A 55611-nucleotide genomic window follows, 5' to 3' on the forward strand; every position below is an offset into this window, starting at 1 on the left:
AAGGGGCTGTCGTCACTTTTCTGATCGCGGCGTCCGGGGTCAGCGTCCTCGGAATCGGTTCGGCGTTCTGGGCGCTGATCGCCGGATTGATCGTGCGGACGGCCCTGCACTTCCGGAGATAATGGGGCGATGACGACCATCGAGGTAGTGCAGGGCGACATCACGACGGTGGCGGTAGACGCGATCGTCAATGCGGCCAACTCCGCCCTTCTCGGCGGCGGCGGCGTGGACGGAGCGATCCACCGTGTGGGCGGACCGGACATCCTGGCCGAGTGCAGGAAGTTACGGGCGACGACACTGCCCGACGGACTGCCTGCAGGGGAGGCCGTGGCCACGACGGCGGGGAGATTGCCGGCCCGGTGGGTCATCCACACCGTCGGACCGGTGTACTCGTCTTCCGAGGATCGATCACACCTGCTGCGGGGTGCGTATCTGAGCAGCTTGCGCGTGGCGGCCGACCTCGGCGCGGAATCGGTTGCGTTCCCGCTGATCTCGGCCGGTATCTACGGGTGGCCGGCCGACGACGCCGTCCGTCAGGCCGTCAGTGCAGTGCGCCGATCGGACAGCGGTGTGCCGCGCGTCGTGTTCGTGGCGTTCGACGCGCAGATGGGGGAAAGGCTTCGCGCGGTGGTCGGGTGATCCGCGACCCGCGCCTGTTTCACGACCGCGAATACTCCGACGCCCGCCGGACCTCTTCCGGAGAGGGGCGGACGCCGGTGTAGAGGACGAACTGCTCGGCCGCCTGCAAGGCGATCACCTCGGCGCCGGTGATCACGGTCTTGTGGCGTTCGGCCGCCGCTCTGATCAACGGCGTGGTCGGGGGCATCGCCACCACGTCGAACACCGCATCCGCCGCCTCGATCGCGTCCAGTTCGAACGCCAAAGCGTCCTCCTCGGCACCACCGGCCATCCCGATCGGCGTCGCGTTGATCAGCAGGCCCGGACGAGCGTGACCCAATTCGGATTGCCACGAAAAGCCGTACTGCTTCGCGAGCGCGCCGCCCGTCTCCGCGTTTCGGGCCACCACGGTGACATCGGTGAACCCGAAGTCGCGTACTGCTGCCACCACCGCCTTGGCCATCCCACCGCTGCCTGCGACGGCCACGGACAGCGAGTGTGGAAGTGCGTTCTCCCGCAGCAAGTTTGCCACTGCCTGATAGTCGGTGTTGTAGGCGTGCAGCACGCCGTCCTCGTTGACGATGGTGTTCACCGAATCGATGACCGACGCCGACGAGTGCATGACGTCTACGTGGTCGATCACCTGCTCCTTGAACGGCATCGAGATACCGGCACCGCGGATACCGAGTGCGCGAATCCCGCCGACCGCGGCCGGCAGGTCGGTGGTGGTGAACGCCTTGTAGACGTAATTCAGACCAAGCTCACCGTAGAGATAGTTGTGAAATCTGGTGCCGATGTTGCTCGGTCGACCGGAAAGCGAGATGCAGAGAACGGTGTCTTTGTCGAGCGTGTTCATCAGCGCAATACTAGTGGTGGGCTCCCATCCGCGCGTGTTGCCGGCTCCGAATACCCCGTGACCACAACTAAGGAGCACGGCTGCATGACTACCACGATCGGTGACCGGCCCCACGCCGCACGAGCGCCCGAGCGGCGACGGCATCTGTTCTCCCGTGCACTCGCGGGAGTGATCGCCGCCGGTGTCGTTCTCGCGGTCGGTGAACTCGTGTCGGTGTTGATCGACCAGAACAGCTCGCCCTTCTATGCGGTGGGTTCCACCACGGTCGACCGCAGTCCGGCCTGGGCGCGCGAGTTCGCCATTTCGACGTTCGGAACGAACGACAAGCCGGCGCTCTTCGTGGGGATGACACTGCTGATCGTGTTGCTTGCCGCAGTGGCAGGCATCGTCGAGCGACCGCGCGCCCCCTTCGGTAGTGCCATCCTCGGAATTCTGGGCGCTGTCGGCGTATTTGCCGCCACACAACGCCCGAGCGCCTCGTGGGTCTACGCGGTGCCGACGCTCGCAGGGGTCGCGGCCGGAATCGTCGTACTCCGCATCTTGACGGCGGCGGCGCAGATGCCGGAAGGGGCCGATGGTGCGGATTCGCGGTTGCCCCGCCGAAAGTTTCTGGTGCTCGCGGCCACTGCTGCTGCGGCGGCAGCGGCGGCGGGAGCTGTCGGACGGTATCTGGGTCAGCAGATCGCCGGGGCCATCGACAACCGTCGGAATTTCGCGATTCCCTCGGTCGCGGACAAGGCGTCTCCGATCGCTCTGGGAACCGACATCGGTGTACCGGGCGCCACCCCGTTCGTCACCGCGAACGACGAGTTCTACCGCATCGACACCGCGCTGCGGGTCCCGCGGATGACGACGGACAACTGGGAGCTGCACATCCACGGAATGGTGGACCGGGAACTCACCCTCACGTGGGACGACCTCGTTGCACGGACCCCGGTCGAACGGATTATCACGTTGACGTGCGTGTCCAACGACGTCGGGGGAGTCCTCGCCGGCAACGCCGCCTGGATCGGGTACCCGATCAGGGATCTCCTCGACGAGGTGGGCGTCGGTGCCGAGGCCGACATGCTGCTCTCGACGAGTATCGACGGCTTCACCGCAGGTACCCCGATCGAAGCATTGCGCGACGGGCGCGACGCAATTCTCGCGGTGGCGATGAACGGTGAGCCCTTGCCGTTCGAGCACGGCTACCCCGTGCGCCAGGTGGTGCCCGGTCTCTACGGTTACGTCTCCGCCACCAAATGGGTGGTGGATTGGGAGTTCACCCGCTTCGACGCGGCCGAGGCGTACTGGACGCAGCGGGGGTGGGCCGAGAAGGCGCCGATCAAGACCGCCTCCCGCATCGACGTGCCGGCTCCCTTCGCGCCCTTGGTGCCGGGTCCGGTACTCGTCGCCGGAACCGCCTGGGCGCAGCGCCGAGGAATCGAGGCGGTGCAAGTGCGGGTAGACAACGGCCCATGGGAAAAGGCCACGCTCGCACAGCAATACACCATCGACACCTGGCGTCAATGGACCTGGGAATGGCAGGCGACACCGGGCCTGCACACACTGCAAGTGCGGGCGACAGACCTCAGCGGCAACGTACAGGTCGAGGAACGGACGCCGCCGATTCCAGGCGGCGCCACCGGGTGGCACACACGCTCGTTCACGGTGTCCTGAGGAGCTCACGGGCACCTTTCCGCCACATCGGCGAGTGCCTTCCGGTCGGCGACGGTGACAGGAAGGCCGTACTCGACGGCGACGCTGAGATACTTGCCCGCATAGAAACAGTGATACGCGGGATTCGGCGGAAGCCAGTCGCCCGGAGTTTGGTCTCCCTTGTTCTGGTTGTCGTCGCCGTTGACGGCCAGCAATTCGAACATCACGTCGTTGGCGAACCGGATTCGGCGCTCCAGTGGCCACGTGGACGCACCCATGTCCCAGGCCGCGGCCAACGGGTAGACGTGGTCGATCTGCACGGCCTTGGCGTCGCTGCGGTCGAAGGTGACGAGCTCGCCGGAGTACGGGTCGGCGAGGATTCCGCTCAGCACGACACACTCCTGGGTGCCGTCCCGGAAGGACACCGATCGCAGGTCGGTGGCCAGCACGTTGTTGCGGGTGTCGCATCCGTCGTGCCCCGCTGGAGCGCTCTGGGCGTCTGTCCACGCCGGACCGAAGACGCACTGTTCCTTGCCTGAGCACCCGCGTTGGTACCCACCCGGGTGCGGGCGGGACTCGACCGTCTCGACCTGTGCCAGCAACTGTTCGATGTGCTCGCGCGGCGGACTGCCGGGCGCCGGGCCCGGCCCGCTCAGATCAAGGATCGATACCCCGCAGCCACTGACCGCAAGAGCCCACAGCACGACATACAGAACCCTCATTGCGTCCCCCCGGCGCTCGACGAGTGTCCGAACCGTCGACCCGCAGTATTGCGCGGGTCACCGACACGTCAGGCGAAGGGTAACTGCACGGCGGCGATCGAGGACAGGTGGGCACCGTCGTGCCCGATCACCCACGACCCACCACTCTCTCGGCACTCCGCCAGGACGTCGAGGGTGCGGAGGAGGAAGAAGATGGCTTCGCTGGGGACCGGCGTGATGGCAAGTTGATGCGCCTCACCGTGTTTCATCCCGTCGAGCCAGACGCCGGACTGCCCGTCGAGGCGGATCGTCACGATGTGCGTTGCGTCGACGAAAGCATACTTCCGCTGCTCCCACGGGGTGGTGAGTGCGTATCCCTGCTCGAGAACCTGAATGAGGATGCTCATGGGCCGACTCCGAGTCTCCGGCGTGGCGGGCGGACAAGTTCCAGCATCTCACCTGCGTCCTGCACGACGCCATGGCCGGGCGGCGGAAATGTCGACGCGGCGCTCGACCTCCGGCCGCTCTACCCGGCGCTGCTCGGATCGGCGGTGAACCGGTCGAGGACGGCGCGCGCACATCGCACGACCGTCGAGCGGTCGTAGGAGACGACGTAGTCGAATTCGCGTTCCGCATCTGCCTCTCCGCGGTGAAGATCCACGGCGGAGAGAACGCAACCGAAGTGGGGGCCCAGAACCACGACGTTCCACTCCTCCACCAGCTCGTCGTCCGCCGCGAGGGGAGCCTGATGAATGCCCTCGTCCACCGTGTGACCCATGCCGACGCCGTACACGCCCGCGTAGGCGATCCGGCTCGCCATGTTCTGCCAACGGGTGCGGGTCCGGTCGGTGAAATGCTCGGCGCGCTGGAAGGTTCCCAGCACCAGGGTTTCGGGCCCCGCGGCGGCGGCATGCGTCTCGAGGGTGGTGCTCATGGTCACCAGGAGTCGCTTGAGACTGCGGACAGCGGTGCGCCCGGAGGAGGCGATGGCGTGTGGTGAGCGCGAGTCGTGGTCGGGAGTGTTCCAGGTCGGCGCGGGCGGGAAAGGCTCGACAGTCGCGGAAGCCGGCCACGACGCCGGGGCCGACTCGATGTCCTCGAGATGCTCGCCGACCCCGTACGTCGCTCCCAGGCTGAGCGCACGCCGGCGCTGAACCTCGGTGCCCACTCCGGTGGCGACCACCACGGCGCCGGAACTCTCCACGCGTGCAGCCACCGCATGAGCGGTGCGGGCGATGTCCGAGTCCGGGCGACGCGTGATCATGACGGGCGCGAGGAGGATGATGTCCGGCTCGATCAGCGACAGCAGTGCGATGGCTGCAGGGTGGGTGCCTACCTCGTCCACGGCGATGAGCCTTCCGCGGCCGCGTGCATCTGCGACGGCCCGCAGTGCGCGGGACGGATCGGCAGTGAATATCGCAGCGGTGACCACGACGATCTCTCGGCGCAGGCACTCGGGATCAGCCGCGCGATTCTCCAGGCCGGGGAGGGAGTCGAGGTCGATCGGCACCAGTACGGGAACACCGTCCGCTGCGACCGTACCGGCGACGTCCCAGGTGAGATGGTCGAGCTCGCGCTTCTCGTTCATGGCCCGAGCCACGGTCCGCAGTGCTTCGGGGGTCGCGAGTGGGCCGTCCGCGGGCCCGCGCAGCTGCACCTCGAGAGCGGCCAGCGCCCCATTGTCCAGGCGTCGCACGGCCGCCGTGTGCGGCGAGACCGCCAGTCCGCCCACCTCAGCATGGTCGACGGACCGGTCAGGATTGTCGACGGACTGGTCAGGGGCGAGAACGAACATGCCGCGATTCTCGCATCGGTGCTCGCGCGCCGCAGCAGGGCGCAGAGATCGCCGTTACCGTTGCGTGACTATTCGTTATTGTTTCGTGACTTTGTGGTCGCCGCCGCGACATGAGCGGCGGCAACGATCAGGACAGCGTCGTACGGTTCGATCTCAGTAGAAAAGGTGGCGAACATGAGTGGCTCACCGAAAATCGGGCGTTACCACGATGCTCTCCTCGCTCTCACCCTGGCGACAGATCGACCCGCACGCCTCGTCGAGACGGCGGCAGGTGTAGGTGTGCGCGTCGATCTCACGCTCGGCTGTCACCTCCTGGCGATCGCCACGGCCGACGGCGCCCTGCGGGATGCCGACGCCGATGGTGGCTGGACGGTGCACTTCGTCGGCCGCGGATCGGTCGACGCCGAGGAACCACTCGTCACCGTGCACGGCGACTGGCTCGTCGATGCGGTCGACCAGGTCTTGGCCCGAGTCGGCGCGCTCGACGGCCGTCAGCTGTGCCGCCCGACCCCCAGCCGGTCCGCACGCTGGCCCTCCGCCGCTCGCGAAGCTGTCTGACCGGACGAGCCGAGCGGCGGGCGATTAACCCACCTCGATCACGACCTTGCCCGCGGCGTGGCCGGACTCGACCAGCGCGAGTGCCTCACCCGCCTGCGCGAGAGGGAAGCGGTGGGTGACCCGCGGGTCGAGGACACCGGAGGCCACCAGGGCAGCCAGTTCGGCGAAGACTGCGGTGGTGCGTCGGCGTTCCACGCCCGAACCGCCGAGATCACGGGCAGCGAGCGGGTCGCCGACGCTGACGATCGCGGCCGGAGCTCGGGCGACCCGGGCCGCGTCGGCCAGCGCGTCACCCCCGACCAGGTCGAATACGGCATCGACCGGCTCCGATATCCGCGTCGCCAACCCGGCGCCGGACTCGACCCACTGCGCGCCGAGCGACTCGACCACGTCACGCTTACTCCGGCTCGCGACTCCGAGAACAGTGACGCCCCGGGCAGCCGCCAATTGCAGCGCAGCGACCCCGACGCCGCCGCCGGCACCGATCACGAGTAAACGGCTTCCTGCGGGCAGGTTCAGCGTGGACATCGCGTCGTAGGCGGTGCCTGCTGCCACGGGAAGGGTGGCGGCGTCGGCGAAGGAGACGGACCCGGGCTTGTGTGCCGTCGACGATGCATTCAGCATCGTGTGATCGGCGTACCCGCCGTAACCGGTGGCCGTCGCGCCGAACACGGCATCGCCCACCGCAAAGTCGGCGACCCGAGGACCGACCGCGGTGACCACTCCGGCCACCTCGCGGCCCAGCACCGCCGGAAGCGTGACGGGCACGGTGTCCTTGCGGGTACCTGCCCGCACCTTCCAGTCGGCGGGATTCACCCCGGCCGCGTGCACAGCCACCTGCAGCTGTCCGGGGCCCGGGAACGGGACGGCAACGTCGAAGAACTGCTGGGTTTCGGGGCCACCGTACTCTCGGAAGCCGTATGCGGTGCTCACGCCTCAACTCTTATCACGGACGGCGCGTTCGAGGATCGGGCACGACGAGGCCCGCCGGGCATCCCGGCGGGCTCATTGTCGACAGGTCAGGAGCTGCCGAACAGGCCGCCCAACGATCCTGTGCCGCCCCCGCCGCCACCCTCGCCGCCCATCAAGGGTCCGAGCGCCTCGAGCAGGGCGAGCAAGCCTTCGAGAATCTGTGCAAAGTCCATGTCTTCCTCCGATCACTGCAGTGGTTCCGGCAGCGATCCCTGGTGCGCTTCGGCGCGGACAGCCGCCACCTCGTTCATCGGTCCGGCACCGGCCACGGTTACACGGGAAATGCAGGGACTTCGAATGCTGTCGGCTCCACCTGATTGGATGGGTCCATGCTGCACGGTCTCTGGACACCGGGTTCGGGACTCATGCTGTGGGTCGAGGACCGGGATCTCGTGGCGGAGGAGTCCGCCGCCGATGCTGTCGGCCGCGTATTGCAGCGCAAGTTCCGGCACCATGTCAAGGTGCCGATGCCGGCGGCCTCGGGTCCGGAGCTGGTCGAGTGGCCGGCGGTGGCTTTGGCCCCGCCCGATGCCGCGGAGTTCCTGCTGGCGGTGTCGCCGTGGGATTCGCGGATCTCCGGCGATTTGCGGTACCTCGCCCATACGGTGCGCGGAATCGAGCGATGGGCGCGTGCCGGTCGGGTGGTCCCCGAGACGCATCGTGCGGAGGGCACATGGTGGCCGCGTTGGCGACTGCTCGGCGGTGAACGACAGCGTGCCTGGCTGACCGAACTCACTGTCGCGATGCCGCCGGTGCAGCGCCACGGGAGCGGCGCCCGCTCCGTGCTGGACGACCTCGTCACCGAACTGACCGACCCGATCACCCGTCATGTTCTCGGCAACCGCTTGCTCGACGGTCGGCGCAGCCATCCGCCGCATCCGTTCCTCACCGCGCTCGTGCACGGCGATTCCTACGACGAGGGAACGCCGCAACTGGCCGGTTCGCTCGAGCGCTGGCGCGACAGTCTCACAGTGGACGAGCCCGAACTGGTGTTGCGCCTGCTCGAACCGGACGACGCCGACGTCGAGGGGGACTGGGATCCGGACACCGCCCTGTGGCGGCTGGAGGTGTGCCTGCGTCCGGAAGGCGAAGCCCCGGTTCCGATTCCCCTGCATCATACGGACGCGAGCCGCCTCCAGATCGGTGTCCGCAAATTGACGGAGGCCGTGGCGGCGTATCCGCGACTGCAGGACGTGCCGAGCGACCCCGACAGCCTCGATCTGTTCCTCCCTACCGCGGTCGTGATCGACCTGGTCGGGCACGGGGCGGTCGCGTTGAAGGAGAAGGGCATCAGCCTGTTGCTGCCGCGGGCCTGGAGTGTGGCGTCGCCGTCCATGCGGTTGCGGGTCAGTTCGCCGGGGACCCCGGCGAGCGCGGAGAACCGGTCGGTCGGCAAGGACCAGTTGGTGCAGTACGACTGGGAGCTGGCGCTCGGGGACACCGTCCTGTCGGCCGCCGAAATGACTCGATTGGTCAATTCCAAGAGCGATCTGGTGCGGCTGCGCGGTGAATGGGTGCGGGCCGATTCCGAAGTGCTCGCTCGTGCGGCACGCTACGTGACGGAACGGCAGGGCAGTGGCGACCGTGCCATCGTCGACTTGATCAAAGACCTCATCGCCGATGATCTCTCGCGCCTTCCGGTGGACGAGGTGACGGCGAGCGGGTGGGCAGCCGCGTTACTCGAAGGCGACGCGCAGCCGGAGCAGGTTCCGGTCCCCGACCGGCTGGACGCCACGTTGCGGCCGTATCAGCAGCGGGGGCTCGACTGGCTGGCGTTCATGAGCAGGCTCGGACTGGGGGCCGTCCTCGCCGATGACATGGGCCTGGGTAAGACCCTGCAACTGCTGGCGTTGCTGGCGCACGAGAACGCGTCTTCGCCGACACTTCTGGTGTGCCCGATGTCCGTGGTCGGCAACTGGCAACGAGAGGCGGCCCGCTTCGTTCCGACCTTGCGTGTGCATGTCCACCACGGCCCGCAACGGCTGACCGGTGAGGAGCTGACGGCTGCGGTCGGTGCGAGTGACCTGGTGATCACCACGTACGCGTTGCTGGCACGCGACCTCGCGCAGTTGAAGGAACAGCAGTGGCGCCGGGTGGTGCTCGACGAGGCGCAGCACATCAAGAACTCAAAAACGTCCCAGGCCAGGGCTGCCCGTAGTATCCCCGCTGCGCACCGGGTGGCGTTGACCGGCACACCCGTCGAGAACCGGCTCGACGAATTGCGTTCCATTCTCGATTTCGCGAATTCCGGCATCCTCGGCTCCGAGGCGATGTTCCGCAAACGCTTCGTCGTTCCGATCGAGCGGGAGCAGGACGAGACCGCCGTGGCCCGGCTGCGGGCCGTCACGTCACCGTTCGTGCTCCGGCGGGTCAAAACCGATCCGGCGGTCATCGCCGACCTCCCCGACAAGTTCGAGATGACGGTGCGCGCCAATCTCACCGCGGAACAGGCGGCGCTGTATCGGGCGGTGGTCGACGACATGATGGCTCAGATCAAGGACAAGAAGGGGATGAAGCGCAAGGGTGCCGTGCTCGCCGCGCTGACCAAGCTCAAGCAGGTATGCAACCATCCGGCGCACTTTCTGCGGGACGGGTCCGCGGTGACGCGCCGCGGTCAGCACCGGTCGGGAAAGCTCGGTCTTGTCGAGGACATCCTGGACTCCGTACTGGCCGACGGCGAGAAAGCGTTGCTGTTCACCCAGTTCCGCGAGTTCGGCGATCTCGTGGCACCGTACCTGTCGGAACGTTTCGGTACCGCCGTGCCGTTTCTGCACGGAGGCGTCACCAAACCGAAGCGCGACGACATGGTGGCGGCATTCCAGGGTGACGGCGGACCGCCGATCATGCTGCTCTCACTCAAGGCGGGGGGTACCGGGCTCAACCTCACGGCGGCCAATCATGTCGTGCACCTCGACCGATGGTGGAATCCGGCGGTCGAGAACCAGGCCACCGACCGGGCGTTCCGCATCGGGCAGCGCCGAGACGTGCAGGTGCGGAAACTGGTGTGCGTGGGCACGCTCGAGGAACGGATCGACGCAATGATCGCGACCAAACAGGAGTTGGCTGATCTCGCGGTCGGAACCGGTGAGAATTGGGTGACGGAGATGAGCACCGAACAGCTCGGCGAGCTGCTGCGACTCGGCGACGAGGCGGTCGGCGAATGACGGATCGGCGACCGGCACCGCATTTCGCTCGGTACGGCTCACGACGACCGGTGCAGGGCGGCCTGGCAGCACGCTCGCGGCGGGGAGCATTCGGTCACACCTGGTGGGGGCGGGAACTGGTCGACATCATCGAGTTCGTCGGCGACAAGGGGCGAATGAGCCGTGGCCGCAGCTACGCGCGCAGCGGACAGGTCGTCTCTCTCGAAATCAGCAGTGGGATGGTGACCGGCGAAGTCCAAGGCAGCCAGCTTCAGCCGTTCGTCGCAACCGTCTCGATCGACCGGCTCGACGAGGACGAGATCGCCGAATTGGTCACGCTGGTGCGGAAACAGCCCGGCAGCCTTGCGATGCTCGCGGGTGGGGCGGTGCCGGAAATTCTCGGTCCGCTCCTGCTACCGTCCGGCTCTTCGGCGCTCCACTACGACTGCACCTGTCCGGACGACGGCTGGCCGTGTAAGCACGCCGCTGCGGTCGCATATCTGACCACGGAGCGGATCGACGAGAACCCCCTCGAGATACTGACCCTGCGCGGGGTCGACCTCGACATGCTGATCGAGGGAGTCGGCGGTGGCAACGCCGAGGAAGATGTCGCCGATTGGTTCGGTGACAGCGCCCAACTACCCGCCCTGCCCGACACCGACTTCCGGGCGGCGGTCGACGACCTCGACCCCCTGCTGCTGCGCAAGGCGATCCGATCCGTGTGCGCCGACGAGCGCGAGGTGGACGCCGCCATCGCGGACCTGAACACGCTCTATCAGCATCTCCGTTGATCCTGGCGTTGGATGATGTGGTGCTCCCCGCCGTGTGCGGGAGAATCGGTAGGTGACCCTGCACGAGCTGACGCACCGATCGACTCGACTTCATTCCCGTCATCGGATATGCCGATGACGCGCTGGTGGTGGCTCTCGTTCTACGCTCGGTGACCCGTCGAGCGGGCGCACACGCGCTTGCCCGGCATTGGCCCGGCACTCCTGAAGGTCTTGCGGCCGTTCAACATATCGCGCAACCGCGAGCGCACCGTCGTGCCTGACGGTGCGTTCGGATGGGAGGCGCTCCGGAAAGCTTGCTCCGGCTCAGTGTTTGAACACGTCCTTGACTCGCTCGGCGGCCTTCTTCACACTGGCCTTCCTTTGGTCCGCTTTGCCGATGTTCTTCAGCTCGTTGTCTCCGGTGGCCCGGCCGATCGATTCCCGGGACCTTCCCGCAGCGTGCTGGACGGCGTTCTTGGCCTTGTCGACGATGCTCATGGCGTGCTCCTCCGAGTGGATGACGTCCACTGCAATCCTAATCCGATTGCGGTTCGGCCACTCGACAACTTCTCCGGTGCACATCCTTTCGATACGTCCCCGGCCGCACCCGGACTAGGCTGGCGTTCGTGCGGTCGGCATCGGACCCGACCGGGGATCGGGAGGAGCCTGCCGTCAGCCGCAAACGCTGTGACACGCGCGAGTTCACCTATACCGAGGTGGGCGCCAGTCGCGACCTTCCGTTTCCGCGGGGATACCACCATCTCGACGAGCAGAAGGTGATCGGTCGTGGTTCCGCAGTGTTCGACTCCGCCGTCGCACAGCTGTTCACCTGGAGGATGCACCGCGGCGCCGGCGTGAAGGTCGGCCTCAATACTCCTTCGGCGACTCCCGACGCCGCCGTCGAGCTTCGGTGGGGGATCGGTCCGGTCGGACTCACCTTCTGTTGCCGGGTGATCTACGTCGTCGACGAGCCGCGTGTCAAGGGTTTCGCCTACGGATCGCTCGAGGGACACCCGGAAACGGGGGAAGAGCGATTCGTCATCGAACACCGACCGGACGACACCGTGGTTGCAAGCATCTCCGCTTTCTCGCGGCCCGGCCGGTGGTTCACCCGACTCGGTGGGCCCGCGAATCGGGTAGTGCAGAAGGTGATGACGCGGCGCTATCTCGACGCGTTGGTGTCATAGAAGCGATAACTTCACGTCCTGCTGTCGGAGAACTGCATGCACGGCCGCGCCGTATGCCAGATGCGGGACGATGTCGCTGAGCCAATCCTGGACCGACCAATTCCGCGGATCACTGATGCCGCGGACGGCGATCGGGATGTCCGTGGCAGCCATCGCACCCGCACCGATGGCTACGGCACCTGCTGTCGGCGACAAGCGAACTCCAATGCGGCGGACCAGGCCGGCGCCCACTGCAATGCCCAGGCCCACAGCAATTCCGCCGAGTGCGCCCAGCCCCGTCCGGCGGGACTGCATGGCACTTCCGCGCCCCGGTATTCGAACTCCGAGACTCGCGGCGACCGAATCGATCGTCTCTTCGGGGACCGTACTTGCGGGACGGCCGCGGACCACCATGTCGAGGTACGTCACCGTGTTGAGTGCGGTCACCCCGGCCGCTCCGGCGACGAGCCCGGACGTGACTGTGTTCATGACGACCCTCCCCGAAAATTCGGCCGGATGCAGCGCGGATGCGCTCACAGAGCGAGCATCCCCACTCGGTGGAGTCGGCAAACCTCACGGGTAGCAGTCGGTGGCTGCCGCTGCGGTCAAGCCAAGGACAGCCGCTCGACGTGCCGCACAGCGGCCTCGAGGTGCCGGTCCGCGGTGGTCAAATCCAGACGGGCGTCACTGAGGTTGTCTATCACCTCGAGCACCATGGATTCGTCGCTGCTGGTGAGCATGCTCCGGTCGAGCAGGTCGAATGCTTCGGTCAGGTCCTTGATCCGCTGTTCGAACGCGTTCAGATCGGACCGCAGTCGAGCGGTGGACTGGGCAAGGTCGTCAACCGTCGCGGTCATGCCGGCACCCCTCGTTCGCACCTCGTCGGGTCGCGTCCGCCGAAAACCGGGCGGCCTGACTCCACCAAAGAGTTACCACCGTTCCTTGATTGGTAAACCAGGCGCGCCGGTTTCGTCGACGGGCATACGGGCGAACGATGCGGGTTATGGTCGTGCGGTGACCGATCCGTGGCAGCCCGGCGCGGCCGGCGTGCTGGAACTTCCGTCGGGTCGACGCGTGCGCGGACGGGGGCTGAGGCGCCCGCTTCCGCCCGCTCCCCATCCCACCTTTGCGCTGTATCTGCTGGGCCGCCGCCCGCCGTCCGTCGAGTGGGACCATCGCTGGCTTCGCTGGCCCGATTTCTGGTTGCCGTCCGATCGCAGCGAGGCGACGGCTGCGCTACGCGAAGTGTGGGCGCGCGCAGAGTCGGATCGCGTCGAGATCGCCTGTGGGGGAGGCGTCGGGCGCACCGGCACAGCGCTTGCCTGCCTCGCCGTACTCGACGGAGTGCCCAACTCGGCGGCGGTCGACTACGTCCGCCAGCACTATTCTCCCCGTGCCGTGGAGACACCGTGGCAACGCCGGTTCGTTGTTCGCTTCCCGTCTGCCGACGAGCCGTGAGTCGTCGGCGTGACCGACGGTTGGCTCACGACGTCCGGCGCCTCTAGACATGCAAGGACATCCAACTATAGGATGGGCTACATATTCGGAACTCCCTGATTCATCGAGCAAGAAACGGGTTCGCACAATGGTTCAAGAGCTATCCCACTTCGTCGGCGGCAAGCGTGTACCGGGTGCCTCCAACAGGTTTGGCGACGTCTACGATCCCAACACCGGTGCGGTGCAGTCGCGGGTGCCGCTGGCGGACAAGGCCGAGACCGAGGCGATCATCGCCAACGCGGTGGAAGCGCAGCGCGAATGGGCCGCTTTCAATCCGCAGAAGCGCGCACGCATCCTCATGAAGTTCCTGCAGTTGGTGCAGGGCGAGATGGACTCGCTGGCACGCCTGCTCTCGTCCGAGCACGGCAAGACCGTTCCCGACGCGAAGGGTGATATCCAACGCGGACTCGAGGTCATCGAGTTCGCTGTCGGCGCCCCACATCTGCTCAAGGGTGAGTACACCGAGTCCGCGGGCACCGGCATCGATGTGTACTCCATGCGCCAGCCACTCGGTGTCGTCGCCGGGATCACCCCGTTCAACTTCCCGGCCATGATTCCGCTGTGGAAGGCCGGACCGGCCCTCGCGTGCGGTAATGCCTTCATCCTCAAGCCCTCCGAGCGCGACCCCTCGGTGCCGCTGCGCCTCGCCGAACTGTTCCTCGAGGCCGGTCTGCCGGCCGGTGTCTTCAACGTGGTCAACGGTGACAAGGAAGTGGTCGACGTCCTCCTCACCGACGACCGCATCAAGGCAGTCGGTTTCGTCGGGTCCACCCCGATCGCGCAGTACATCTACGAGACCGCTGCTGCCCACGGCAAGCGCGCGCAATGCTTCGGCGGCGCCAAGAACCATGCCATCGTCATGCCCGACGCCGACCTCGACGAGGTGGCCGACGCGCTCATCGGCGCAGGTTACGGATCGGCCGGCGAGCGCTGCATGGCCATCTCGGTTGCCGTTCCGGTCGGCGAGGAGACGGCCGACGCTCTCGTCGCGAAGCTGAAGGAGCGTGTCGTCGGCCTGAAGATCGGTCGCAGCGACGACGAGAACGCCGACTTCGGACCTCTCGTCAGCAAGGACGCCCTCGAACGCGTCGACAGCTATATCCAGATCGGCATCGACGAAGGTGCGGAGGCCGTGGTCGACGGCCGCGGGTTCACTCTCGAGGGCCACGAGAACGGCTTCTTCGCCGGGGCCACCTTGTTCGACAAGGTGACCACGGACATGCGGGTATACAAGGAAGAAATTTTCGGACCCGTCCTGCTGGTGGCCCGTGCCGCCGACTACGAAGAGGCGCTGCGTCTGCCCACCGAGCACGAGTACGGCAACGGCGTCGCGATCTTCACCCGCGACGGCGACACCGCCCGCGACTTCACGAACCGCGTGAACGTCGGCATGGTCGGCGTCAACGTCCCGATCCCCGTGCCGATCGCCTACCACACGTTCGGCGGCTGGAAGCGCTCCGGCTTCGGCGACCTCAACCAGCACGGTCCCGACTCGTTCCGCTTCTACACCAAGACCAAGACCGTGACGCAGCGTTGGCCCTCGGGCAAGAAGGAAGCAGGGTCCGCTCCTGACAACCACTTCGTCATCCCCACCATGAACTGAATCGGAACCCCATGTTCACCTTGACCGATGACGAGCGGGCGATCAGTGAGACGGCCCGTGACTTCGCGGCCGAGCATCTGGCGCCGTATGCCGTGGAGTGGGATCAGTCCAAGCATTTCCCGGTCGATGTGCTGCGTAAGGCGGCGTCGTTGGGGATGGGCGGGATCTACATTCGCGAGGATGTGGGTGGCTCGGAGCTGACCCGGGTGGACGCGGCCCGGATCTTCGAGCAGCTCGCGAGGGGGTGCCCGTCGATCGCCGCCTATATCTCGATCCACAACATGGTGACGTGGATGATCGACAGGTTCGGCACCGAGGAGCAGCGGCGTGCGTTCGTGCCGGGGTTGTGTGCGATGGATCAGTTGGGTAGTTACTGCCTGACCGAGCCGGGTGCCGGGTCGGATGCGGCGGCGTTGAGCACCCGGGCGGTCCGCGACGGCGACTTCTTTGTGCTCAATGGGGTCAAGCAGTTCATCTCCGGTGCCGGGACGTCGGATGTGTATGTGGTGATGGCCCGCACCGGGGAGGGTGGGCCGAAGGGGATTTCCGCGTTCATCGTGCCGAAGGAGTCGGCGGGGCTCTCGTTCGGGCCGAACGAGGTGAAGATGGGCTGGAACGCCCAACCGACCCGGCAGGTGATCTTCGAGGATGTGCGGGTGCCGGCGGCGAACCTCCTCGGCACGGAGGGGGGTGGGTTCCGGATCGCGATGGCCGGTTTGAACGGGGGCCGGCTCAATATCGCGGCGTGCTCGGTCGGTGGTGGGCAGGCCGCGCTGGAGAAGGCGGTCGCGTATCTCGCGGACCGGAAGGCGTTCGGTGCACCGCTGCTCGAGTCGCAGGCGTTGCAGTTCCAGCTCGCCGACATGCGCACCGAACTCGAAGCGGCCCGCACCCTGTTGTGGCGGGCCGCGGCCGCCCTCGACGCGGGGGCTCCGGAGGTGGTGGAGCTGTGCGCGATGGCGAAGCGGTTCGCCACCGACACCGGTTTCGAGGTCGCCAACAAGGCGCTGCAACTGCACGGCGGGTACGGCTATCTGGCCGAGTACGGCATCGAGAAGATCGTCCGGGATCTGCGGGTGCACCAGATCCTCGAGGGCAGCAACGAGATCATGCGGGTCGTCATCGCCCGCAGCATTGTCGGACATAAAGGAGCGGCAGGGTGAGCGACCTGAATTCGGAATCTGAGGTCATTGTCGACACGAGCGGCGGTGTGGGCCGGCTGGTGCTGAATCGGCCGAAGGCGATCAACGCCCTCAACCACGGCATGGTGGGGCAGATCGCGGCGGCGTTGGCCGCGTGGTCCGACGACGACGAGGTGCGGGCGGTGGTACTTACCGGGGCCGGTGAGCGGGGTTTGTGCGCGGGCGGGGACATCGTGTCGATTTACCACGACGCCCGAGAGGGGGGTACCGGGTCGCGGGAGTTCTGGCGGGACGAGTACATCCTGAACGCGGCCATCGCGAACTTTCCCAAGCCGTATGTGGCGATCATGGACGGGATCGTGATGGGCGGCGGCGTCGGGGTCTCCGCGCACGGCAGCGTCCGGGTCGTCACCGAACGGTCGATGATCGGGATGCCCGAGACCGGGATCGGGTTCGTCCCCGACGTCGGCGGCACCTACCTGTTGGCCCGCACCCCCGGGGAGTTGGGCACCCACATCGCGTTGACCACCGCCCGCCTGAGCGCCGGGGACGCGATCGCGTGCGGATTCGCCGACCACTACATCCCCTCGGCGCAGATCGACAGCTTTATCGAGGCACTCACACAGACCTCGGTCGACGACGCCCTGGCCCGGTTCACCGAACCCGCCCCGCCCTCGGAACTGGTGGCGCAGCGGGGCTGGATCGACGCCGCCTACTCCGCGGACAGTGTTCCCGACATCATCGCCCGCCTGCGCGGCAGCGGGGTGCCGGAGGCGGAAAAGGCGGCCGAGCAGATCCTGTCGAAGTCGCCGACCGCGTGCGCGGTCACCCTGAAATCGTTGCGCCGGGCCCGGGCGGCGGGCAGCCTCGAGGAAGTCCTCAACGAGGAGTTCCGGGTGTCGGTGGCCTGCCTGTCCTCCCCTGATCTGGTCGAGGGCATCCGCGCGCAGGTGGTGGAGAAGGACCGCAACCCGCAGTGGTCCCCCGCCACCCTCGACGAGGTGACCGACGAGCAGGTCGAGGCGTTCTTCGCCCCGCTCGGGAACCTCGAACTCGGCCTCACCCCACCCACCCCCGCCCCGACAGCCGCAGCCGTCCCGGCAGCGGTTTCGATTAGCGATACGCGTCCAGGAGGGACTGCATCATGAGCACTATCGGATTTCTCGGACTCGGCCACATGGGTGGTCCGATGGCGGCCAACCTCGTCAAGGCCGGGCACACGGTGGTCGGTTTCGACCTCGCGCCCGCCGCCCTCGAACAGGCCACCAAAGACGGGGTCACCGTCGCCGAGTCGGCCGTCGACGCCGTCCGCGAGGCCGAGGTCGTGATCACGATGCTGCCGAACGGCAAGCTCGTCCTCGGCCTGTATGAGGAGATTTTGCCGGCCGCGAAGCCGGGCACCCTGTTCATCGATTCCTCCACCATCGACGTCGCGGACGCCCGCGCCGCGCACGACGAGGCCGTCACCGCCGGGCACCGCTCGGTCGACGCCCCCGTCTCCGGTGGGGTCGTGGGCGCGGCCGCGGGCACCCTCGCGTTCATGGTCGGCGGCAGTGATGAGGACTTCGAGGCCGCGAGGCCGCTGCTCGAGGTGATGGGCAAGAAGGTGGTGCACTGCGGCAACCCCGGCAACGGGCAGGCCGCGAAGATCTGCAACAACATGATCCTGGGGGTGTCGATGATCGCGGTCAGCGAGGCCTTCGTCCTCGGCGAAAAGCTCGGTTTGAGCCACCAGGCCCTGTTCGACGTCGCCTCCAACGCGTCCGGGCAGTGCTGGGCGTTGACCACCAACTGCCCGGTACCCGGACCGGTACCGACCAGCCCCGCCAACAACGACTACCAGCCCGGGTTCGCGGCCGCGTTGATGGACAAGGACCTCGGTCTCGCCGCGACCGCGCTGACCACCAACCATGTTCAGGCCGACCTCGGGCTGCGGGCCGCCGAACTGTATCGCCGGTTCCACGCCAGCGGGCACGGCGGCGAGGACTTCTCGGCCATCGTCAACGACATCCGCGACCGCTCCACCGCACAGACCGCGCAGGCCGGGGGGAACCAGTGACCGACTTCGAGACCATCCTGCTCGACCGTAAGGGCCGGGTCGGGATCATCACCCTGCACCGCCCGAAGGCCCTCAACGCCCTGAACTCACAACTGATGGGTGAGGTCGTCGCCGCGGTCGACGAGTTGGACAAGGATGCCGAGATCGGGGCCATCCTGATCACCGGATCGGATCGGGCGTTCGCCGCCGGCGCCGACATCAAGGAGATGCAACCCAAGTCGTACATGGACGTCTACCTCGACGACTTCTTCTCCGCCTGGGACAAGGTGGCCGCGGCCCGCACCCCCACCATCGCTGCGGTCGCCGGATACGCGCTCGGCGGTGGATGCGAGTTGGCGATGCTCTGCGACATCCTGATCGCCGCGGACACCGCGAAGTTCGGGCAACCCGAGATCAAACTCGGGGTCATCCCCGGGATCGGTGGCTCGCAGCGGCTGACCCGGGCGGTCGGTAAGGCCAAGGCGATGGAACTGTGCCTGACCGGCCGGAACATGGACGCCGAGGAAGCCGAACGCGCCGGACTCGTCTCGAGGATCGTCCCCGCCGCGGACCTGCTCGACGAGGCCCTGCAGACCGCGACCACCATCGCCGACATGTCGCTACCGGTGGCGATGATGGCGAAAGAAGCCGTCAACCGGTCCTTCGAAACCACCCTCACCGAAGGAATCCGCTTCGAACGACGAGTCTTCCACTCCACCTTCGCCACCGAAGACCAAAAAGAAGGCATGACCGCGTTCGTCGAAAAACGCCCACCGGTCTTCAAACACCGCTAGTAGCCGTCACAAGAACTGTTGCCCCGCACCGAAAAACGGTGCGGGGCAACAGTCGTCTCACCACTTGGTGGGGGCGTCTCCGGTGTCGAAATCGCCTGCCTCGCGGCGCAGTTCGGCGAGGATCGTGACCAATTGTTCCAGCTTGTCGCCGGACACGCCGGGACTCGAGAACACCTGGGCGTTGAGTCGCTCGGTGGACTCGACGGCCAGTTTCCTTCCCGCGTCGGTAATTTCGATCAGGGTCGCACGGCGATCGCTGGGGTGGGGCACGCGTCGCACGAGATTCGCCGTCTCGAGCCGGTCGACGGCGTTCGTCACGCTGGTCGGGTGAACCTGAAGGCGCGCGCTGGCCTTCGCCATCGGGAGCGCGCCGGTGCGCGTGAACGTCAGCAGTGTCAGCAATTCGTACCGGGCGAACGTGAGCCCCGACGGCTTGAGCACCTCTTCCACCCGGGCCATCATGATCTGCTGTGCCCGCATCACCGAGGTCACCGCAGCCATCCCGTCGGCAACATCACCCCAGCCGTGCTTCGTCCACTGCCGGTGGGCCTCTTCGATGGGGTCGAGATGAAGTGGTGACGGTGGTGGCATGCGTCGATCATCCCATGTCGGGTGACGGGCTGCGAAAGCGCGCGGACTGTGTCGTCAGCGCGCGTCCGCCCGCGCGGTGGCAAGCAGTGCCACGAGTCCGAGGGCGACGCACATCGTCATCGTCGCACCGAGGGCGACTCCCGTATTGCCGAGGACTCCGACGAGCGGAGCGATGAGCGCGCCGACGCCGAACTGCAGGGCGCCGAGCATGGCAGCGGCGGTGCCGGCTGCCTCGCCATGCCTGCCGAGTGCCAGTGCCGGGGCGTTGGGCAGGACGAACCCGACACCGGCGAGCAGGAACCACAGTGGAATGACGAAGCCGACCAGACCGCCGAGTTCGAGGTAGGCGGTCACCAGCAAGGCGGCGCCCGCTACGGTCGCGAAGGCCAGTGAGGCGATCGTGATCTGCTGGGGCGACCACCGGGCGAGGGCGCGGACGTTGAGCTGGGAGGCGCCGATCAGAGCGATCGCGCCTGAGCTGAACAGCAGCGCGAACTGCTGCTCGTCGAGGCCGTACTGATTCTGGAATACGAAGGACGCGCCGGAGACGTAGGCGAACAACGAGGCCATCCCGACGCTGGAGACCAGTGTGAGCACCATGAACTTGCGGTCACCGAGAAGGCTTTTGTACGTCGACAGCACCGAGGAGAGGTTGCTGGTGCGTCGTCGCTCCGGTGGGAGCGTCTCCTTCAGGGCGAGTGCGCCGATCAGTGCCGTGAGCGTTCCGATGAGCGCGAGGACGACGAAAATCCCGCGCCAGTCCAAAGCGATGAGGAGCGCGCCGCCGATGCTGGGGGCGAGCACGGGTGCGACACCCAGGACGAGCATCAGCCGTGACATGACGACCGCGACCATGTTTCCGCTGTACAGGTCACGTACCACGGCAACGGCGACGACGGCGGCTGCGGCGGCGCCGATGCCCTGGAACACCCGGAGCGCACCGAGCACGGCGACGGTCGGCGCGAAGACAGCGAGCACTGAGGCGAGGACATGCAGGCCGATTCCGGCGATCAACGGTCGCCGGCGCCCGAGGCTGTCCGCGAGCGGACCGACGATCAACTGGCCGAGCGCGAGGCCCAGCAGCGTCCCGGTGATGGTCAACTGCACGGCCGACGACGACGCTCCGAGGTCGGTGCCGATGTCGGGGAGGGCGGGCAGGTACATGTCGATAGTGAACGGTCCGAGCGCGATGAGTGCGCCGAGCACCAGCACGATCCGCAGGCTCGGCCGATCGGCTGCGGCGGTGCCGGTGTCGGGGGTTGCTTGTGCCCGAAGTCGGGTAGGTGAGGCGGAGGTCTCATCGATAGCCGTCATAAGGGGGGACAGCAACGAGGACACCTGGTTTGTTCCCGCATCGGCGTGTCGGCCCGGAACCGGGATCAAAATCACAGTGAATCGAAACCTTTCGGCGTCGATGCCCTCCGGGCAGTATCAGCTCTACCCCGCGGGTGTGGCTGAGATGGTGAGGCACCGGCCTGCAAAGCCGTTCACACGGGTTCGAGTCCCGTCACTCGCTCGCGGAAGACCGGCAGGCGCACGATGCGCCTGCCGGTCTCGATACGTAGGCACGGGTAGTACCGCGTGCCGATCACCCGTCTTCGAGGCGAATGCCGTGGTCGACGCCTGCGGCCGGAAGCAGACAGTAGAGGCCGCGCTCGCAGAGGTCGATCATTTCTGAGCGCGACATCGTCGGGTGATCGACCCACGACAGGACGATCTCTTCCATAAATGCCTGCCATCCCTGGATCGCCGCCTCGAGTGCCGGGGTCGTCGATACTCCGACTTGCGCGAGCGCACGTCCGATCTCCTGGGTGAACGTGCGCCGCATTCCCCGGTAGATCTTTCGCATGCCGTCGTCCCCGCTGCCCGCCATGCGCATGACGGCCAGATAAATCGCGGGGTGCGCGATCACCGCCTCGGCGAACGTCTCGACACCCGCACGCAGTTGCGCCGAAAGGGGGAGCGACGTGTCGGGCGTCATCCTCCGCTGCAACTCGGTGGCCGAGGCTTCGAGCACTGCGTTGCGAAACCCGTGCTTGTTCTTGAAGTAGTGGAACAACAGTGGCGACGAGACGCCTGCCTCGGCCGCCACCTGATCCATCGACAGCTGCTCGAACGGCACCGAGTCGAGGAGTCGCATGGCGACGTCGAGGATCTGCGCGCGCCGATCTGCGGGGGAGCGGGGAGCGGCGGGCATCTCTGCACTCTAAGGGACGGGACGGCACACCCCATTGACTTTCACTCAACGGTGTACGTAACGTCGTGTAACACCAACTGAGTGTGAGGAGCGCAACATGTCGGACTTCGACATAGTGGTCGATGGAGGGCTGTGGTTCGACGGAACCGGGTCTGCGCCTCGCCGCCGGAACCTGGGCATTCGCGACGGAGTCGTCGTCAGGGCCTCCGCGGAGCCCCTCTCCGTCGGGCACGACACCGAAGTGATCGACGCGGCGGGCAAGTGGGTGGTGCCCGGCTTCGTCGACGTGCACACGCACTACGACGCCGAGGTCCTGGTCAGCCCCGGCCTGCCCGAATCCGTCCGGCACGGCGTCACCACCGTTGTCCTCGGGAACTGCTCGTTGTCGACGGTGTATTCGACACCCCGTGAATGCGCCGACCTGTTCAGCCGGGTCGAGGCCGTGCCCTACGACTCGGTGCTGCGCATCCTCGACGACAACAAGAGTTGGCAGAATCCGGCCGAATACGTCGACGCGCTCGAATCGCTTCCGCTCGGTCCCAATGTTGCCGGTTTCATCGGGCACTCCGACATTCGCACCCGCGTGCTGGGGCTCGGCCGCGGCACCGACAGGCGGGTGAAGCCCAGCGCCGGAGAACTCGAGCGGATGGGTGCGATGGTCACCGAGGCCCTCGATGCGGGTTTCCTCGGTCTGTCATCGATGACGAATGCGCTCGACAAGATCGATGGCGACGAATATCGTTCGCGTTCTTTGCCTTCCACTTATGCGCGGTGGCGCGAATTCCGCTTCCTCAACCGGATCCTTCGCGAGCGCGGCAAGATCCTGCAGAGCGCACCCACGATCAACCTGCATCCCAACATTCTCGGATTCTTCGCCGAGAGTTCGGGTCTCGGCCGCCGCAGGCCTCTCAAGACGTCGCTACTCTCCGCGGCGGATTCCAAGGCGTACCCGCCGATCGTGTACTTCATGCTCGGTGCTGCGCCGCTGCTCAACAGATTCGCCAAGACCGACTTCAAGTGGCAGCACCTGCCCGTGCCGTTCACCGTGTACGCGGACGGCATCGATCTGGTGGTGTTCGAGGAGTTCGGCGCGGGCGCGGCCGCGCTCCACCTCAAAGACCAGGTGGAGCGCAACGCGCTGTTGCAGGACGAGTCGTACCGGCGCCAGTTCCGGAAGGAGTACGACGACAAGTTCAGCCCGCGCATCTGGCACCGCAACTTTTACGACGCCGTCATCGTCGGATGTCCCGACGAGACGTTGATCGGCAGCACCTTCGGCGCGGTCGGTGAGCTGCGCGGTGTCCATCCGGTCGACGCCTACCTCGACCTCGTCGTGAAGTACGGCACGGACCTCCGGTGGCGCACCACCATCGCCAATCACCGGCCGAAGTTCGCGAAGAAGCTGGCCGCCAGTTCCGGTGTGCAGATGGGCTTCGGGGACGCCGGCGCGCACCTGCGCAACATGGCTTTCTACAACTACCCCATCCGGTTGCTGAAGCGTGTCAAGGACGCGCAGACCGACCGCACGCCGTTCCTGACGGTCGAGCGGGCCGTCCACCGCCTCACCGGCGAGCTGGCCGACTGGTACGGCATCGATGCCGGTCACCTGCGGGAGGGCGACCGCGCCGATCTGGTCGTGATCGACCCCGCCGGACTCGACGACACGGTCGACGGACTGTTCGAGGCCGAGGTTCCCGAGTACGGCGGCCTGCGAAGAATGGTCAACCGTAGCGACGGCGCCGCTGTCGCTACCGTGATCAACGGCAAGCTCGTCTACCGGGACGGACAGTTCACCGGTGGCTTCGGCGTACACAAGACGGGGAAGTTCCTGCGCGCCGGGTTGTCCGGTGCGCACGCCCGTGACCGTGTGGAGAGTGATCGATGACAGGCAACGGACGCGTCACCACGTTCATCAGGAACGGGCTGACGTTCGACGTTCGCGACGAGGGTCCGATCGACGGAGCCCCCGTGGTGCTGCTCCACGGTTTCCCACAGGATTCGAGATCATGGGACAAGGTGGCGCCACTGCTGCACAGGCGCGGTTTCCGCACCCTTGCGCCGGACCAGCGCGGCTATTCGGCCGCGGCCAGGCCTCGCGCCCGTTGGGCGTACCGCACCTCGGAGCTGGTAGCGGACGTCGTCGCGCTCATCGACCAGGCAGGCCTCGGCCCGGTGCATGTCGTCGGGCACGACTGGGGCGCTGCGGTGGCGTGGGGTATCGCGGCGGAACGGCCCGACCGGATCCGCACGCTCACGGCGTTGTCGGTGCCGCACCCGGCGGCGTTCCTGCGGGCGATGCTCACCAGTCGTCAGATCCTGCTGTCCTGGTACATGTTCGCGTTCCAGCTGCCGTGGATCCCGGAGCGGATGATCGCCTCGGACGGTTACGGCTACCGTGCCCTGCTCTCCAGCGGGCAGGCCCCGGACCGGGCGAAGCGCGACCTCGAATCGATGCGCGACCGGAGTCGAGCTCGGGGGGCCCTGAACTGGTATCGCGCAATGTTCTTGGCCTCGCCGGGTTCGGTGACCGGCAAGGTCCGCGTACCCACTCTCTTCGTCTGGAGCGACGGCGACACGGCAATCGGCCCGGTAGGACCCGAACTGACCGCGAGGTTCGTCGACGGCCCGTACACGTACGAGGTGCTGCACGGCGTAAGCCACTGGATCCCCGACGAGGCCGCCGAGCGCCTCGACGAACTACTCGGCAACCACTTGCGCGATCACTAGCGACCCGTCGCGATACCTGGCACTCGCCTGATGTCGTCACACCGACCGGCTGTCCGCTGTCGGTGAACGCCGCCTCGTCCGGGAACACCGTCTGGAAGACTCCGGAGGTATGGAACCGCAGCGCAGACTCACGTTGGTGACGGGTGCTCCCGAGCACCCGCGGGAGGAGCCGTTGGTGCGCGAGCTCTACGGGCGGGTGCTTCGGGACGCGCGCCGGGACCAGGACCGCAGTCTCGAGGATGTCGCCGCAGAGGTCGGCATGTCCAAGCAGTACCTCTCCGAAATCGAACGCGGCAAGAAGGAACCGTCCTCGGAAATGCTGCGCGCAGTGTGTGGTGCGCTCGGTCTGCCGGTGGAACACCTGCTGTTCCGGTCGGGGCGCCGGATCGGTGCCACGAATAGAAACGCCGGACGAGGCACTCCCACGATGCTCGCGGCCTAGTTCTCCTGTCCCGTGGTGATCAGTGTGTCGGCCAACCCGTAGTCGATGGCCTCCCGGGCGCTGAAGATTCGATCCCGGTCGGTGTCCTGACGAAGACGGTCGATGCTCTGCCCGCTGTGCTTGCTGAGAATTTCTTCGGTCTGCGAACGGACCCGCAGTATTTCGGCGGCTTGCAAGGCGAGATCGGAGATCGTGCCACTGCCCTGCGTGGACGGTTGATGCAACAGAACTCGGGAATGTGCGAGAACGTGACGGTGTCCCTTCGTTCCCGCGGCCAGTAGCACGGCGGCGGCCGAAGCGGCCTGGCCCATGCAGTACGTCGCGATCGTCGGCCGCAGGAACTGCATCGTGTCGTAGATCGCGAGCATCGCCGTGGTGGACCCGCCGGGTGAGTTGATGTAGAGCCCGATCTCCCGGTCGGAGCTGTCTGCCTGAAGGTGAAGTAGTTGAGCCATCACCACATTGGCGACACCGTCGTCGATCTCCGTGCCGACAAAGACGATCCGTTCGTTCAACAGCCGGCTGAAGATGTCGAACGACCTCTCACCCGCCGGCGTCCGCTCGATGACATTCGGAATGGTGTACTGGGACATGGCGTCAGAGTCCTATCCTGGGAGCGGTGGTGTGGGGCGCGATTTCGGCGAAGGTCGATACCACCCGGTCGACGATCCCGTACTCACGGGCCTCGTCTGCGGTGAACCAGCGATCGCGGTCGCTGTCGGCTGCGATTTCCTCGACAGGCCTACCGGTTTCGTCGGCGAGAATCTGCTGCGATTGACGTTTCATCCGTTCGAGACTTTCGGCCTGAATGGCGATGTCGACGGCTGTTCCACCGATGCCTGCCGAGGGCTGGTGCATCATGATCCGGCTGTGCGCGAGAGCGATTCGCTTGCCTCGGGTTCCGGAGCAGAGAAGCACTTGCCCCATGCTGGCCGCAAAACCCATGGCCACCGTGACCACGTCGTTGGGGATCAGTTTCATGGTGTCGTAGATGGCCAGTCCCGCGAAGACGGAACCGCCCGGCGAATTGATATAGATGACGATGTCGCGCTCGGGGTCGGCGGCCGCGAGCAGAACCAGCTCCGAGCAGGCACGCTCCGCCATTGCGTCGTCCACTTCGCCCGTGAGGCGGATGGTTCGCTGACGGAAAAGCCGGTCTGCCAGTAGATCGCGGTAGTTGAGGTCAGCAAGTGTGGCTGTGGTCATGACCTCAGTACTACCGGCGTATGAGTACTCGATCGGCGATTGTCTGCTGTGGGCAGACACGGCATCTACTGACGTCGGAACATCGGTGGGCACGATGTGACGCAGATCGCGCGCGTCGCTTCGGGCCCCTCGGGCCAAGGTCGAGCTGGGCATTTACCCAGAAAGGTGTCGGGGCGGCGACGAGTAGATGAAGTACTCACGACCGGAACGTGAACGACGTAAACAGACCGCTCGGCCAGTGGACATCGGTCTGTCTCCGAGTGGATTTGATGGTTAGGGTGCCCTCATGCACGTTCTGTTCGTTTGTAGCGGCAACGTCTGCCGTTCGCCGATCGCAGAGCGGTTGACGCGCGCCTATGCCGTGGACCGCGGTATTTCGCATCTCACTGCGGAAAGCGCCGGTGTGCGGGCGCTGGTCGGATTCCCCATCGAACCGATCGCGGCGAGAGTAGTGGAAGGTCTGGGCGCCAGCGCCGACGGTTTCACCGCACGACGACTACGCCCCGAGATGATCAAGAGAGCCGACCTCGTGCTGGCCATGACCGAGCAGCTCCGGGATCGCTCGATGGAGCTGGTCCTCGGGACGAGTCACTGCACGTTCACGCTGCGCGAAGCGCACCGGATCGCGAGGGACACCGGTGCCCGGACCGTCGCCGAACTTGCCGTAGCGCGACGGGACTACGGGCCCATCGAGAACCCGAACATCAGCGACCCGGTCGGGCTGAGCGAGGCCGCGTTCACGCAGGTGGGTGATCAGATCGCCGCGTCGTTGATGTCACTGCTCGATGTACTCGACCTCGAGTCGGCCACGAATCCCGAGGTCGACGAGGCCATGTGTCCGGATCCCGCGCCGGAGCCGGAGCCGGAGCCCGAGCCCGTGCCGACGCCGGACCGGGCCCCCACGCCGACGGCGGCGCCGACGTTCATGCTGCCCTTGTCGCCGCGACCCCTCGTCGCGGCGCGGGCGGCGTCGTCGATCCTCGACTACCCCGTCACCTGGTAGCACTGAACCGGTAGTCGGCGAACCTTTCATCCACCTGTTCAGGCGAGAGTCCGAAGTCCTCGAGGGTGTACTTGTGGGACGGCCGTCGGTCGCCGGCGCGGCTCTCGGCATGCATGGCCTCCATGGCCGACTGCGCCGACGGGGTCAGCTCGAGGCCGAAATGGGTGTAGACACCCTCTACGGTCCCCAGTGGGTCCGCCACGAAGTCGTGATAGTCGACGTCGAGGAACTGGGCGCTGTCGTGCCGAGCGCGGACTTCGGTGAACTGCTCGAGCCCGCGCGCCCACAAGTCGAGCTGGCTCTCACCGATCACGTTGCCGCGGAACTTCTCGGACCATCCGTCGGTTGCCTGCTCCGCCAGGCTGCACACCGAGGGGACGATGGTGCGTGGGGGCCGGTGCGTCTGGATTACCACAGCATCCGGATACACCGCGAGTAACTCGTCGAGGGCGAACAAATGGCTGGGATTTTTGAGCACCCAGCGGCGGTCGCGGTCGGGGAGACCGATCAATTGCAGGTTCTTCTTGTGCCGCTGATAGGCGTTGGTCCACGTCTGACCGGCAAGCCACTGCGAGTACGTCGGCAGATTCGCAAGGCACTCGTAGGAAATCGATTTGAAGGTCTGCCGGAGCAGCTGCCAGCATTCCTCGACCTCGCTCGCGGACATGTAGTGCACACCCATGAACTCGGGCCGTTCGATGTGGTGACGACTGAAGCCCTCCTCGATCTTCTGGAACACCGGATTCGACGCCCACGTTTCCCGCGGCGGCCGTGGTTGTGGCATCTCCGTCAACCACATCTCGAGTCCCTGGTGCGACGGATCGGCAGTCAAGAGCCGGTGCAGAGCCGTGGTCCCGGTTCGTGGAAGCCCGGTGACGAAGATGGGGCGGTCGATCGAAACGTCGGCGTACTCGGGGTTCTGCTTCCACGCGGCCTCGCTGAGCAACCGGGCCACCAGCGCGCCGCGCAGGAAGACCCGCGCGACCTTGCTGCCCAGCGGTGTCAGTTGCTCGTCGGTGGCGTAGGAGTCCAGCAGTACGCCGAGTGCTTCGGTGTAGTCGTCGGAGCCGAAGTCGGTCAACCCGGTCATGCGGGTCGCCGACTCGTGCAGGTCCTCGACCGTGCCGACGGTGGTGCGCTCACTCATGATGGTCCGGTTCTCTCTCGCTAGTGATGGAATTCGCCGCAGTTGACGTCGAGGCACTGACCGGTGATGGCCCGTGCCATCGGCGATGCGAGAAAGATGACGGCGTCGGCCACTTCGTCGGTCTCGGGCAACCTCTTCAGATCGGTGCCCGCGGCGGTGTGCTCGTAGATCTGCTCCATCGTCGTCCCGTACTTCTCGGCCTGGTGTGCGAAGTACTGTTGCAACGTGGCTCCCCAGATATAGCCCGGTGCAACGGAGTTCACCCGGATTCCCTGCGGCCCGAGCTCCGTCGCGAGAGATTGCGACATGGCCAGAAGGGCGGATTTCGCCATCTTGTAACTGCCGTAACGCTCCTGCGAGTGGCGGAGAACCATCGAGTTGATGTTCACCACCGCGCCCGAAGATTCGGCCAGAGCCGGGGTGAAGAGTTGAGTCAGGCGGAGCGCGCCGAGGACGGTCAGTTCGAAACTACTGCGAATCGAATCGAAGTCGGTGCGGGCCAGAGGTTTCATCGACGGGACCGAGAACGCGTTGTTCACGAGTACGTCGACCTTGCCGTACGCATCGACTGCCGCGGCGACGAGATTCTCCGCCGAGGCGGGGTCGGTGATGTCCGTCGGAACCGTCACCGCGCGGCGGCCGAGCGTGATGATCTCCTTGGCCACCTCCTCGAGCCGGGAGGCGGTGCGAGCGGCGAGCACCATGTCGGCGCCTGCTTCCGCACACCGCACCGCGAGCGTGCGACCCAAAGCGGGTCCGACACCGGAAATGACGACTACTTTGTCGCGCAGCAGGTTGCTGTCGCTCACGGCGGCGCTCATCCCAGCATCCGATCCGCGACAGCCGCTTGCCGCGCAGCGATCCGCGCGGCATAGCCCTCGCGTGTGATGGTGTTGGACCGGTAATACGGGAGCTTTCCGGGGATCTCCTCGATCCCGACGATCTCGATACGGGGCCCGTCGGCCTCGGTCAGTTCCCGGGACACTCGCTGCCAACGGAATTGGAGGTAGCCGCGAAGATGACCTGTCGTCTCGATCCAGTTGGTGACCCCCGGATCGGCTTCGCTGACGACGAGACGAATCATCCCATCGGGGTCCACCTGCGACTGCGAGACGTTCAGCGACGTTTGGTGGTTGATGTAGTCGAGGGAGATGTACCACAGACTGCCGAGCTGAAATCCCTGGTACGGAGCGTCGGACCGCGGAACGGTGATGATGATGGCCTGGTCCTCGGAGATGTCGTAGTGACCGACGGAGGAGTACTGGGTGGCCAATCCGCCCGGTGTGAGCCGGGGTTCGGTCATCGTGTTGACCGGAAGGTTGAGATAGAACCACTCGGGGAACTGCAGCCACGTCTTGACCCGTGACACGAGTGCCTTGCCTGCTTGCGCATAGCGCTTCTCCACCGACTCCCGGGTGAGGGGATCCGGCGCGGTACCGCTCGTGTCGGCGCGCGCGATGCGGATCGTTCCACGTCGCTGGCTCCAATCGCTGTAGACCTCGCGGACCACCAGTTGGGAGGACCCGGGCGCGAGCGGAAAATAGTTGCGCCTGCTCGCATCCGGCCCTGCCCCCGGGCCGAACCGGAGCTCGAAGCTGCCGTCGGCGGCGATATCGATCTCACGATCGTCGAAAGCGGTCACACTGCCGGGCACATCTGCGGCGGTGTAGTTTCCGCTGAGAATCTGGAAACTCAGGTCTGCTGTGGTGCCTCGCGTGCCAGTGACGACGTATTCGACGTCGTCACTGATCCGTGCGCCGAAGTACAGGGTGTCGGGGTTGTCGAGGCCCATCTTCATGTATGGCCCCGTGCCGGAGATGAACGTCGGGTGGGATCGTTCGGTGGCCCAGGCGGCATGGGTTGTCGCGAGGATTCCGCCGGCGAGGTACCGGTAGCCCTCGAGCAGATCCTGCTCGGTCCGGATGTGGGGGGCGGTCTCGATCAGTTTCTCGGCCTCGGCCAGGGCGTCGGCGAATGGGTCGGTCAGCACACCGTGCTCCTCACGATGGGGTGGTACATATATGTACCTGCGTGGTAGAACGTGATGGACCGACAATAGAACGTGTTCTAAGGAGTGGTCAATGACTGCCATGGACGACGGCGTCGACAGAGCCCAGGGGCGACGGTCCCCGCCGACTGAACGGGTGGTGCAGGTGCTCGACTTCCTGGTGTCCCGCAAGGAGCACCGGTTCGGCCTCTCCGAGCTCTCGCGGACCCTCGACATCAGTAAGCCGACGTGTCTCGGCATTCTCACCGAGCTGGTCCGCGGCGGCTATCTGGTCCGCGACCCGGTTACGAAGTCCTACGGCCTCGGCCCCGCACTGATCGCGGCTGGGCGTGCGGCGCAGCAGGGATTCGCCGCCGGTCCGGTCGCGCGCAGGCATCTCGCGGCTCTCAGTGCCGAGTATCAGACGACGTGTACGGCGTCGGCGGTGGTGGGCGACCGGATCACCGTTCTGGAACTGACGAGCCCTCCCGGCGTGCGAGCGGCTGCCAAGGTGGGGGAGATGTACCCATTCGCACCACCCGTCGGCCTGATGTATGTGCTCTGGGACGGTGAAGATGCGCTGCAGTCGTGGCTGCGGCGAGAACCGACCCTGCCGGTTCGCCTCGATCGGGGGCGGCTGCGCAAGGTGGTCGAGGAATGCTCACGGACGGGGTATCTCGTCGAAACGCTCACTCCGGTGGGTCAGCGTTTGCACACCTTGATGGCCGGCGTGGCCGCCCACGATCTGCCTGCGGAACTACGCGACGTTCTCGGCGAGATGGTGTCCAGTCTGGGTGAGCGCGTGCACCTCGATGCCGAACATGCCGATCCCGGCGCGATGCATCCGGTCAGCCTGATTGCCGCGCCGACATACGACGCGGAGGGGCATCAAGCCATGGTGCTCACGTTGTATGTGGGCGCGGAACTCGCATCGGACGACATCGCTCGTCGAGGCAAGGCCCTCGCGGCGGCCGCGGACGCGATCACCCAGGAGGTGGGGGGACGCCGGCCTCGCAGAGGCGGGCATTGACCTACTTCTGAAACACGTTCTATTGTCGAGGGGACCTTTTCGACCGGACCGGTCCAAATATGAACCGCGCTCGGTTCGGCACTCGCGACGAGGAGTCGCCCCATGACCTCATCCATGGCACCGCCCGTCTACGAGCTGTCGCACCTCGGCGCGCTCGAGGCCGAGGCAGTGCACATCTTTCGTGAAGTGGCCGCGACGTTCGAGCGTCCGGTTCTGCTCTTCTCCGGTGGCAAGGATTCTGTGGTGATGCTCCACGTCGCCGCGAAGGCATTCTGGCCCGCACCTGTTCCTTTCGCCGTCATGCACGTGGACACCGGGCACAATTTCGACGATGTGATCGAGTTCCGTGATCGCACGGTCGAGCGCCTCGGACTGCGGTTGGTGGTTGCACGTGTGCAGGACGACATCGATGCCGGACGTGTCAGCGAAGAGACGGGAGCCCGGGCCAGCCGGAATCGGCTCCAAACTGCGGCGCTGCTGCGCGCGATCACGGACAACGGCTTCGACGCCGTCTTCGGTGGTGCCCGCAGGGACGAGGAAAAGGCGCGCGCGAAGGAGCGGATCTTCAGCTTCCGTGACGAGTTCGGACAGTGGGAGCCTCGGGCGCAGCGCCCGGAACTGTGGAGCCTCTACAACGGGCGGCACCGCAAGGGTGAGCACATCAGGGTCTTCCCGCTGTCCAACTGGACCGAACTCGACATCTGGCAGTACATCAGCGAGGAAGGCATCGACCTTCCCCCGCTCTACTACGCACACCGCCGCGAGGTGGTGCCCCGCGACGGAATGCTCCTTGCGCGTACTCGTTTCCTGACACTGCTGCCCGGCGACGAACCGTACGAGGCGCTCGTGCGGTTCCGGACCGTCGGCGACGCCACCTGTACGGGATGCGTCGAATCCTCGGCCACCACGGCCGAGGCCGTCGTGACGGAGGTGGCGGCCAGCCGAGTCACCGAGCGTGGGGCGACCCGGGCGGACGACCGGATCTCCGAGGCCGGCATGGAGGATCGCAAGAAGGAAGGATACTTCTGATGCCGCAGCTACTTCGGGTCGCGACCGCGGGAAGTGTCGACGACGGCAAGTCCACTCTCATCGGCCGTCTGCTCTATGACTCCAAGGCGATTTTCGAGGACCAACTCGAGTCGGTGGAGCGCACCAGCCGCGAACGAGGCGACGAGCACGCCGACCTCGCTCTGCTCACCGACGGCCTTCGCGCGGAACGGGAGCAGGGCATCACCATCGATGTCGCGCACCGCTACTTCGCTACCCCGCATCGTAAATTCATCATCGCGGACACGCCGGGACACGAGCAGTACACCCGGAACATGGTGACCGGTGCCTCGACCGCCGACCTGGCTTTGATTCTCGTCGACGCCAGAAAAGGGGTGCTCGAGCAAACCCGTAGGCATGCCTTCATCGCGAGCCTTCTCGGGATCCCGCACCTGGTGTTGTGCGTGAACAAGATGGATCTGGTGGGGTGGTCGGAGCAGCGGTTCGAGGAGATCAAGGAAGAGTTCCGTCAGTTCGCAATCAAACTCGAGGTGCACGACCTCACCTTCATCCCCGTCTCCGCGTTGCGTGGCGACAACATCGCGCAGCGGACGGCCAACATGTCCTGGTACGAGGGCGCATCACTGCTGCACCATCTCGAGCAGGTGCACGTCGCCTCCGACCGCAATCTCATCGACGCGCGCTTCCCGGTGCAGTATGTGGTGCGGCCGCAACGGCAGACCGATTCCACCTGGCACGACTTCCGAGGCTATGCAGGCACGATCGCCAGCGGAGTATTCAAGCCGGGGGACGAGGTGGTGGCGCTCCCGTCGGGATTCACCTCGAGGATCAGCGCCATCTGGGGGCCGGGCGGAACGACCCTCGACGAGGCTTTCGCACCGTCCGCGGTGTGCGTACAGCTGGTCGATCAGTTGGACGTCGGCCGCGGAGACATGTTGTGCCGACCCAACAATCGTCCCCTCGTCGGCAGCGAACTCGACGCCATGGTGTGCTGGTTCAGTGACCAGGCTTCCCTGAATCCGGACGCGCGGTACACCCTGCTCCACACCACCCGCGCCGTCAGGGCCACGGTGGCCCGCCTCGACTATCGGCTCGACGTCAACACCCTGCACCGCGACGACACGGCCCGCTCGCTCTCACTCAACGAGATCGGCCGAGTGCAGCTGAAGATCTCCCAACCGCTGATGTTCGACCCGTACCGCCGCAACCACGTGACGGGCAGTTTCGTTCTCGTCGACGAGAGCACGAACAACACCGTCGGTGCCGGAATGATCACCGGGCCGACCCTCTCCCCGGCGAAGGTGGTGTGGCATGCGGCGGCAGTGTCGCGCGAGGAGCGGCCCACCCGTGGTCGCACCGTCTGGCTCACCGGGCTCTCCGCTTCGGGGAAGTCCACCGTCGCGGTCGAACTCGAGCGGCGGCTGGTCGCCTCCGGCGTGCCCGCGTACCGGCTCGACGGCGACAACCTGCGACACGGGCTGAACTCCGATCTGGGGTTCGGTGCCGCGGACCGCTCGGAGAATGTCCGACGGGTAGGTGCGGTGGCGCAGTTGCTTGCCGATGCGGGCGTCGTCGCGATCGCCTCCCTCATCAGCCCCTACCGAGCGGATCGCGAGCGCGTGCGCGAAGAGCACCGGGCCGCCGGGCTCGACTTCGTCGAAGTGTTCGTCGACACCCCGGTCGAACGATGCGAGGCCCGTGATCCCAAGGGCATGTATGCGAAAGCGCGGGCAGGGGAGATCGCGGGATTCACCGGAGTCGACGACCCGTACGAGGCACCCGAGCGCGCGGAACTCGTACTCCGGCCGGAGGACGGCACGCCGACCGAACAAGCAGCGAAGATTATGGAATTGTTGAGGCGTGACCTCTGACGCGCGGCTCGCGGCCGATATCGCCTCCGGTGCCGGTGCCCTGTTGCTGGATATCCGTGCTGCCGGACTCGGATCCGCGGACGGGCGTGAGCTGGGCCGACGCGGTGACGTCGCCGCCGACGCCTTCATCGCCGGAAAGCTGGCCGCCGAGCGTCCCGGGGATTCCATCCTTTCCGAGGAGTCGGCCGACGACCGGTCTCGCCTCGACAGCGATCGGGTCTGGATCATCGATCCCCTCGACGGCTCGAAGGAATACGGCCTGCCCGGGCACTCCGACTGGGCGGTGCACGTGGCGCTGTGGGAGCGTGGCCAGGGTGTCACCGCCGCCGCGGTCGCACAACCGGCCCTGGGGGCGGTGTACGCGAGTGACGACCCGAGCCGCGCAGTCCATGCCGAGGAATTGCCGGCGCGGCCCCGCATCGTGGTGAGTGCCAGTAGACCGCCGGCATTCATCGACGCCGTGGCGACACAGGTCGGCGCCGAGGTCCGGGCCATGGGATCGGCTGGGGCCAAGGCGATGGCCGTGCTGCGGGGTGACGTGGACGCGTACGTGCATGCGGGCGGACAGTGGGAATGGGACTCGGCGGCCCCGGTCGGTGTCGCCGCCGCCGCGGGCCTGCATTGCTCACGCATTGACGGGACTCCACTGCAGTACAACCAGTCTCATCCCTATCTCCCCGATCTGGTGATCTGCCGGCCTGAGCTGGCGCAGGTCCTCCTCGCTGCGATCGCGGACCACGCCACCGACTCCGCCGACAGCGGACGCGTCGCGATGGCCCGTGCCTACATCGACGCGCTCGTGAGCCACGACGCGACCAAGGTCCGCCTCTCCGAGTCGGCCTGGCGTGTGGAGAACGGTCAGCACACCGGCGACTCGGGGGCGTTCATCCGGGACGAACTCGAGAACGGTCCGCAATACCAGGCCATCCAGGCAGTGCGCGATCTCTCGTTCCACGAGTGGGGGGAGAATGTGGTGGCGCGATTCCTGCTCGACCTCGGCGCCGCGCCGACCGAGGTCACGACGGTCCGCATCACCGAGCATTTCCACATTCCGGCGGGAGCGATCCAGTCGGTCATGGCCATCATCGAACCGCACGTAACCGAAGGGAATGCCGATGAGCCCCGATGAACTGGTCACGCAATTCTGCGCCGAATGGTCTGATCCGGACCCCGCAGCGATCGCGGAGTACTTCTCGGAAGACGCGGTTTACCACAATATCCCGATGGAGCCGGTCAGTGGGCGTGAGGAGATCCGCGAATTCGTGGCAGGCTTTGTCGCCGCTTTCGGCGGCATCGAGTTCCGGGTGCAGCGCCAGGTCGGCAGTGTCGGCAGCGCTGACGACGCCGGCGGGAACGGCGTGATCATGAACGAGCGGGTCGACGTGTTCGACATCAACGACACCCGGGTGGAGCTGCCGGTCGTCGGCGTCTTCGAGATCGCCGACGGCAAGATCATCGCGTGGCGGGACTACTTCGACATGGCCCCGATCCAGGCGGCAACGGCCGGAGGCTGACTCCCGCGCAGGCCGCAAGTTGACGTCAGATTCACATGCGCTCTACTGTGACCGAACCGAACTATGACGGCCGTCACATGCGGGCGGTGGGAGGCCGTACCGGGGGTCGATTCGCCCGGTAGCCAGCCGAACACCGCCCGACCCGGAGGAGAGCGCCGATGACCCAGATCAACACCGTCCGTGGGCCTGTCGACAGCGCGGACCTCGGTCGTACATACATGCACGAGCACGTGTTCGTGCTGACTGCCGATGTGCAGCAGAACTATCCGGATGAGTGGGGAAGTGAGGACGAGCGCGTTGCGGACGCGGTGGCGAAGCTTCGTGCGCTCACCGAGCAGGGAGTCCGGACCATCGTCGACCCCACTGTCGTCGGCCTCGGTCGGTACATCCCGCGCATCCGTCGGGTGGCCGAACAGCTCCCGGACCTGAACATCATTGCCGCAACCGGGTTGTACACGTACGACGACGTACCGTTCTTCTTCCATTATCGAGGTCCGGCTCTCGACGCCATGGTGGGCGCCGAGGTTCCCGATCCGATGGTCGACATGTTCGTCAAGGACATCGAGGTGGGAATCGCCGACACCGGGGTCCGGGCAGGGTTGCTCAAGTGCGCTATCGATGAACCCGGATTGACGCCCGGCGTCGAGCGCGTGATGCGGGCGGTCGCGAAAGCCCATCGGCGTACGGGGGTGCCGATCACCGTACACACCCATCCGGGCAGCGCCGCCGGTGTGCACGTCAAGCGGGTCATGTGCGACGAGGAGGGGGTGCGGCCCGACCGGATCGTCCTCGGGCACAGTGGTGACACAACGGACGTCGAGCATTTGACGAGCCTGGCGGAGCAGGGGTTCATCCTGGGAATGGACCGGTTCGGCATCAATCTGGACACGACTTTCGAGGCGCGCGCGGACACGCTCGTGGAGATGTGCCGCCGCGGGTTCGCCGGGCAGATGGTGTTGTCCCAGGACGCATCCTGTTACATCGACTGGATCGATCCGAATCTGATGGCGGCGCTCCCGCAGTGGCACTACCTGCACATCGAGAACGACGTGCTGCCGTACGTCCGCGAGCGTGGTGTCACCGAGGACATGATTTCCGAGATGCTGGTGGAGGTCCCGCGGCGATATTTCGAGAACGCATCTGCGTATTGAGCGGATTCACTTGAAACTGAGGCCGGATTCAAGTAATACTCTAGTATGGAGAAGTCGGATGGTGGGGGAGTTCTTCCCGAACGAGGAGACGACGGTCCGCCCTCGATGGCGAACGCCACCCTCCTCCGGGAGCCGCCCGTAACCGCACGAGGAGTCCGTACTCGGAATCGGCTGGTTGCCGCCGCGCGCGTTGTGTTCGAGCGAGAGGGCTATCTCGATGCCCGACTCGTCGACATCACCAAGGAGGCTGGGCTCTCGACCGGCTCCTTCTACACCTATTTCACCAACAAGGAACAGGTTTTTGCCGCCGTCGTCGAGGTGACCCAAAATGACCTGCTCCACCCCGGCATGGGACGAGTGGCCGACGAAGGCGATGTACACGCGATCGTCGAGGCGAGCATCCGCGCGTATCTGCACGCGTGCCGCAGAAACGCGCGACTGCTGGCGGTGCTGGAGCAGGTGGCGCATGTCGACCCCGAATTCCGGGAACTCGAACGCCGTCGCGACGACATCTTCTTCCGACGCAACGCCCGAGCGATCGCGGACCTGCAGGAACGCGGCCTCGCAGATGCGGCACTGGATCCGATGCTCACGTCCAAAGCGCTCTCTGCCATGGTCGGCAGGACGGCGTACAGCTATTTCGTCGGACCGGTGAGCGAAAGGAAATCTCTCTCGTTCGATCAGTTGGCGACAGGCCTGGCGCGAATGTGGACGAATGCTCTGCGCGTGCCGGATTCTGTCCGAGGTCAGTAGCCGGGCGCGCGCAGAATTCGCAGGACGAGGTCGGCGTTGATGTCGCCCAGCTCTTCGGGGGTGAATTCGCCGTCGGGGTCGTACCAACGGCAGATGTCGATGGCGAGCGACATGATGGCGAGCACCGCGACTCGGGGATCCGGGATCAGGAAGACGCCCTCGTCGATTCCCCTGCGCACCTCGCGCATTGCTGCGACACGGATCCGTAGGCGTGTCTGAGCCACGGCCTCACGGTGTTCCGCGCGGAGGTGCCGGCTCTCGTACTGCGCGATACGGGCTTTCCGAAAGTTCGTGGCGTGCAACATGCTGAAGTCCCGAACCAAGGCGCGAACCCGGTCGATCGGGTCGGTGAACGGTGCAACCGCATCGAGCACCTGAGCCAGTGCCCGTTCATGGGCGCGGCACACGAGCCGGAACAGCAGTTCTTCCTTGGAGGGAAAGTGTACGTACATCGCGGCGGGACTCAGTCCTGCCATTGCGGAGATGTCCCGGGTGGTGGTGGCCTCGAAGCCCCTGTCCGAGAACAGCATCGTAGCTGCGGTGAGTAGGCGTTCCTCGGAGGACGACAGATCGCGAATGGGTTGACCGGGAGCTGGGGTTTCGTCCCGTAGATCTGTCATGCGTCGTCCTCACCGGTGCGGCGGGCCGGGAGCGCCCACCGCACATATATGTCGAAAGTATCGCCTCGAGTGATTGACATCACACGACAAGTGAAACACACTAAGCAAGCGCTCACTGACTTGAAGTTGGCGTCATGTTCTAAAACTTCATCTCTAGCCACACCCCCACAGACCTATCTCGAGGAGTGATTGGATGACTACATCCGCGGTGCAGCCGAGTAAGGACGCAACCGGCGACACGGCCGTCCAGCGGAAGCGGGCACACCGGAAGCTGCTGGCGGCAGGTCTCGTCGGCAGTTCCATCGAGTGGTACGACTTCTTCCTCTACGGAACCGCTGCGGCTCTTGTCTTTCCGCAAGTCTTTTTTCCCGACTCATCGGCGCTGATGGGCACTCTGCTGTCGTTCAGCACTTTCTGGGCGGGATTCGTCGCCCGGCCTCTCGGCGGACTGGTCGCGGGCCACTACGGCGACAAATACGGGCGCAAACCCGCGGTGGTGACCTGCCTGCTCTTCATGGGCCTCGCCACCTTCCTTATCGGATGCCTCCCGGGTGCGTCGACGATCGGAGTGGCTGCACCGATTCTGCTGGTGGTGCTGCGCTTCATCCAGGGCATCGCGTGCGGCGGTCAGTGGGGTGGGATCGTCCTTCTGCTGACCGAATCGGCGAGTCCCAAACGCAGAGGGTTCTCCGGCACCTTTGGCCAGATGGGTGTCTCGTTCGGTGTGCTGCTCGGCAACCTCGTGTTCCTGGGCGCCACCGCCGCCATCTCGAACGAGGCGTTCCTCAGCTGGGGTTGGCGTATCCCCTTCTTCGCCAGTGCATTGCTGTTCCCAGTCGTGCTCTACATCCAGACGAAGGTCGAGGACACACCGGAATTCCGCGAGCTGCAGGAAGAGGCACAGAAGGGTAAGGAAACGGTAGTCCGGGCACCGCTCACCCAGGCGATCAAGGACCACTGGCGCAAAATCTTGCTGGGGTGCGGTCTTCTCGCGGCCACCAACTCGTTGTTCTACATCTCGATCGCCGGCGTCCTCAGTTACGGCACTGCCGAACTGGGCATGAAGCGCAACGATCTGCTGGCGATCTCGCTGCTCAGTGCAGGCCTCACCGTCGGTGTGGTGTTGTGGTCGGGGCACGTGTCCGACAAGATCGGTCGTCGGCCGATGATCCTGTTCGGCGCCGGAATGATCGTGCTCTGGGCCTTCCCGTACTTCTGGCTGATCAACACGAAAAACCTGATGCTGTTCTTCATTGCAGTCACCGTCGGAAGTGTGTTCCAGTCCATGACCTACGGTCCGATCGCGGCCTACATGGGCGAGCTGTTCGCACCCAACGTGCGCTATTCGGCAGCCTCCCTGGCCTACCAACTGGCTGCGATCACGGTCAGCGGTGGCACTCCCTTCATCATGACCGCGCTGATTGCCAAAACCGGCACCACCACGCTCGTCGCCGTATTCGTCGCCTTGATGGGGCTGGTCACATTTCTCTGTGCGTGGCGGCTCCACGAGACCAACCCGGCGGAAGTCCGTAACGACCCGAACGCTGTTCCCGGAGCTCAGTTCTACTAGTAGGGCATCAAGGCCGAAAGAATGCCCACCGCCGAACGGCGGTGGGCATTCCTTTCGTGGCAGGGGTGTTCAGTTGTCGCTGATCTTCAGTACCAGCTTGCCCGTGTTCGCGCCGTCGAACAGCATGGTCAGCGTGCGGCCGAAAGCTTCGACACCGCCGGTTTCCACCTGCTCCCGGGTCACGATGTCACCGTTGCGAATCCACTCCGACATCGCCTCCATGCCCTCCTGGAACCGATCGAGATAATCGAAGACGATGAATCCGGTCATCGACGCCCGGTTCACCAGTAGCGACAGGTACCGAGACGGGCCGGGCTGCGGATCGGTGGCGTTGTATCCGGAGATCGCACCGCACAACGCGACACGCGCATTCTTGCGCAGACGCCCCAGTGCGGCGTCGAGAATGTCACCGCCGACATTGTCGAAGTAGATGTCGATGCCGTCGGGTGCGGCCGCCCGCAGCGCGCGGCCCACCGGCCCCGCCTTGTAGTCGATCGCGGCATCGAAACCGAGCTCATCGGTGAGCCACGCGCACTTCTCGCGGCCACCGGCAATGCCGATCACCGTTGCGCCGTTCAGTTTGGCGATCTGGCCGGCGATGCTTCCTACCGCTCCCGCCGCTCCCGAGATGAGCACGACGTCGCCCTTCTCGAGCTTGCCAACATCGGTGAGGCCGAAATAGGCGGTCATGCCAGGGAATCCGAGTGCACCCAGCCAGGTGGGCGCGGGTGCGAGTGTCTCGTCCACGACAAGAGCACCCCGGCCGTCGGACACCGCGAACTCCTGAATTCCGAACTGTCCGGAAACGACTGCCCCTTCCGGGAACACCGGATTCTTCGACGCCACGACGCGGCCCACGGCATGCGCGCGCATCACCTCACCGATCTGAACGGGCGGCACGTACGACTTCACGTCGTCGAGCCAGCCACGCATGGCGGGATCGAGCGAGGCATAGTCGACCTGCACGGTGAACCCACCGTCCGATGGTGTGGGAATCGGTTCGGAGACGATCTCCCAGGTGGAGTCGTCGGGCCGGCCGATCGGGCGTTTCGCCAGTCGAACCTGTCTGTTGACGGATGTCACGGTGTCACCTTTCGAGGTACCTCAACGGTCAATGGGTCAGTTCTCAGCGCGGCCTTGTCGATCGACCGCTTGAGGATTTTTCCGGTCGAGCCCTTGGGAAGGGCGTCGACGATCGAGATGATGCGGGGAATTTTGTACGCGGACAGCCGCTCCCGAGTCCACCGCGTGAGCTCGGCGCCGTCCAGTTCTGATCCAGGCAGGAGGGCGACTACCGCGGCCACCTCTTCTCCGTAGTGGTCGTCGGGAACACCCACGACCGCGGCCTCGACGACGTCGGGGTGCGTGTACAGCACCTCCTCGATCTCACTGGGATACACGTTGTAGCCGCCGCGAATGATGAGGTCCTTGACCCGGTCGACGATGCGGAGGTCTCCGTCCGAGTCGACACAGCCGAGGTCGCCCGTGCGGAACCAGCCGTCCGGTGACAACACGTCTGCGGTGTCGACGGGCCTGCGCCAGTACCCCTTCATCACCGTGGGACCCTTCACGAAGACTTCACCGACGGTGCCGGGAGTGCACTGGTTCCCGTCGTGGTCCCGGACCTCGACCTCCATACGGGGAACAGCGCGTCCCGTGTAGCCGATCTTGCCACCGCGATCGATGTCGTTGAACGTGCCGAATGCGGTCGTCTCGGTGAGCCCGTACCCCTCGAGGATGGTGCACCCGAAGCGCGTTTCGAATGCGCGGGCCACCTCTCCGGGCAGCGAGGCGCCGCCGGAGATAGCGATCCGAAGCTGAGCGAAATCCTCCGGGTCGGCGTCGCCGGCCGCGTGGAGCATCGCATTCCACATCGTCGGGACACCGGCCATGATGGTCAGGCGGTCGCGGCGCAGCATCGCCAGCATCGCGGACGGGTCGAACCGCGCCAGCAACGACAAGGAGCCGCCACCGGTGAATGTCGCCATCATGACCGAGGCCTGTCCGAAGACGTGGAAGAGCGGGAGCCCCGTCCCTGTGCGGTCCTCGCTCGAGCCGCGACTGCATTCGGCGCCGATCTGCCCGCCCGACAGCAGGTTTCCGACGGTCAGTTCCGCACCCTTGGGCCGTCCGGTCGTTCCGGACGTATAGAGAATGGCGGCGGTGTCCTCGCCGTCCCGGTCGACGATGGGCTTCTGGAGCCCGTCCGAGACAACTATTTCCGGGGACAACGTCCAGACCGGCACGTCGAGCGCTGCTGCCGCCTGGCTCATCGCGGGCCCCAGTTCGTACCAGAGGATCGCCAGCGACACACCGGCGTCGCTCAAAACGTACTCGGTTTCCGGCCGAGTGGACATCGTGTTCACCGGGACCACCACGGCCCCGGCCGCCTGAATCGCCAGGTAAGCCACGACGAACTCGGGCACGGACGGGGCGGCGAGGAGCACGCGGTCGCCGGGCGAGATACCCCATTCGCGAAGCGCGCCCGCGTAGGTCGTGCTCGCGATCTGCAGCTGTCGATAGGTCAGGGTGCTGTCTGCACCCCGCAGAGCAATGTTGTCGGGGGTAGTGTCCGCGTGGAAGCACACGGGGTCGATCACGTTTGCCATGTACGTCAGCCTCCGAGTCGAGCTTCGATCAAGGGAACACGCGCGAGTACGTGCCGCCGTAGGATTGGCGGCACGTACAGACCGAGGCCTAACCGGCTTCGACGACCCGGGCTACCGACTCCGACACGACCACCGGCTTGTCGGAGCCTTCCCGTTCGACCACCTGAGTCATCGTCACCTGGATGCCGCCGCCGACCTGTTCGGCGGCCGTCACGGTCGCCCGCATCCGGATCCGCGAACCGACGGGAACGGGGGCGGGAAACCGGACTTTGTTGTATCCGTAGTTGAGGCTGTGCGCGAAACCGTCGAATCGCAGCAGGGTCGCGGAGAGGGCAGGTCCGAGGGACAGGCTGTAGAGACCGTGCGCGATAGTTCCGCCGAGCGGACTCGATGCGGCGCGTTCGGGGTCGACGTGAATCCATTGATGGTCACCGGTGGCGTCGGCGAACGCGTTGACCCGTTCCTGTGTGACCTCATGCCACTCGGTGGGGCCCAATTCTTTCCCGATCAAAGCGGTGAGCTCGTCGTAGCTCGCCGGGCGGATGGGCAGTTGAGTCGTGTCGGTCATCGGTCTCCCTCGATCGCGGATGGTGGGTGTCGGTCATGTCTGAGGCGAACTGCACTGCGGTTTCGCTGCACCGCCACTTGAACTTGACGACGGATTCAACTATACAAAAGAGAGACGCGAGTCACAATGTACGGCGAAGGAGACGAAGCCTCGTGAAGGTTGCACAGAAGGTCGCCAGCTATGACTACTGACGAACAGACGATCGCGCGAGAACTGACCGAACGGGTCACGGCGCTGCTCGAGCAGAACGACACCTCGAATCCGACGCAGTTCCTCGGCGCGCGGTTCGACGCCGGCCTCGCGTGGGTTCACTTCGCGCCCGGACGTGGCGGGCTCGGTCTGCCGCAGAGCTTCCAGGCCCAGGTCGACGCGCAGCTGGAAGCGGCGGGCGCGCCGGCACCGGCAAAGGGCCGCAACGGCATCGGCCTGGGGATGGCCGCGCCCACCATCGCGGCCTTCGGGACCGACGAACAGCAGCGAAAATATCTGCGTCCGATTTTTACCAGCGAGCACATCTGGTGCCAGTTGTTCAGTGAGCCGGGGGCGGGTTCCGACCTCGCTGCCGTGGCGACGCGTGCGGTCCGTGACGGCGACAACTGGATCGTCAACGGCCAGAAGGTGTGGACGTCGGGCGCGCAGAATGCGCAGCGGGCTATCCTCGTGGCCCGCACCGATCCTGCCGTGCCTAAACATGCGGGTCTTACCTACTTTCTCTGTGACATGAGCGATCCCGGCGTCGACGTTCGCCCCCTGCGCCAGATCACCGGCGAGGCCGAGTTCAACGAGGTGTTCCTCACCGACGTGCGAATTCCTGACGCCGATCGGCTCGGGGACGAGGGGCAAGGCTGGCGGGTGGCAACCGCGACCCTCAACAACGAACGCGTTGCGATCGGCGGGTCGGCCGCAGCGCGCGAAAGCGGCATGATCGGCCCCGTGGCCGCGGCATGGCGTGAACGTCCCGAACTGCGGGACCCGGCAATGCACGACGAACTTCTCCGGTTGTGGGTCGAAGCCGAAGTCGCCCGGTTGACCGGTGAACGGCTACGGCAGCAACTCGCGGCCGGGCAACCCGGCCCCGAGGGGTCCGGACTGAAGCTCGCCTTCGCCCGGCTCGCACAGACCATCTCCGGTTTCGACATCGAGCTGCACGGCGAAGCGGGTTTGCGCTACGACGACTGGACCATGCGCAGGCCCGACAAGGTGGACTTCACCGGACGTGAACCCGGATACCGCTACCTGCGCGCGAAAGGTAATTCGATCGAGGGCGGCACGTCGGAAATCCTGCGGAACGTTATCGCGGAACGTGTTCTCGGGCTGCCCCCCGAGCATCGCGTCGACAAGGACATCGCTTGGAAGGACCTGCCCCGATGAGCACCGCAGATCTGCTGTACACCGACACCGAAGACGCCCTCCGCGACAGTGTCCGGCGGCTGCTCGCCGACCGTTGCCCGCACGAGCTCGTCATGAGTGCCTACGACTCGTCGCCCGGTGACTTCTCCGCCGTCTGGAAGTCGCTCGCCGTCGAACTCGGACTGTCCGGTCTCCTCGTCCCCGAATCGATCGGCGGGGCAGGGGCGGGCGCAAGGGAAGCCGCCGTGGTCATGGAAGAGATCGGACGTGCCGTGGCGCCCGTCCCGTATCTCTCGAGCGCTGTACTCGCGACGGTCGCGCTGGTGAAGGCGGGAGACACGACCATCGTCCGGGATCTCGCCGAAGGCTCCACCACCGGTGCCCTCACGATCGGCCTGGCCACGCCGCCCGACCGCTTCAGCGCGACCGTCCGACTGGGCGCCGACGGGTTGACCGGCCGCGTCACCAGTGTTGCGGGCGCCGCGGAAGCCGAACTTCTGGTCGTTCCGGTGCAGGGGCCCGACGGGCTCGAGCTTCACACTGTGCGCACGGACAGCGCCGGCGTCACCGTGACCCCGATTCTCGCGCTGGACATGACGCGTCCCCTGGCCGATGTCGACTTCACCGCTGCGTCGTCGACTCGGGTCGACGACGGTGCGGCAGTAGAGGCCATCCGTGGCGCTCTCCTCTGCGGTGCTGCGCTCCTCGCCTCCGAACAACTCGGAGTGGCACAGTGGTGCTTCGACGCCACGCTCGCCTACGTCAAGGAGCGCAAGCAGTTCGGGCGTGCCGTCGGCTCGTACCAGGCGCTGAAGCATCGTCTTGCCGACCTGTGGCTGGAGATCACCTCCGCCGCTGCGGCTGCTCGTTACGCGGCTGACACCGCTGCTCGCGGCGACGCGGACGCCGAGATCGCGGCGGCGCTCGCGCAGGCGTATTGCAGTGGTGTCGCCGTTCATGCCGCCGAAGAGTGCGTCCAACTACACGGTGGACTCGGCATGACCTGGGAATACCCCGCGCACCTCTATCTGAAGAGGGCGAAAAGCGATCAGCTCGCCTTCGGCACGGCCTACCGTCACCGAGCGCGTCTCGCCGAATTGATCGATCTGCCCGCGTAAACCGTTTCACCCCACCGACAGTCAGGAAGAAGACGATGAAGGCATGGCGTGTCCACGAACTCGGCGAGCCGCGTACCGCGCTGCAACTCGAGGAGGTCCCGGACCCGGTGGCAGGTCCCGGCCAGGTGCTGGTCAGGGTGCTCGCCGCACCGGCGAACTTCCCCGATGTGCTCCTGTGCCGAGGGGAGTACCAGATCACGCCGCCGCTGCCCTTCACCCCGGGTGTCGAACTGTGCGGCGAGGTGGTTGCCGTCGGAGACGGTGTCACGCGGTTCACGCAGGGCGACCGGGTGATCGGTAATCCGAACCTGCCCGGCGGCGGGTTCGCTCAGCTCGCGGTTCTCGACGAGGCGAACACCTTCACCGCACCGGCCGCCCTCGACGACGCCGAAGCGGCGGCGCTGAGTATCGGATACCAGACGAGCTGGTTCGCCCTCCATCGTCGGACGCATCTCGAGGCGGGGGAGACTCTGCTCGTGCACGCCGCGGCCGGCGGAGTGGGTAGTGCCGCAGTGCAATTGGGGAAGGCGGCCGGGGCGAAGGTCATCGGTGTGGTCGGAGGGGCCGACAAGGCGGAGTATTGTCGCCGGCTCGGGGCCGACCTGGTGATCGATCGCCGCACCGAGGATTTCGTCCCACTCGTCAAGGAGTTCACCGGTGGACGCGGAGCCGACGTCGTCTACGACCCAGTCGGTGGAGATGCCTACGCCAAGTCCACCAAGTGCATCGCTTTCGAGGGACGCATCCTGATCATCGGCTTCGCGGGCGGCACCATCCCGACTCCGGGACTCAACCATGCGCTGATCAAGAATTACTCGATCATCGGACTGCACTGGGGCCTGTACAAGCAGTACAACCAGCAGGCCATCGCCGATTGCCACGAGGAGCTGACCCGGCTCGCCGCGTCCGGCGCGATCCGGCCCCTCATCAGTGAGCGGCTCTCGCTCGCCGACGTCGCCGACGGACTCGGCCGGCTCGGTGAGGGCAGCACCGTCGGTCGGCTCGTCTTCCAACCGTGAAAGGAATGCTCGTGGATGCTCATTCGCTGTTCGATGTCGCCGGAAAGACTGTAGTCGTCACCGGAGGTTCGCGCGGTATCGGTCGGATGATCGCCGAAGGATTCGTCCGGGCGGGAGCGCAGGTCCTCGTGTCGTCCCGTAAAGCCGACGACTGCGCCGAGACGGCGTCCGAGCTGTCCGCGCTCGGGCCGGGGTCCTGCCACGCCCATCCCGCCGATCTGTCCACTCCGGACGGCATCGACAGCCTCGCCGCCCACGTCGAGGAGGTAGCCCCGCGACTCGACGTTCTGGTCAACAATGCCGGCGCGACGTGGGGCGCACCGGTCGACGAGTTTCCCGAGGCCGCGTTCGACAAGATCTTCGACATCAACGTCAAGAGTGTGTTCTCGCTGACGCAGAAACTACTGCCCAGACTGCGGGCCGCGGCCACCGGGGATCAACCCGCCCGGATCGTCAACATCGGTTCGATCGACGGCCTGGTCGTGTCGAGCAGCGACAACTTTTCGTACGGAGCGAGTAAAGCTGCCGTGCACATGCTCACGCGGAAGCTCGCGGCCACCCTGGCCGTCGAGAACATCACCGTCAATGCGATTGCGCCCGGACCATTTCCGACGAAGATGATTGCCCACCTCCTCGGCGATACGGCGCGCCGGGAACTCGTCGAGAGCGCCGTTCCACTCGGCCGGGTCGGCTGTGCCGAGGACATCGCGGGCACCGCGATATTCCTGTCCTCGCGGGCGGGCGCATACCTGACGGGCACCGTCATCCCCGTCGACGGGGGACTGTCGGGCACACGTTGACGCCGGCGGGCATACACAATCACGAATTCGGACGAGATCGAGAGGCGGTACGGCGGCGATGAGCTGGTACGACGACAGGCCCTGGATGGACCGGTACGGGGAGAGGGTTCGACGCGTGGGAGATATCCCGGCCCGTACCGCGCTCGACATGTTCGAGTCGGCGGTCGTCACCGCCCGAGACGGCCCGGCGGTGCGTTACCTCGGCGGCACGCTCGGCTACCGGGAAGTCGACCAACTCACCGACGGTATCGCCGCGTACCTGCTCGAGAACGGGTTTCAGCGGGGCGACCGGCTCGCGATCTACCTGCAGAACATTCCGCAGTTCGTTCTCGCGTTGATCGGAACGTGGAAGGCCGGCGGTGTCGTCGTTCCTCTCAACCCGATGTACCGGGACGAGCTCGCACACATCCTCACCGACGCGGGGGTCACCGCGATCGTGTGCAGCGAGAGCTCGTGGGCAGACCGGGTGGGTTCACGCGCGTCGGAAGCGGGCGTGCGAATCGCGCTCACCTCGAGCGAACTCGACATCCAGACTTCGAACGACGAGCGCTTGTTCCGGACGGTAACCCGTGCCCGCAGCGAGAACGTGCCCGACCTCCTCGAGGTGGCACGGGTGCGGGCCGGAGCGACGGTGCCTGATCCCGGACTGACACCCGAAGACATTGCCCTGGTGTCCTACACGTCCGGAACCAGCGGCGTACCCAAGGGTGCCACCAACACCCACCGCAACCTGACGGTGAACAGCGCAATTCTGCGACTGTACGAGGACAAACCGGCCGGCGCGCCGATCTTCGCCCTGGCACCGCTCTTCCACATCACGGGAATGGTGTGCCAGCTCCTCACCGCGATCGACCTGGCGTCGCCGCTGATCCTGGTGTACCGCTTCGAACCCGGGGTCGTCCTCGACGCCCTCGAACGTGAGCGGCCGATCTTCATGGTGGGTCCATCCACCGCCTACATGGCGTTGATGGCGCACCCCGACTTCTCCGGGGAACGCTTCGCCTCCCTCGAGGCCGTCATGTCCGGCGGCGCCCCACTGCCTCCCGCCATCGTCGAGCGCTTCCGCGAGCTCACCGGCAAATACATTCGCAACGGTTACGGGCTCACCGAAACGAGCGCACCCTGCGTCGTCGTCCCGCCCAACCTGGAAGCACCAGTCGATCCGGCATCGGGAACGCTGGCGATCGGCCTGCCCCTGCCCTCCGCAGTGGTCCGGATCATCGGCGAGGACGGAAAAGACCTGGAGCCACTCGAGGTCGGCGAAATTGCCGTCGACGGACCGATGGTGGTACCCGCCTATTGGAACAAGCCGGACGCCACGGCGCAGTCACTGCCGGGTGGCCGTCTCCTCACCGGTGATGTCGGCTTCATGGACGCCGAGGGCTGGGTGTACGTGGTGGACCGCAAGAAGGACATGATCAACGCGTCCGGGTTCAAGGTGTGGCCGCGGGAGGTCGAGGACGTTCTCTACCAGCATCCGGCGGTGCGCGAAGCCGCAGTCGTGGGTGAACCGGACAGCTATCGCGGTGAAACCGTCGCCGCCTTCGTCAGCCTGCGGCCGGGTACGACGGTGGAGACGGCCGACCTCGTCGAGTACTGCCGGGAGCGGCTGGCCACCTACAAGGCCCCGCGGCGGGTGGAAATCGTCGACGAACTGCCGAAGACGGCGAGCGGGAAGATCCTCCGTCGCGAGATGCGTCGCCGCGCGCCTGCCTGACCTGTGCCGACCCGCCCTGCGCTGTTGCGCGCGAACGGGACGCTCGTTGTGTCAGATCGAACGAGCGTCCCGTTCGTCCGCGGCGCTCAGGTAAGGACCGCGTGCGGGTAGTCGGCCGCACGGTCCTGGAACGACAGGACCTTGGGGTTCTGCACCACTCCGTCGCGGATTTCGATCGCCCGCCGGATCGTCTCGCTGGTGTCCCAGGCCGCGGGTCCGCCGAGAACGGTGCGCAGATGGGGGAGCAGCGCCTCACTGATCTCCCAGGTGGCGGAGTTCCACAGATGTGACGGGCTGTGGTCGACACCGTAGTAGCGGACGTTCTCGCCGATCATGAACGTCGGGTCCGCGAAGGAGGTCGGACGCGCCCAGGCAAAGCCCATGCCTTCGTCGCAGGACACGTCGACGACGAGGCAACCGGGCAGGAGGGTGTCGATGTCCTCGTCGACGAGGAAGGTCAGCGGCGCCTCGGTGTCCTGCAGAACACAGTTGACGATGATGTCGTGACGGGCCAGGAATCCCGCCAGCGGCAGCCGGCCGTCGTCCGTCGTGACGTGGCTTCGACGTGGGTCGGCGTCGTCGTGATCGAACTGGACGATCTCCGCCGAGTGGATGGGCGAGCTGACGGCGGTCACGCCACGCTGCGTGACGACATGAACGTCGTGGATTCCCAGAGCATTCAGCGCGGTGACGGCCCCGCGGGCGGTGGCCCCGAAACCGAGCACGACCGCGCGGAGTCGACGGCCGTAATCACCCGTCGACCCGGCGATCGACAGGGCGTGCAATACGGAGGAGTAGCCGGCGAGCTCGTTGTTCTTGTGGAAGACATGCAGCTGGAACGACCCTTCGGCACTCCAGTGATTCATGGCTTCGAAGGCGACGAGGGTGAGGCGACGGTCGATGGCCACCTGGGTGAGCTCGGTGTCCTGCACGCAGTGCGGCCACCCCCAGAGGACCTGGCCGTCGCGCAGATCCTCGAGATCCTTCGCGAGCGGCTTTGGGAGCAGTACGACGTCGGATTGCGCGATCAGCTCGCTCCGTGTGCGCATTCCCGCGACCGAGCGGGCCAGTTGCTCGTCGGACACGCCGAACGGCTCGCCGTAACCATGCTCGAGGTGGATACGGCCCAGCAGGTCGGCGTCGATGCGGTCGAAGTGCAGGGGGTGAATCGGAAGTCGGCGTTCGTCGGCCTTGCTCGAGCGCGCGATCACGCCGAGGGTGAGCGGATGTGGGTGGGGCTGGTGCACGGAGTGTCCCTCGGTTGACGCAAATGGAGAAAGGATGGCGGAAAGGTGAAGCCGCAAAACCCACAGCGAAGGTGCGAGGGAGCTCAGCGTTCGAATCGATGTACGCGGCCGGGGCCGACGCTGCAGCTCTCGCAGAATGCCCGGGGAGATCACCCGGGGGAGGACTGGTAGCACCAGGAAGAAATGTGCACCGCGAGATGCGGCGCAGTGTTCTCGTGGTGCCCCCGGCAGGATTCGAACCTGCGACCTTTCGCTCCGGAGGCGAACGCTCTATCCCCTGAGCTACGGGGGCGCACCGGAAAAACCGGTGTGCCGATTGGGCGCGCCAATCGTAGCGCATCGATGGGGGGAAGAACCAAATCGGTCCCCGAGTTCGGCCCACAACCCCCGCACGGTCGACCGAATCCGCCTAGTGTCGGAAAGGACGCCTGCGCACATCCAGGGGAGGGTCGAGGATGACCGATCGGCAGCATGTCCATTCGGAAAACTCGAACGCGGAGTATCCGGAGCGCGAACTCGAGTTGGATCTCCGCTGGTGGTCTGCGGCCAACTATCTCACCGTCGCGCAGATTTATTTGCAGGACAATGTGCTTCTGCGTGAGCCGCTGCTTCCGGAGCACATCAAGCCCCGGCTCCTCGGGCATTGGGGGACCAGTCCCGGTTTGTCGATGATCTACGCCCTTCTCAACAGGTTGATCCGGCGTACAGACGCGGACTGCCTGTACGTGACGGGGCCTGGTCACGGCGGGCCCGCCCTCGTCGCTGCCACGTATCTGGAGGGGACGTACTCGGAGGTGTATCCCGCGGTCTCCGGTGACGCTGCCGGACTCCGGCACTTGTGCAGGCAGTTCTCGACACCGGGAGGTATCCCGAGTCATGTCAGCGTGCAGACGCCGGGCAGTATCCACGAAGGCGGTGAGCTCGGATATGCACTGGCGCACGCGGCGGGTGCGGCATTCGACCACCCGAACCTGTTGGTGGCGTGTGTAATCGGAGATGGTGAGGCGGAGACGGGGCCGCTGTCCGCTTCGTGGAAGCTCCCCGCCTTCCTCAACCCGGAACGGGACGGTGCCGTGTTACCGATCCTGCACGTCAACGGGGCCAAGATTGCCGGACCGACCGTCTACGGGCGCAGTACCGACACGGACATCGAAGGCTTCCTGGGTGGCCAGGGATGGGCGCCGACCGTGGTCGAGGGCGACGACCCGGCCGTGGTTTTCCGCACACTCGACCGGGCGCTGGTCGACGCGCACGACCGGATAACCGAGATCCGCCAGGAGGCGCGGGCGGGTCGCCGGCATCCTGTGAAATGGCCGGCGATCGTGCTCCGCACTCCGAAGGGGTGGACCGGCCCCCACCGTGTCGATGGCGTCCTCGTCGAGGGAACACACCGTTCCCATCAAGTTCCGCTGTCGGGCGTCCGCACCAACGACGAGCATCGGCGTCAGCTCGAGGAATGGATGCGGTCCTACTCCCCGGAGACCCTGTTCGATCCCCAGGGTGCCTTGGTGCCCGAACTCGCTCAGCTGGCGCCGCGGGGCGACAAACGAATGGGTTCTTCTCCCTATGCCAACGGCGGGCGTCTACGCGTCGATCTTCCGATACCACCACTGCACAAGTACGCATTGACCATCGAAAGGCCGGGGGCCACGCTGCACGAGACCACCCGCGTCCTCGGCGAACTGTTACGGGACGTCTACGCGGCGACCACCGCACCGGACGGCGGCGGATACTTTCGGCTGTTCTGCCCGGACGAGACGGCCAGCAATCGGTTGGGCGCCGTGTTCGAGAGCACTGATCGATGCTGGCAGCTACCCGTCACCGACTACGACGACCACCTGTCCGCGGGCGGACGGGTGATGGAGGTGCTCAGCGAGCACCTGTGCGAGGGGTGGCTCGAGGGGTACCTGCTGTCCGGGCGGCACGGGCTCTTTGCCAGCTACGAAGCCTTCGCCATGGTCAGTGTGTCGATGCTGGTCCAGCACGCGAAGTGGCTGCAACACGCGGTGGACCTGCCGTGGCGATCGCCGGTGGCCTCGCTCAACGTGCTGTTGACCAGCACCTGCTGGCGCAACGACCACAACGGTTTCAGCCACCAGGGGCCCGGGATGATCGACGCCGTCATTCCGCTCGCCCCGGATGTCGTTCGGGTGTGGCTTCCCCCCGACTCGAACACGCTGCTCTCGATTGCCGACCACTGTCTCCGCAGCACCGACCACGTCAACGTCATCGTGGTGGACAAGCAACCGCACCTCCAATACTTGACGCTCGAGGAAGCGAACGCGCACTGCGCGGCCGGGGCGTCGGTCTGGGCGTGGGCGGGTACCGAGGCGGCCGCCGATACCGTGGACATCGTGCTTGCCGCGGCGGGTGACGTTCCTACGCAAGAAATTCTCGCGGCAGCCCAGCTGTTGCGTGAGCACACACCCGACCTCGTCACCCGTGTGGTCAACGTGGTCGATCTGATGGCGTTGCTGACGCCCACGGAGCACCCGCACGGTTTCGACGACCGCACATTTACCGACCTCTTCACCGCCGATACCGACGTGGTGTTCGCGTTCCACGGCTATTCACGCGCGGTCCACGAGTTACTTCATGGTCGGCCGCAACCCGAACGCTTTCATGTTCGCGGCTTCAGCGAGCAGGGCACCACGACCACCCCGTTCGACATGGTGGTGCTGAACAGGATGAGCCGCTACCACCTCGCGCTCGAGGCGCTGCGCCGTGTAGAAACCGAACCGGCCGGGGCCACTGAGCTCGCCGATTTCTGCCTCACCCAGCTCGAGCGGCACGGCGAGTACGTGGTCGAGCACTTCGAGGACCTGCCGGAGGTACGCGACTGGACCTGGTCCTGAGGGGCGAGGCCGTCAGTTCATCGGGAGCGGAGCGGCGCCGCGTTCGGTGAGCATGTCGGTGAGCAACCTCGACTCGCCCTGCTGGGTCTCGACCATGGTCTGTGCGAGCCCGCGGACGGCGGGCTGGGAGGCTCGTTGGGCGGCGTATTCCATCATGGGCAGTCCACCCTGGTGATGTCGCAACATCAACTGGAGGTATTCGACATCGACCGCGGTCCCGGTGGCCTGGCGCAGCCTGGCCATGTCCTCGGACGACGCCATTCCCGGCATCGCCGACATAGACCCCGCATGTGTGTTCTCGCCGGAGGAATGATCGTGTCCGCCGTCGTGCTCGGACGCCATCCAGCCCATGTAGCCGCCGGACGGGAGGGACGGCTGATCCCAGATCGAGAGCCACCCCTGCATCTGGCCGAGCTGGTTCTGCTGGGTGGTCAGGATGTCGTAGGCGAGAGTCCGGACGGTGGGATCACTCGTGTTCCGGAGGGCGATCGCCGACATCTCGACCGCTTGACTGTGGTGCACGCTCATGTCCTGGGCGAATCCCACATCGACGGATCCCGCCTCGGGGACGGCAGAGTTGTTGTCCTGCAGTGGAAGTCGCGCCAGAAATCCGAGCGCGAAACCGAGTGCGACGGCGCCGATCACTCCGATCACCAAGAGCGCGGCGCGCTGACTCGGCCTGGAATGGGCCGGCTCGGCCCCGGATCCGACTCCGGATCCAGGTGCGTCGGCCGATTCAGCCATTACCGCCCTCGGCGGGCGCCTGCTGCAGGTCGGAGGGCAGCTGCAAATCGCTCGGCAACTGGGCTCCCGCTCCGCCGGTCTCGGACTGGTCCGGCGCGATGCCACCACCGTCCATCGGCACTGCATCGGCGCCGGGTGCGCTCGGATCGAAGGGGGGCGGGTTGTCCGGGTCGAAACCGGAGCCGGGGATGGTCGAGCAGCTGGCACCGACCTCCGGGTAGGTGTTCTTGTTGATGCGCAGGGCCGTGATGAACTGATCGATCCGCTCGTCGTCGGCGCTGTCGAGCTTCAGCTGGTGGCCCCACGACTGCAGCGAGATCGGACTGTCGAGCCCCGGGTACGGCGACATCAGGGTGTAGCTCTGGCCGTCCACCTTGTCCTGCAGTGTGTCGACCTGCTCCGCAGACAGCGTGTCGGGGTTGTAGGCGACCCACACGGCGCCGTGCTCGAGAGAGTGCACTGCGTTCTCGGTGCGGATCGCATTGGCGTACACGGTGCCGGTGCACGTCGCCCAGATGGCGTCGTGCGGGCCGCCGAACGGAGGCGACTGATCGTAGGCGACGCGCTGCGTCGGCTGGATGTGGATGCCGGCCGGGTAGTCGACCTTCAGCACGCCGTCGATGTTGACCGAAGGGTCGGGATTTTCGGCACTGGGCGCGTACCGCTGGGCCTCCTCCTTCGCCTGATACTTGGGCACCAGGTTGACCGCGAGGATCGCGACCAGCGCGAGGACCGCCGCCGACGCACCGATCGTCAGCCACGGAATGTGCCGGGGCGCGGAGACGCCGCCCTTGGCTTTCGCGCCGCCACTCTTCTTCTTGGCGGCCTTGATGGCCTTGGCCGACTTGGCACCGGAGTTCTTACCGGGACCGCGACTATCCGAACCGCTTGGCATCGATTGTGATCTTTCGGTGTGTGGGTTACGGGCGCTCTACCCCGGTTCGCCCGAGGCTGAGACCGGGACTCAGGGCGACCCCACTCTACTTACCCACCCTGAGCGCAAGCTGGGAGAGTGGCATCCGCCACGCCGGTCGGGGCCTATCCGGCCGTCTGTGGGACTCTGGGCCAGGCGGGTCACCGCCCGGGACGTCTTGGCCATAGGATAGATACCTGTGACTCCAGCTGACCTTGCCGAACTGCTCCGCGGAACCGCCGCGAAGGTGCTCGCCGAACGTGGACTCGACGTGTCCGTGCTTCCCGAAACTCTCACGGTCGAGCGCCCGCGCAACCCCGAGCACGGTGATTACGCCACCAACGTCGCGATGCAGGTGGCCAAGAAGGTCGGTACCAACCCCCGCGAACTCGCGACCTGGCTCGCCGAGGCGCTGACCGCTGCCGAGGGTATCGACAGTGCCGATATCGCCGGCCCCGGTTTCCTCAACATCCGCCTGGCCGCCGACGCCCAGGGCGCCATCGTCGCCAAGATCCTCGAAGCGGGCACCGCGTACGGATCCGGGCACACCCTCGACGGCAAGA

General features: G+C 66.0%; 56 protein-coding genes, 2 tRNA genes and 1 pseudogene (2 of these 59 cut by a window edge). 34 read left to right on the plus strand and 25 right to left on the minus strand.

Annotated elements, in window-relative coordinates; all coding sequences use genetic code 11:
• Both GFS60_RS10690 and GFS60_RS10695 read left to right on the plus strand, forming a co-directional pair.
• Positions 1 to 122 carry the 3' portion of a benzoate/H(+) symporter BenE family transporter gene (locus GFS60_RS10690; protein WP_159921096.1) on the plus strand. Its footprint begins 1069 nt before the window's first position, so only the last 122 of its 1191 coding nucleotides appear in the window; its start codon lies beyond the left edge, outside the window; its stop codon occupies positions 120 to 122.
• A 7-nt stretch (positions 123 to 129) separates the two neighbouring features.
• The gene (locus GFS60_RS10695; protein WP_159921098.1) at positions 130 to 639 is read left to right on the plus strand and encodes an O-acetyl-ADP-ribose deacetylase; all 510 of its coding nucleotides are present in this window, start codon (positions 130 to 132) and stop codon (positions 637 to 639) included.
• Positions 640 to 658: 19 nt separating this feature from the next.
• Here GFS60_RS10695 and GFS60_RS10700 read toward each other — a convergent pair whose 3' ends face one another.
• Entirely contained in the window at positions 659 to 1474 is an 816-nt protein-coding gene (locus GFS60_RS10700) for a shikimate 5-dehydrogenase (RefSeq protein WP_159921100.1), read from the minus strand.
• Positions 1475 to 1558: 84 nt separating this feature from the next.
• Here GFS60_RS10700 and GFS60_RS10705 point away from each other — a divergent pair, with 84 nt between their 5' ends.
• Entirely contained in the window at positions 1559 to 3133 is a 1575-nt protein-coding gene (locus GFS60_RS10705) for a molybdopterin-dependent oxidoreductase (RefSeq protein WP_159921102.1), read from the plus strand.
• A gap of 5 nt (positions 3134 to 3138) precedes the next feature.
• On the opposite strand, the gene GFS60_RS10710 is transcribed toward GFS60_RS10705, so the two are convergent.
• From GFS60_RS10710 to GFS60_RS10720, 3 genes are all read right to left on the minus strand, one after another.
• On the minus strand, positions 3139 to 3834 hold the full coding sequence (locus GFS60_RS10710; RefSeq protein WP_159921104.1) for an HNH endonuclease family protein: 696 nt from the start codon (positions 3832 to 3834) through the stop codon (positions 3139 to 3141).
• A 68-nt stretch (positions 3835 to 3902) separates the two neighbouring features.
• Positions 3903 to 4220 (minus strand): hypothetical protein, encoded by a 318-nt coding sequence (locus tag GFS60_RS10715; RefSeq protein WP_159921106.1) that lies wholly within the window; start codon positions 4218 to 4220, stop codon positions 3903 to 3905.
• 119 nt (positions 4221 to 4339) lie between these two features.
• Positions 4340 to 5608 (minus strand): DICT sensory domain-containing protein, encoded by a 1269-nt coding sequence (locus GFS60_RS10720; RefSeq protein ID WP_159921108.1) that lies wholly within the window; start codon positions 5606 to 5608, stop codon positions 4340 to 4342.
• A gap of 174 nt (positions 5609 to 5782) precedes the next feature.
• On the opposite strand from GFS60_RS10720, the gene GFS60_RS10725 reads away from it, so the two are divergent.
• Positions 5783 to 6166 carry a hypothetical protein gene (locus tag GFS60_RS10725; protein ID WP_159921110.1) on the plus strand — a complete coding sequence of 128 codons (384 nt, stop codon included), beginning with the start codon at positions 5783 to 5785 and terminating at the stop codon, positions 6164 to 6166.
• Between the two features lie 24 nt (positions 6167 to 6190).
• Here GFS60_RS10725 and GFS60_RS10730 read toward each other — a convergent pair whose 3' ends face one another.
• Both GFS60_RS10730 and GFS60_RS39935 read right to left on the minus strand, forming a co-directional pair.
• On the minus strand, positions 6191 to 7099 hold the full coding sequence (locus GFS60_RS10730) for an NADP-dependent oxidoreductase (RefSeq protein ID WP_159921112.1): 909 nt from the start codon (positions 7097 to 7099) through the stop codon (positions 6191 to 6193).
• Positions 7100 to 7185: 86 nt separating this feature from the next.
• The gene (locus GFS60_RS39935) at positions 7186 to 7311 is read right to left on the minus strand and encodes a hypothetical protein (protein WP_268962579.1); all 126 of its coding nucleotides are present in this window, start codon (positions 7309 to 7311) and stop codon (positions 7186 to 7188) included.
• Between the two features lie 156 nt (positions 7312 to 7467).
• Between GFS60_RS39935 and GFS60_RS10735 the strand changes: the two genes are divergently transcribed.
• The 3 genes and pseudogenes from GFS60_RS10735 to GFS60_RS40355 all read left to right on the plus strand — a co-directional run.
• Entirely contained in the window at positions 7468 to 10302 is a 2835-nt protein-coding gene (locus GFS60_RS10735) for a DEAD/DEAH box helicase (RefSeq protein ID WP_159921114.1), read from the plus strand.
• Positions 10299 to 11072, plus strand: coding sequence for an SWIM zinc finger family protein (locus GFS60_RS10740; RefSeq protein ID WP_159921116.1), 774 nt, complete (start codon positions 10299 to 10301; stop codon positions 11070 to 11072). The genes GFS60_RS10735 and GFS60_RS10740 overlap by 4 nt, the downstream gene beginning before the upstream one ends.
• 86 nt (positions 11073 to 11158) lie before the next feature.
• Positions 11159 to 11332: pseudogene (locus GFS60_RS40355) on the plus strand (YkvA family protein); the annotation flags it as partial.
• 43 nt (positions 11333 to 11375) lie between these two features.
• Here GFS60_RS40355 and GFS60_RS10750 read toward each other — a convergent pair.
• Positions 11376 to 11549, minus strand: a complete 174-nt coding sequence (locus GFS60_RS10750; protein WP_109334986.1) for a CsbD family protein — start codon at positions 11547 to 11549, stop codon at positions 11376 to 11378.
• 128 nt (positions 11550 to 11677) lie between these two features.
• Between GFS60_RS10750 and GFS60_RS10755 the strand changes: the two genes are divergently transcribed.
• Positions 11678 to 12238: a DUF1990 family protein gene (locus GFS60_RS10755; protein ID WP_201453547.1), complete on the plus strand. Its 561-nt coding sequence runs from the start codon at positions 11678 to 11680 to the stop codon at positions 12236 to 12238.
• Here GFS60_RS10755 and GFS60_RS10760 read toward each other — a convergent pair.
• Entirely contained in the window at positions 12233 to 12706 is a 474-nt protein-coding gene (locus GFS60_RS10760; protein WP_159921118.1) for a hypothetical protein, read from the minus strand. The genes GFS60_RS10755 and GFS60_RS10760 overlap by 6 nt on opposite strands.
• Positions 12707 to 12822: 116 nt before the next feature.
• Positions 12823 to 13074 carry a hypothetical protein gene (locus GFS60_RS10765; protein WP_159921120.1) on the minus strand — a complete coding sequence of 84 codons (252 nt, stop codon included), beginning with the start codon at positions 13072 to 13074 and terminating at the stop codon, positions 12823 to 12825.
• Between the two features lie 157 nt (positions 13075 to 13231).
• Between GFS60_RS10765 and GFS60_RS10770 the strand changes: the two genes are divergently transcribed.
• The 6 genes from GFS60_RS10770 (at position 13232) to GFS60_RS10795 (ending at position 19291) form a co-directional block, all read left to right on the plus strand.
• Positions 13232 to 13675 (plus strand): protein-tyrosine phosphatase family protein, encoded by a 444-nt coding sequence (locus GFS60_RS10770; RefSeq protein ID WP_159921122.1) that lies wholly within the window; start codon positions 13232 to 13234, stop codon positions 13673 to 13675.
• A 127-nt stretch (positions 13676 to 13802) separates the two neighbouring features.
• Positions 13803 to 15317 (plus strand): CoA-acylating methylmalonate-semialdehyde dehydrogenase, encoded by a 1515-nt coding sequence (locus GFS60_RS10775; RefSeq protein ID WP_159921124.1) that lies wholly within the window; start codon positions 13803 to 13805, stop codon positions 15315 to 15317.
• An 11-nt stretch (positions 15318 to 15328) separates the two neighbouring features.
• Entirely contained in the window at positions 15329 to 16480 is a 1152-nt protein-coding gene (locus GFS60_RS10780) for an acyl-CoA dehydrogenase family protein (RefSeq protein WP_159921126.1), read from the plus strand.
• 5 nt (positions 16481 to 16485) lie between these two features.
• Positions 16486 to 17607 carry an enoyl-CoA hydratase/isomerase family protein gene (locus tag GFS60_RS10785; RefSeq protein WP_442972197.1) on the plus strand — a complete coding sequence of 374 codons (1122 nt, stop codon included), beginning with the start codon at positions 16486 to 16488 and terminating at the stop codon, positions 17605 to 17607.
• A complete protein-coding gene (gene mmsB / locus GFS60_RS10790) occupies positions 17604 to 18518 on the plus strand; it encodes a 3-hydroxyisobutyrate dehydrogenase (RefSeq protein ID WP_159921130.1) in 915 nt (304 codons plus the stop codon). Before GFS60_RS10785 ends, mmsB begins: the two co-directional genes overlap by 4 nt.
• A complete protein-coding gene (locus tag GFS60_RS10795; RefSeq protein WP_159921132.1) occupies positions 18515 to 19291 on the plus strand; it encodes an enoyl-CoA hydratase in 777 nt (258 codons plus the stop codon). Before mmsB ends, GFS60_RS10795 begins: the two co-directional genes overlap by 4 nt.
• A 57-nt stretch (positions 19292 to 19348) precedes the next feature.
• Here GFS60_RS10795 and GFS60_RS10800 read toward each other — a convergent pair whose 3' ends face one another.
• On the minus strand, positions 19349 to 19882 hold the full coding sequence (locus GFS60_RS10800; RefSeq protein WP_005252880.1) for a MarR family winged helix-turn-helix transcriptional regulator: 534 nt from the start codon (positions 19880 to 19882) through the stop codon (positions 19349 to 19351).
• A gap of 54 nt (positions 19883 to 19936) precedes the next feature.
• Complete coding sequence (locus GFS60_RS10805) at positions 19937 to 21220, minus strand: multidrug effflux MFS transporter (protein ID WP_397518068.1); 1284 nt, start codon at positions 21218 to 21220, stop codon at positions 19937 to 19939.
• 106 nt (positions 21221 to 21326) lie between these two features.
• On the opposite strand from GFS60_RS10805, the gene GFS60_RS10810 reads away from it, so the two are divergent.
• Positions 21327 to 21398, plus strand: a tRNA-Cys gene (locus GFS60_RS10810).
• Positions 21399 to 21470: 72 nt separating this feature from the next.
• On the opposite strand, the gene GFS60_RS10815 is transcribed toward GFS60_RS10810, so the two are convergent.
• Complete coding sequence (locus GFS60_RS10815) at positions 21471 to 22079, minus strand: TetR/AcrR family transcriptional regulator (RefSeq protein ID WP_159921136.1); 609 nt, start codon at positions 22077 to 22079, stop codon at positions 21471 to 21473.
• Between the two features lie 97 nt (positions 22080 to 22176).
• Here GFS60_RS10815 and GFS60_RS10820 point away from each other — a divergent pair, with 97 nt between their 5' ends.
• The 3 genes from GFS60_RS10820 to GFS60_RS10830 all read left to right on the plus strand — a co-directional run bounded on the left by GFS60_RS10820 (position 22177) and on the right by GFS60_RS10830 (position 25248).
• Positions 22177 to 23964, plus strand: coding sequence for an N-acyl-D-amino-acid deacylase family protein (locus GFS60_RS10820; protein WP_159921138.1), 1788 nt, complete (start codon positions 22177 to 22179; stop codon positions 23962 to 23964).
• Positions 23961 to 24806 carry an alpha/beta fold hydrolase gene (locus GFS60_RS10825; RefSeq protein WP_159921140.1) on the plus strand — a complete coding sequence of 282 codons (846 nt, stop codon included), beginning with the start codon at positions 23961 to 23963 and terminating at the stop codon, positions 24804 to 24806. The genes GFS60_RS10820 and GFS60_RS10825 overlap by 4 nt, the downstream gene beginning before the upstream one ends.
• Positions 24807 to 24915: 109 nt before the next feature.
• On the plus strand, positions 24916 to 25248 hold the full coding sequence (locus GFS60_RS10830; protein ID WP_159921142.1) for a helix-turn-helix domain-containing protein: 333 nt from the start codon (positions 24916 to 24918) through the stop codon (positions 25246 to 25248).
• Here GFS60_RS10830 and GFS60_RS10835 read toward each other — a convergent pair.
• Together GFS60_RS10835 and GFS60_RS10840 are read right to left on the minus strand one after the other, a co-directional pair.
• Positions 25245 to 25841, minus strand: a complete 597-nt coding sequence (locus tag GFS60_RS10835) for an ATP-dependent Clp protease proteolytic subunit (RefSeq protein ID WP_159921144.1) — start codon at positions 25839 to 25841, stop codon at positions 25245 to 25247. The genes GFS60_RS10830 and GFS60_RS10835 overlap by 4 nt on opposite strands.
• Before the next feature lie 4 nt (positions 25842 to 25845).
• Positions 25846 to 26454, minus strand: coding sequence for a ClpP family protease (locus GFS60_RS10840; protein WP_109328632.1), 609 nt, complete (start codon positions 26452 to 26454; stop codon positions 25846 to 25848).
• Between the two features lie 286 nt (positions 26455 to 26740).
• Here GFS60_RS10840 and GFS60_RS10845 point away from each other — a divergent pair, with 286 nt between their 5' ends.
• A complete protein-coding gene (locus GFS60_RS10845) occupies positions 26741 to 27457 on the plus strand; it encodes an arsenate reductase/protein-tyrosine-phosphatase family protein (RefSeq protein ID WP_159921146.1) in 717 nt (238 codons plus the stop codon).
• Here the strand turns inward: GFS60_RS10845 and GFS60_RS10850 are convergent.
• The 3 genes from GFS60_RS10850 to GFS60_RS10860 are packed head-to-tail and all read right to left on the minus strand — an operon-like array spanning position 27447 to position 30594.
• Positions 27447 to 28604 carry a sulfotransferase family protein gene (locus GFS60_RS10850; RefSeq protein WP_159921148.1) on the minus strand — a complete coding sequence of 386 codons (1158 nt, stop codon included), beginning with the start codon at positions 28602 to 28604 and terminating at the stop codon, positions 27447 to 27449. The two genes, GFS60_RS10845 and GFS60_RS10850, sit on opposite strands and share 11 nt — an antisense overlap.
• Positions 28605 to 28624: 20 nt before the next feature.
• Positions 28625 to 29425, minus strand: coding sequence for an SDR family oxidoreductase (locus tag GFS60_RS10855; protein WP_159921150.1), 801 nt, complete (start codon positions 29423 to 29425; stop codon positions 28625 to 28627).
• Positions 29422 to 30594 carry a DUF1214 domain-containing protein gene (locus tag GFS60_RS10860; protein ID WP_159921152.1) on the minus strand — a complete coding sequence of 391 codons (1173 nt, stop codon included), beginning with the start codon at positions 30592 to 30594 and terminating at the stop codon, positions 29422 to 29424. The genes GFS60_RS10855 and GFS60_RS10860 overlap by 4 nt, the downstream gene beginning before the upstream one ends.
• A 100-nt stretch (positions 30595 to 30694) precedes the next feature.
• On the opposite strand from GFS60_RS10860, the gene GFS60_RS10865 reads away from it, so the two are divergent.
• From GFS60_RS10865 to GFS60_RS10895, 7 genes are all read left to right on the plus strand, one after another.
• Positions 30695 to 31621 (plus strand): helix-turn-helix domain-containing protein, encoded by a 927-nt coding sequence (locus GFS60_RS10865; RefSeq protein ID WP_201453606.1) that lies wholly within the window; start codon positions 30695 to 30697, stop codon positions 31619 to 31621.
• Between the two features lie 102 nt (positions 31622 to 31723).
• Positions 31724 to 32650: a sulfate adenylyltransferase subunit CysD gene (gene cysD, locus GFS60_RS10870; protein WP_159921156.1), complete on the plus strand. Its 927-nt coding sequence runs from the start codon at positions 31724 to 31726 to the stop codon at positions 32648 to 32650.
• On the plus strand, positions 32650 to 34500 hold the full coding sequence (cysC, locus tag GFS60_RS10875) for an adenylyl-sulfate kinase (RefSeq protein ID WP_159921158.1): 1851 nt from the start codon (positions 32650 to 32652) through the stop codon (positions 34498 to 34500). The genes cysD and cysC overlap by 1 nt, the downstream gene beginning before the upstream one ends.
• Positions 34490 to 35629 carry a 3'(2'),5'-bisphosphate nucleotidase CysQ gene (locus tag GFS60_RS10880; protein WP_159921160.1) on the plus strand — a complete coding sequence of 380 codons (1140 nt, stop codon included), beginning with the start codon at positions 34490 to 34492 and terminating at the stop codon, positions 35627 to 35629. Before cysC ends, GFS60_RS10880 begins: the two co-directional genes overlap by 11 nt.
• Positions 35616 to 36014, plus strand: coding sequence for a nuclear transport factor 2 family protein (locus tag GFS60_RS10885; RefSeq protein ID WP_159921162.1), 399 nt, complete (start codon positions 35616 to 35618; stop codon positions 36012 to 36014). Before GFS60_RS10880 ends, GFS60_RS10885 begins: the two co-directional genes overlap by 14 nt.
• Positions 36015 to 36172: 158 nt before the next feature.
• Positions 36173 to 37165: a phosphotriesterase family protein gene (locus tag GFS60_RS10890; protein WP_159921164.1), complete on the plus strand. Its 993-nt coding sequence runs from the start codon at positions 36173 to 36175 to the stop codon at positions 37163 to 37165.
• Between the two features lie 105 nt (positions 37166 to 37270).
• Positions 37271 to 37918: a TetR/AcrR family transcriptional regulator gene (locus GFS60_RS10895; protein WP_159927068.1), complete on the plus strand. Its 648-nt coding sequence runs from the start codon at positions 37271 to 37273 to the stop codon at positions 37916 to 37918.
• Here GFS60_RS10895 and GFS60_RS10900 read toward each other — a convergent pair.
• Positions 37912 to 38538 (minus strand): TetR/AcrR family transcriptional regulator, encoded by a 627-nt coding sequence (locus GFS60_RS10900; protein WP_159921166.1) that lies wholly within the window; start codon positions 38536 to 38538, stop codon positions 37912 to 37914. The genes GFS60_RS10895 and GFS60_RS10900 overlap by 7 nt on opposite strands.
• A gap of 193 nt (positions 38539 to 38731) precedes the next feature.
• Between GFS60_RS10900 and GFS60_RS10905 the strand changes: the two genes are divergently transcribed.
• Complete coding sequence (locus GFS60_RS10905; protein ID WP_159921168.1) at positions 38732 to 40108, plus strand: MFS transporter; 1377 nt, start codon at positions 38732 to 38734, stop codon at positions 40106 to 40108.
• 69 nt (positions 40109 to 40177) lie between these two features.
• Here GFS60_RS10905 and GFS60_RS10910 read toward each other — a convergent pair whose 3' ends face one another.
• The 3 genes from GFS60_RS10910 to GFS60_RS10920 form a co-directional block, all read right to left on the minus strand.
• Positions 40178 to 41191 (minus strand): NADP-dependent oxidoreductase, encoded by a 1014-nt coding sequence (locus GFS60_RS10910; protein WP_159921170.1) that lies wholly within the window; start codon positions 41189 to 41191, stop codon positions 40178 to 40180.
• Positions 41188 to 42717: a class I adenylate-forming enzyme family protein gene (locus GFS60_RS10915; RefSeq protein ID WP_159921172.1), complete on the minus strand. Its 1530-nt coding sequence runs from the start codon at positions 42715 to 42717 to the stop codon at positions 41188 to 41190. Before GFS60_RS10915 ends, GFS60_RS10910 begins: the two co-directional genes overlap by 4 nt.
• 88 nt (positions 42718 to 42805) lie before the next feature.
• The gene (locus tag GFS60_RS10920; RefSeq protein WP_159921174.1) at positions 42806 to 43285 is read right to left on the minus strand and encodes a MaoC family dehydratase; all 480 of its coding nucleotides are present in this window, start codon (positions 43283 to 43285) and stop codon (positions 42806 to 42808) included.
• Positions 43286 to 43465: 180 nt separating this feature from the next.
• Here GFS60_RS10920 and GFS60_RS10925 point away from each other — a divergent pair, with 180 nt between their 5' ends.
• Genes GFS60_RS10925 through GFS60_RS10945 form a run of 5 tightly spaced genes read left to right on the plus strand, consistent with a single transcriptional unit; the run spans position 43466 to position 49289 of the window.
• Positions 43466 to 44656 (plus strand): acyl-CoA dehydrogenase family protein, encoded by a 1191-nt coding sequence (locus GFS60_RS10925; protein WP_159921176.1) that lies wholly within the window; start codon positions 43466 to 43468, stop codon positions 44654 to 44656.
• Positions 44653 to 45753: an acyl-CoA dehydrogenase family protein gene (locus GFS60_RS10930; protein ID WP_159921178.1), complete on the plus strand. Its 1101-nt coding sequence runs from the start codon at positions 44653 to 44655 to the stop codon at positions 45751 to 45753. Before GFS60_RS10925 ends, GFS60_RS10930 begins: the two co-directional genes overlap by 4 nt.
• Before the next feature lie 35 nt (positions 45754 to 45788).
• Positions 45789 to 46772 carry an NADPH:quinone oxidoreductase family protein gene (locus GFS60_RS10935; RefSeq protein WP_159921180.1) on the plus strand — a complete coding sequence of 328 codons (984 nt, stop codon included), beginning with the start codon at positions 45789 to 45791 and terminating at the stop codon, positions 46770 to 46772.
• Between the two features lie 11 nt (positions 46773 to 46783).
• Positions 46784 to 47572: an SDR family oxidoreductase gene (locus tag GFS60_RS10940; RefSeq protein WP_201453548.1), complete on the plus strand. Its 789-nt coding sequence runs from the start codon at positions 46784 to 46786 to the stop codon at positions 47570 to 47572.
• 58 nt (positions 47573 to 47630) lie between these two features.
• Positions 47631 to 49289, plus strand: a complete 1659-nt coding sequence (locus GFS60_RS10945) for an AMP-binding protein (protein ID WP_159921184.1) — start codon at positions 47631 to 47633, stop codon at positions 49287 to 49289.
• Between the two features lie 86 nt (positions 49290 to 49375).
• Here the strand turns inward: GFS60_RS10945 and GFS60_RS10950 are convergent, their stop codons facing one another.
• A complete protein-coding gene (locus GFS60_RS10950) occupies positions 49376 to 50536 on the minus strand; it encodes a N(5)-(carboxyethyl)ornithine synthase (protein WP_159921186.1) in 1161 nt (386 codons plus the stop codon).
• Positions 50537 to 50752: 216 nt separating this feature from the next.
• Positions 50753 to 50828, minus strand: a tRNA-Arg gene (locus GFS60_RS10955).
• Positions 50829 to 50991: 163 nt separating this feature from the next.
• Here GFS60_RS10955 and GFS60_RS10960 point away from each other — a divergent pair.
• Positions 50992 to 53391, plus strand: a complete 2400-nt coding sequence (locus tag GFS60_RS10960; protein WP_159921188.1) for a phosphoketolase family protein — start codon at positions 50992 to 50994, stop codon at positions 53389 to 53391.
• A 12-nt stretch (positions 53392 to 53403) separates the two neighbouring features.
• On the opposite strand, the gene GFS60_RS10965 is transcribed toward GFS60_RS10960, so the two are convergent.
• Positions 53404 to 54135 (minus strand): DUF305 domain-containing protein, encoded by a 732-nt coding sequence (locus GFS60_RS10965; RefSeq protein WP_159921190.1) that lies wholly within the window; start codon positions 54133 to 54135, stop codon positions 53404 to 53406.
• A complete protein-coding gene (locus GFS60_RS10970) occupies positions 54128 to 55030 on the minus strand; it encodes a DUF3105 domain-containing protein (protein WP_159921192.1) in 903 nt (300 codons plus the stop codon). The genes GFS60_RS10965 and GFS60_RS10970 overlap by 8 nt, the downstream gene beginning before the upstream one ends.
• A gap of 217 nt (positions 55031 to 55247) precedes the next feature.
• On the opposite strand from GFS60_RS10970, the gene argS reads away from it, so the two are divergent.
• Positions 55248 to 55611: the beginning of an arginine--tRNA ligase gene (argS, locus tag GFS60_RS10975; protein WP_159921194.1), read on the plus strand. The gene runs 1289 nt beyond the window's last position; only the first 364 of its 1653 coding nucleotides appear in the window; it begins with the start codon at positions 55248 to 55250; the stop codon falls past the right edge of the window.

It is taken from the genome of Rhodococcus sp. WAY2 (assembly GCF_009859915.1).
In the GTDB taxonomy this organism is placed as follows: domain Bacteria; phylum Actinomycetota; class Actinomycetes; order Mycobacteriales; family Mycobacteriaceae; genus Rhodococcus_F; species Rhodococcus_F oxybenzonivorans.

What these genes read in the sequence shown, in the direction of transcription:
- GFS60_RS10695 (WP_159921098.1), top strand. Translation starts at nt 130, where the DNA reads ATGACGACCATCGAGGTAGTGCAGGGCGACATCACGACGGTGGCGGTA.
- GFS60_RS10700 (WP_159921100.1), bottom strand. Translation starts at nt 1,474, where the DNA reads ATGAACACGCTCGACAAAGACACCGTTCTCTGCATCTCGCTTTCCGGT.
- GFS60_RS10705 (WP_159921102.1), top strand. Translation starts at nt 1,559, where the DNA reads ATGACTACCACGATCGGTGACCGGCCCCACGCCGCACGAGCGCCCGAG.
- GFS60_RS10710 (WP_159921104.1), bottom strand. Translation starts at nt 3,834, where the DNA reads ATGAGGGTTCTGTATGTCGTGCTGTGGGCTCTTGCGGTCAGTGGCTGC.
- GFS60_RS10715 (WP_159921106.1), bottom strand. Translation starts at nt 4,220, where the DNA reads ATGAGCATCCTCATTCAGGTTCTCGAGCAGGGATACGCACTCACCACC.
- GFS60_RS10720 (WP_159921108.1), bottom strand. Translation starts at nt 5,608, where the DNA reads ATGTTCGTTCTCGCCCCTGACCAGTCCGTCGACAATCCTGACCGGTCC.
- GFS60_RS10725 (WP_159921110.1), top strand. Translation starts at nt 5,783, where the DNA reads ATGAGTGGCTCACCGAAAATCGGGCGTTACCACGATGCTCTCCTCGCT.
- GFS60_RS39935 (WP_268962579.1), bottom strand. Translation starts at nt 7,311, where the DNA reads ATGGACTTTGCACAGATTCTCGAAGGCTTGCTCGCCCTGCTCGAGGCG.
- GFS60_RS10735 (WP_159921114.1), top strand. Translation starts at nt 7,468, where the DNA reads ATGCTGCACGGTCTCTGGACACCGGGTTCGGGACTCATGCTGTGGGTC.
- GFS60_RS10740 (WP_159921116.1), top strand. Translation starts at nt 10,299, where the DNA reads ATGACGGATCGGCGACCGGCACCGCATTTCGCTCGGTACGGCTCACGA.
- GFS60_RS10750 (WP_109334986.1), bottom strand. Translation starts at nt 11,549, where the DNA reads ATGAGCATCGTCGACAAGGCCAAGAACGCCGTCCAGCACGCTGCGGGA.
- GFS60_RS10760 (WP_159921118.1), bottom strand. Translation starts at nt 12,706, where the DNA reads ATGAACACAGTCACGTCCGGGCTCGTCGCCGGAGCGGCCGGGGTGACC.
- GFS60_RS10765 (WP_159921120.1), bottom strand. Translation starts at nt 13,074, where the DNA reads ATGACCGCGACGGTTGACGACCTTGCCCAGTCCACCGCTCGACTGCGG.
- GFS60_RS10775 (WP_159921124.1), top strand. Translation starts at nt 13,803, where the DNA reads ATGGTTCAAGAGCTATCCCACTTCGTCGGCGGCAAGCGTGTACCGGGT.
- GFS60_RS10780 (WP_159921126.1), top strand. Translation starts at nt 15,329, where the DNA reads ATGTTCACCTTGACCGATGACGAGCGGGCGATCAGTGAGACGGCCCGT.
- mmsB (WP_159921130.1), top strand. Translation starts at nt 17,604, where the DNA reads ATGAGCACTATCGGATTTCTCGGACTCGGCCACATGGGTGGTCCGATG.
- GFS60_RS10800 (WP_005252880.1), bottom strand. Translation starts at nt 19,882, where the DNA reads ATGCCACCACCGTCACCACTTCATCTCGACCCCATCGAAGAGGCCCAC.
- GFS60_RS10815 (WP_159921136.1), bottom strand. Translation starts at nt 22,079, where the DNA reads ATGCCCGCCGCTCCCCGCTCCCCCGCAGATCGGCGCGCGCAGATCCTC.
- GFS60_RS10820 (WP_159921138.1), top strand. Translation starts at nt 22,177, where the DNA reads ATGTCGGACTTCGACATAGTGGTCGATGGAGGGCTGTGGTTCGACGGA.
- GFS60_RS10825 (WP_159921140.1), top strand. Translation starts at nt 23,961, where the DNA reads ATGACAGGCAACGGACGCGTCACCACGTTCATCAGGAACGGGCTGACG.
- GFS60_RS10830 (WP_159921142.1), top strand. Translation starts at nt 24,916, where the DNA reads ATGGAACCGCAGCGCAGACTCACGTTGGTGACGGGTGCTCCCGAGCAC.
- GFS60_RS10835 (WP_159921144.1), bottom strand. Translation starts at nt 25,841, where the DNA reads ATGTCCCAGTACACCATTCCGAATGTCATCGAGCGGACGCCGGCGGGT.
- GFS60_RS10840 (WP_109328632.1), bottom strand. Translation starts at nt 26,454, where the DNA reads ATGACCACAGCCACACTTGCTGACCTCAACTACCGCGATCTACTGGCA.
- GFS60_RS10845 (WP_159921146.1), top strand. Translation starts at nt 26,741, where the DNA reads ATGCACGTTCTGTTCGTTTGTAGCGGCAACGTCTGCCGTTCGCCGATC.
- GFS60_RS10850 (WP_159921148.1), bottom strand. Translation starts at nt 28,604, where the DNA reads ATGAGTGAGCGCACCACCGTCGGCACGGTCGAGGACCTGCACGAGTCG.
- GFS60_RS10855 (WP_159921150.1), bottom strand. Translation starts at nt 29,425, where the DNA reads ATGAGCGCCGCCGTGAGCGACAGCAACCTGCTGCGCGACAAAGTAGTC.
- GFS60_RS10865 (WP_201453606.1), top strand. Translation starts at nt 30,695, where the DNA reads ATGGACGACGGCGTCGACAGAGCCCAGGGGCGACGGTCCCCGCCGACT.
- cysD (WP_159921156.1), top strand. Translation starts at nt 31,724, where the DNA reads ATGACCTCATCCATGGCACCGCCCGTCTACGAGCTGTCGCACCTCGGC.
- cysC (WP_159921158.1), top strand. Translation starts at nt 32,650, where the DNA reads ATGCCGCAGCTACTTCGGGTCGCGACCGCGGGAAGTGTCGACGACGGC.
- GFS60_RS10885 (WP_159921162.1), top strand. Translation starts at nt 35,616, where the DNA reads ATGAGCCCCGATGAACTGGTCACGCAATTCTGCGCCGAATGGTCTGAT.
- GFS60_RS10890 (WP_159921164.1), top strand. Translation starts at nt 36,173, where the DNA reads ATGACCCAGATCAACACCGTCCGTGGGCCTGTCGACAGCGCGGACCTC.
- GFS60_RS10895 (WP_159927068.1), top strand. Translation starts at nt 37,271, where the DNA reads ATGGCGAACGCCACCCTCCTCCGGGAGCCGCCCGTAACCGCACGAGGA.
- GFS60_RS10900 (WP_159921166.1), bottom strand. Translation starts at nt 38,538, where the DNA reads ATGACAGATCTACGGGACGAAACCCCAGCTCCCGGTCAACCCATTCGC.
- GFS60_RS10905 (WP_159921168.1), top strand. Translation starts at nt 38,732, where the DNA reads ATGACTACATCCGCGGTGCAGCCGAGTAAGGACGCAACCGGCGACACG.
- GFS60_RS10915 (WP_159921172.1), bottom strand. Translation starts at nt 42,717, where the DNA reads ATGGCAAACGTGATCGACCCCGTGTGCTTCCACGCGGACACTACCCCC.
- GFS60_RS10920 (WP_159921174.1), bottom strand. Translation starts at nt 43,285, where the DNA reads ATGACCGACACGACTCAACTGCCCATCCGCCCGGCGAGCTACGACGAG.
- GFS60_RS10925 (WP_159921176.1), top strand. Translation starts at nt 43,466, where the DNA reads ATGACTACTGACGAACAGACGATCGCGCGAGAACTGACCGAACGGGTC.
- GFS60_RS10930 (WP_159921178.1), top strand. Translation starts at nt 44,653, where the DNA reads ATGAGCACCGCAGATCTGCTGTACACCGACACCGAAGACGCCCTCCGC.
- GFS60_RS10935 (WP_159921180.1), top strand. Translation starts at nt 45,789, where the DNA reads ATGAAGGCATGGCGTGTCCACGAACTCGGCGAGCCGCGTACCGCGCTG.
- GFS60_RS10945 (WP_159921184.1), top strand. Translation starts at nt 47,631, where the DNA reads ATGAGCTGGTACGACGACAGGCCCTGGATGGACCGGTACGGGGAGAGG.
- GFS60_RS10960 (WP_159921188.1), top strand. Translation starts at nt 50,992, where the DNA reads ATGACCGATCGGCAGCATGTCCATTCGGAAAACTCGAACGCGGAGTAT.
- GFS60_RS10965 (WP_159921190.1), bottom strand. Translation starts at nt 54,135, where the DNA reads ATGGCTGAATCGGCCGACGCACCTGGATCCGGAGTCGGATCCGGGGCC.
- GFS60_RS10970 (WP_159921192.1), bottom strand. Translation starts at nt 55,030, where the DNA reads ATGCCAAGCGGTTCGGATAGTCGCGGTCCCGGTAAGAACTCCGGTGCC.